This is a genomic window from Candidatus Limnocylindrales bacterium, from assembly GCA_035571835.1.
Taxonomy (GTDB): domain Bacteria; phylum Desulfobacterota; class Binatia; order UBA1149; family CAITLU01; genus DATNBU01.
Map to the genome: position 1 here is coordinate 57672 of DATNBU010000044.1, position 57671 is coordinate 115342.

General features: G+C 64.8%; 49 protein-coding genes (1 of these 49 only partly in view). 26 read left to right on the plus strand and 23 right to left on the minus strand.

Annotation, left to right across the window (positions count from 1 at the left end):
• The first annotated feature begins 325 nt into the window (after nucleotides 1-325).
• Both VN634_20940 and VN634_20945 read left to right on the plus strand, forming a co-directional pair.
• Entirely contained in the window at nucleotides 326-712 is a 387-nt protein-coding gene (locus VN634_20940) for a DoxX family protein (protein ID HXC53365.1), read from the plus strand.
• A gap of 75 nt (nucleotides 713-787) precedes the next feature.
• Complete coding sequence (locus VN634_20945) at nucleotides 788-3085, plus strand: PAS domain S-box protein (GenBank protein ID HXC53366.1); 2298 nt, start codon at nucleotides 788-790, stop codon at nucleotides 3083-3085.
• A gap of 47 nt (nucleotides 3086-3132) precedes the next feature.
• Here the strand turns inward: VN634_20945 and VN634_20950 are convergent, their stop codons facing one another.
• Nucleotides 3133-3942 carry an enoyl-CoA hydratase-related protein gene (locus VN634_20950; protein HXC53367.1) on the minus strand — a complete coding sequence of 270 codons (810 nt, stop codon included), beginning with the start codon at nucleotides 3940-3942 and terminating at the stop codon, nucleotides 3133-3135.
• Nucleotides 3943-4152: 210 nt separating this feature from the next.
• On the opposite strand from VN634_20950, the gene VN634_20955 reads away from it, so the two are divergent.
• The 10 genes from VN634_20955 to VN634_21000 all read left to right on the plus strand — a co-directional run bounded on the left by VN634_20955 (nucleotide 4153) and on the right by VN634_21000 (nucleotide 16849).
• A complete protein-coding gene (locus tag VN634_20955; protein ID HXC53368.1) occupies nucleotides 4153-4911 on the plus strand; it encodes a DUF1499 domain-containing protein in 759 nt (252 codons plus the stop codon).
• A 3-nt stretch (nucleotides 4912-4914) separates the two neighbouring features.
• Nucleotides 4915-7695: a PD-(D/E)XK nuclease family protein gene (locus tag VN634_20960; protein HXC53369.1), complete on the plus strand. Its 2781-nt coding sequence runs from the start codon at nucleotides 4915-4917 to the stop codon at nucleotides 7693-7695.
• On the plus strand, nucleotides 7692-11219 hold the full coding sequence (locus VN634_20965) for a UvrD-helicase domain-containing protein (GenBank protein HXC53370.1): 3528 nt from the start codon (nucleotides 7692-7694) through the stop codon (nucleotides 11217-11219). The genes VN634_20960 and VN634_20965 overlap by 4 nt, the downstream gene beginning before the upstream one ends.
• 62 nt (nucleotides 11220-11281) lie before the next feature.
• Nucleotides 11282-11809, plus strand: coding sequence for a sigma-70 family RNA polymerase sigma factor (locus VN634_20970; protein ID HXC53371.1), 528 nt, complete (start codon nucleotides 11282-11284; stop codon nucleotides 11807-11809).
• Complete coding sequence (locus VN634_20975) at nucleotides 11806-12483, plus strand: NrsF family protein (GenBank protein ID HXC53372.1); 678 nt, start codon at nucleotides 11806-11808, stop codon at nucleotides 12481-12483. Before VN634_20970 ends, VN634_20975 begins: the two co-directional genes overlap by 4 nt.
• A gap of 65 nt (nucleotides 12484-12548) precedes the next feature.
• Entirely contained in the window at nucleotides 12549-13244 is a 696-nt protein-coding gene (locus tag VN634_20980) for a crotonase/enoyl-CoA hydratase family protein (GenBank protein HXC53373.1), read from the plus strand.
• Nucleotides 13245-13357: 113 nt separating this feature from the next.
• Nucleotides 13358-13915, plus strand: coding sequence for a pyridoxamine 5'-phosphate oxidase family protein (locus VN634_20985; GenBank protein ID HXC53374.1), 558 nt, complete (start codon nucleotides 13358-13360; stop codon nucleotides 13913-13915).
• A 115-nt stretch (nucleotides 13916-14030) separates the two neighbouring features.
• Nucleotides 14031-14693 carry a DsbA family protein gene (locus VN634_20990; protein ID HXC53375.1) on the plus strand — a complete coding sequence of 221 codons (663 nt, stop codon included), beginning with the start codon at nucleotides 14031-14033 and terminating at the stop codon, nucleotides 14691-14693.
• Nucleotides 14690-15895 carry a M20 family metallopeptidase gene (locus VN634_20995; GenBank protein HXC53376.1) on the plus strand — a complete coding sequence of 402 codons (1206 nt, stop codon included), beginning with the start codon at nucleotides 14690-14692 and terminating at the stop codon, nucleotides 15893-15895. Before VN634_20990 ends, VN634_20995 begins: the two co-directional genes overlap by 4 nt.
• Before the next feature lie 135 nt (nucleotides 15896-16030).
• Nucleotides 16031-16849, plus strand: coding sequence for an isocitrate lyase/phosphoenolpyruvate mutase family protein (locus VN634_21000; GenBank protein HXC53377.1), 819 nt, complete (start codon nucleotides 16031-16033; stop codon nucleotides 16847-16849).
• Here the strand turns inward: VN634_21000 and VN634_21005 are convergent.
• A complete protein-coding gene (locus tag VN634_21005; protein HXC53378.1) occupies nucleotides 16832-18472 on the minus strand; it encodes an FAD-binding oxidoreductase in 1641 nt (546 codons plus the stop codon). The genes VN634_21000 and VN634_21005 overlap by 18 nt on opposite strands.
• A 108-nt stretch (nucleotides 18473-18580) precedes the next feature.
• On the opposite strand from VN634_21005, the gene VN634_21010 reads away from it, so the two are divergent.
• The 6 genes from VN634_21010 to VN634_21035 all read left to right on the plus strand — a co-directional run bounded on the left by VN634_21010 (nucleotide 18581) and on the right by VN634_21035 (nucleotide 25261).
• The gene (locus tag VN634_21010; protein HXC53379.1) at nucleotides 18581-19627 is read left to right on the plus strand and encodes a glycosyltransferase; all 1047 of its coding nucleotides are present in this window, start codon (nucleotides 18581-18583) and stop codon (nucleotides 19625-19627) included.
• Between the two features lie 163 nt (nucleotides 19628-19790).
• The gene (locus VN634_21015) at nucleotides 19791-21446 is read left to right on the plus strand and encodes a long-chain fatty acid--CoA ligase (GenBank protein ID HXC53380.1); all 1656 of its coding nucleotides are present in this window, start codon (nucleotides 19791-19793) and stop codon (nucleotides 21444-21446) included.
• Nucleotides 21446-22537 (plus strand): galactokinase, encoded by a 1092-nt coding sequence (gene galK, locus VN634_21020; GenBank protein HXC53381.1) that lies wholly within the window; start codon nucleotides 21446-21448, stop codon nucleotides 22535-22537. The genes VN634_21015 and galK overlap by 1 nt, the downstream gene beginning before the upstream one ends.
• A gap of 33 nt (nucleotides 22538-22570) precedes the next feature.
• The gene (locus VN634_21025) at nucleotides 22571-23221 is read left to right on the plus strand and encodes an exopolysaccharide biosynthesis protein (protein HXC53382.1); all 651 of its coding nucleotides are present in this window, start codon (nucleotides 22571-22573) and stop codon (nucleotides 23219-23221) included.
• A 43-nt stretch (nucleotides 23222-23264) separates the two neighbouring features.
• Nucleotides 23265-23456, plus strand: coding sequence for a hypothetical protein (locus VN634_21030; protein ID HXC53383.1), 192 nt, complete (start codon nucleotides 23265-23267; stop codon nucleotides 23454-23456).
• Entirely contained in the window at nucleotides 23453-25261 is a 1809-nt protein-coding gene (locus VN634_21035; GenBank protein ID HXC53384.1) for a DUF6600 domain-containing protein, read from the plus strand. Before VN634_21030 ends, VN634_21035 begins: the two co-directional genes overlap by 4 nt.
• Here VN634_21035 and VN634_21040 read toward each other — a convergent pair.
• On the minus strand, nucleotides 25255-25755 hold the full coding sequence (locus VN634_21040) for a peroxiredoxin (GenBank protein ID HXC53385.1): 501 nt from the start codon (nucleotides 25753-25755) through the stop codon (nucleotides 25255-25257). The genes VN634_21035 and VN634_21040 overlap by 7 nt on opposite strands.
• A 278-nt stretch (nucleotides 25756-26033) precedes the next feature.
• Here VN634_21040 and VN634_21045 point away from each other — a divergent pair, with 278 nt between their 5' ends.
• The 3 genes from VN634_21045 to mscL all read left to right on the plus strand — a co-directional run bounded on the left by VN634_21045 (nucleotide 26034) and on the right by mscL (nucleotide 30890).
• Complete coding sequence (locus VN634_21045) at nucleotides 26034-29303, plus strand: vWA domain-containing protein (GenBank protein HXC53386.1); 3270 nt, start codon at nucleotides 26034-26036, stop codon at nucleotides 29301-29303.
• A gap of 82 nt (nucleotides 29304-29385) precedes the next feature.
• The gene (locus tag VN634_21050; GenBank protein ID HXC53387.1) at nucleotides 29386-30333 is read left to right on the plus strand and encodes a cation diffusion facilitator family transporter; all 948 of its coding nucleotides are present in this window, start codon (nucleotides 29386-29388) and stop codon (nucleotides 30331-30333) included.
• A gap of 110 nt (nucleotides 30334-30443) precedes the next feature.
• Nucleotides 30444-30890: a large-conductance mechanosensitive channel protein MscL gene (gene mscL / locus VN634_21055; GenBank protein ID HXC53388.1), complete on the plus strand. Its 447-nt coding sequence runs from the start codon at nucleotides 30444-30446 to the stop codon at nucleotides 30888-30890.
• A gap of 93 nt (nucleotides 30891-30983) precedes the next feature.
• Here mscL and VN634_21060 read toward each other — a convergent pair whose 3' ends face one another.
• The 3 genes from VN634_21060 to VN634_21070 form a co-directional block, all read right to left on the minus strand.
• Nucleotides 30984-31523, minus strand: coding sequence for a gamma-glutamylcyclotransferase (locus VN634_21060; GenBank protein HXC53389.1), 540 nt, complete (start codon nucleotides 31521-31523; stop codon nucleotides 30984-30986).
• Nucleotides 31524-31579: 56 nt separating this feature from the next.
• Nucleotides 31580-32485 carry an alpha/beta hydrolase gene (locus VN634_21065; GenBank protein HXC53390.1) on the minus strand — a complete coding sequence of 302 codons (906 nt, stop codon included), beginning with the start codon at nucleotides 32483-32485 and terminating at the stop codon, nucleotides 31580-31582.
• A 739-nt stretch (nucleotides 32486-33224) separates the two neighbouring features.
• Entirely contained in the window at nucleotides 33225-34532 is a 1308-nt protein-coding gene (locus VN634_21070; protein ID HXC53391.1) for a M18 family aminopeptidase, read from the minus strand.
• 169 nt (nucleotides 34533-34701) lie between these two features.
• On the opposite strand from VN634_21070, the gene VN634_21075 reads away from it, so the two are divergent.
• Complete coding sequence (locus VN634_21075) at nucleotides 34702-35742, plus strand: GNAT family N-acetyltransferase (protein HXC53392.1); 1041 nt, start codon at nucleotides 34702-34704, stop codon at nucleotides 35740-35742.
• The gene (locus VN634_21080) at nucleotides 35718-36962 is read left to right on the plus strand and encodes an NADH:flavin oxidoreductase (protein HXC53393.1); all 1245 of its coding nucleotides are present in this window, start codon (nucleotides 35718-35720) and stop codon (nucleotides 36960-36962) included. Before VN634_21075 ends, VN634_21080 begins: the two co-directional genes overlap by 25 nt.
• Before the next feature lie 8 nt (nucleotides 36963-36970).
• Here the strand turns inward: VN634_21080 and VN634_21085 are convergent, their stop codons facing one another.
• The 9 genes from VN634_21085 to VN634_21125 all read right to left on the minus strand — a co-directional run bounded on the left by VN634_21085 (nucleotide 36971) and on the right by VN634_21125 (nucleotide 47620).
• The gene (locus VN634_21085) at nucleotides 36971-37276 is read right to left on the minus strand and encodes a YciI-like protein (protein HXC53394.1); all 306 of its coding nucleotides are present in this window, start codon (nucleotides 37274-37276) and stop codon (nucleotides 36971-36973) included.
• Nucleotides 37277-37278: 2 nt separating this feature from the next.
• Nucleotides 37279-37788 carry a GNAT family N-acetyltransferase gene (locus tag VN634_21090; GenBank protein HXC53395.1) on the minus strand — a complete coding sequence of 170 codons (510 nt, stop codon included), beginning with the start codon at nucleotides 37786-37788 and terminating at the stop codon, nucleotides 37279-37281.
• On the minus strand, nucleotides 37788-38612 hold the full coding sequence (locus VN634_21095) for a methyltransferase domain-containing protein (GenBank protein HXC53396.1): 825 nt from the start codon (nucleotides 38610-38612) through the stop codon (nucleotides 37788-37790). The genes VN634_21090 and VN634_21095 overlap by 1 nt, the downstream gene beginning before the upstream one ends.
• 50 nt (nucleotides 38613-38662) lie before the next feature.
• Nucleotides 38663-39094, minus strand: coding sequence for a hypothetical protein (locus tag VN634_21100; protein HXC53397.1), 432 nt, complete (start codon nucleotides 39092-39094; stop codon nucleotides 38663-38665).
• A gap of 44 nt (nucleotides 39095-39138) precedes the next feature.
• Nucleotides 39139-39405, minus strand: coding sequence for a hypothetical protein (locus VN634_21105; protein ID HXC53398.1), 267 nt, complete (start codon nucleotides 39403-39405; stop codon nucleotides 39139-39141).
• 491 nt (nucleotides 39406-39896) lie between these two features.
• Entirely contained in the window at nucleotides 39897-43403 is a 3507-nt protein-coding gene (locus tag VN634_21110; GenBank protein ID HXC53399.1) for a HEAT repeat domain-containing protein, read from the minus strand.
• Nucleotides 43404-43895: 492 nt separating this feature from the next.
• Nucleotides 43896-44534, minus strand: a complete 639-nt coding sequence (locus tag VN634_21115) for a hypothetical protein (protein ID HXC53400.1) — start codon at nucleotides 44532-44534, stop codon at nucleotides 43896-43898.
• A gap of 41 nt (nucleotides 44535-44575) precedes the next feature.
• On the minus strand, nucleotides 44576-46189 hold the full coding sequence (locus VN634_21120) for an adenylosuccinate synthetase (GenBank protein HXC53401.1): 1614 nt from the start codon (nucleotides 46187-46189) through the stop codon (nucleotides 44576-44578).
• Nucleotides 46190-46192: 3 nt separating this feature from the next.
• The gene (locus VN634_21125; GenBank protein ID HXC53402.1) at nucleotides 46193-47620 is read right to left on the minus strand and encodes an ImmA/IrrE family metallo-endopeptidase; all 1428 of its coding nucleotides are present in this window, start codon (nucleotides 47618-47620) and stop codon (nucleotides 46193-46195) included.
• 604 nt (nucleotides 47621-48224) lie between these two features.
• Here VN634_21125 and VN634_21130 point away from each other — a divergent pair.
• Together VN634_21130 and VN634_21135 are read left to right on the plus strand one after the other, a co-directional pair.
• Nucleotides 48225-49958 carry an amidohydrolase family protein gene (locus VN634_21130; GenBank protein HXC53403.1) on the plus strand — a complete coding sequence of 578 codons (1734 nt, stop codon included), beginning with the start codon at nucleotides 48225-48227 and terminating at the stop codon, nucleotides 49956-49958.
• A gap of 11 nt (nucleotides 49959-49969) precedes the next feature.
• Nucleotides 49970-51004, plus strand: coding sequence for a TauD/TfdA family dioxygenase (locus VN634_21135; protein ID HXC53404.1), 1035 nt, complete (start codon nucleotides 49970-49972; stop codon nucleotides 51002-51004).
• 33 nt (nucleotides 51005-51037) lie between these two features.
• Here the strand turns inward: VN634_21135 and VN634_21140 are convergent, their stop codons facing one another.
• Nucleotides 51038-51796, minus strand: coding sequence for a hypothetical protein (locus tag VN634_21140; protein HXC53405.1), 759 nt, complete (start codon nucleotides 51794-51796; stop codon nucleotides 51038-51040).
• Between the two features lie 236 nt (nucleotides 51797-52032).
• On the opposite strand from VN634_21140, the gene VN634_21145 reads away from it, so the two are divergent.
• A complete protein-coding gene (locus tag VN634_21145) occupies nucleotides 52033-53016 on the plus strand; it encodes a hypothetical protein (protein ID HXC53406.1) in 984 nt (327 codons plus the stop codon).
• Between the two features lie 5 nt (nucleotides 53017-53021).
• Here VN634_21145 and VN634_21150 read toward each other — a convergent pair whose 3' ends face one another.
• The 7 genes from VN634_21150 to VN634_21180 form a co-directional block, all read right to left on the minus strand.
• Complete coding sequence (locus tag VN634_21150) at nucleotides 53022-53894, minus strand: NAD(P)-dependent oxidoreductase (protein HXC53407.1); 873 nt, start codon at nucleotides 53892-53894, stop codon at nucleotides 53022-53024.
• A 52-nt stretch (nucleotides 53895-53946) separates the two neighbouring features.
• Nucleotides 53947-54594, minus strand: a complete 648-nt coding sequence (locus tag VN634_21155) for a class I SAM-dependent methyltransferase (GenBank protein HXC53408.1) — start codon at nucleotides 54592-54594, stop codon at nucleotides 53947-53949.
• Entirely contained in the window at nucleotides 54591-55376 is a 786-nt protein-coding gene (locus VN634_21160; protein HXC53409.1) for a hypothetical protein, read from the minus strand. Before VN634_21160 ends, VN634_21155 begins: the two co-directional genes overlap by 4 nt.
• A gap of 97 nt (nucleotides 55377-55473) precedes the next feature.
• Complete coding sequence (locus VN634_21165; protein ID HXC53410.1) at nucleotides 55474-55830, minus strand: hypothetical protein; 357 nt, start codon at nucleotides 55828-55830, stop codon at nucleotides 55474-55476.
• Nucleotides 55831-55943: 113 nt separating this feature from the next.
• Entirely contained in the window at nucleotides 55944-56648 is a 705-nt protein-coding gene (locus VN634_21170) for a hypothetical protein (protein ID HXC53411.1), read from the minus strand.
• A 520-nt stretch (nucleotides 56649-57168) separates the two neighbouring features.
• The gene (locus tag VN634_21175; GenBank protein ID HXC53412.1) at nucleotides 57169-57558 is read right to left on the minus strand and encodes a RidA family protein; all 390 of its coding nucleotides are present in this window, start codon (nucleotides 57556-57558) and stop codon (nucleotides 57169-57171) included.
• 5 nt (nucleotides 57559-57563) lie between these two features.
• Nucleotides 57564-57671, minus strand: partial view of a hypothetical protein gene (locus tag VN634_21180; protein HXC53413.1) — the 3' end only. It continues 471 nt past the right edge of the window; the window shows 108 of its 579 coding nt (coding positions 472-579); its start codon lies beyond the right edge, outside the window; its stop codon occupies nucleotides 57564-57566.

Consider the following 57671-nt stretch of genomic DNA (forward strand, 5'->3'; position numbering starts at 1 on the left):
ACGGGGCCTCCTGACTTACGTCATGTTATCCGCAGCTAATTCCCGGCATGCCTGACGGTCAATAGGCTCGCTGAGTTTCGGCGCATCGGGAATCCCCATGCGCGCGAAGCAGGTCACGCGTCTGTACCGGAAACGCTCTGTGCGTCGTGTCGTTGCGTCACCACGACCCCGGCCTCATCCGGCGGACTGGAGTTATTTCCTTCACGATCGAGGCGTCTGGCCGATCGGAACCGCGCCCTGAACCGGGGTCCGTCGCCGTATGACTCGTCGCGTTGCTCCACGTATTCCCACCGCGCCCACCAGAACAAAACCGGAGAAACAACGAATGAAGTCATGGCTGCACCAATACTCCGACGAAGCCTACGCGCTGCTGCGCATCGTTGCCGGACTGATGTTCCTGTTCCACGGAGTGCAGAAGATCTTCGGCGTGATGACCGAGTTCATTCCCCCGTTCGGTTCGCAGATCTGGATCGGCGGGATCATCGAGCTCGTCGGCGGCCTCGCGGTGATGATCGGGTTTCGCACGCGCATCGCGGCGTTCCTGTGCAGCGGCATGATGGCGGTTGCCTACATCCAGTTTCACTGGATGCTGCAGCTCGACTCCAACTTTTTCCCCGCGATCAACAAAGGCGAGCCCGCGGTGCTCTACTGCTTCGTGTTCCTGCTGATTGCGTGTCGCGGTGCAGTGAAATGGGGAATGGATCCGGACTGAGGACCGGCGACCGGGTCGATGCTGCTCGACGTACCGAATGCGCGGGCGTAAGGAGGCAGCGGACGACCTCGGAAGATGAAGGATATTTCTCCGGCCAGCGCCAGCATTTTTCGTCTGGCGGTCGATCTGTCTCCGACCGGAATGCTGATGGTCGATGCGGCCGGTCGCATTGTGCTCGTCAATCGCGAGCTCGAGCGCCTGTTCGGATACACGCGCGAAGAGCTGATCGGCCAGCCGATCGAGCTGCTGGTGCCGCCGGCGGCCGAAGCGATGCATCCGCAGTACCGCGAGAGTTTTCTCGCCGATCCGCACGCCAGGCCGATGGGCGCAGGCCGCGAGCTGTTCGGCCGCTGCAAGAACGGATCGCTCGTGGCCGTCGAGATCGGGCTGAATCCGGTCGAAGACAGTGGCCAGCGGTATGTTCTCGCGTCGGTCGTCGACATCAGCGCACGGCGCGGCGCCGAGCAGCGTTTTCACGCCGCATTCGAATCGTCGCCGCACGGCATGGTCATGGTCGACGCCGGCGGCAACATCGTCATGGTCAACCGCGAGGTCGAGCGTCTGTTCGGTTACACGCGCGACGAGCTGGTCGGCCGTCCGGTCGAAGTCCTCGTCCCCGAGCGTTTCCGCAACGCGCATCCGAGCCATCGCGCGAGCTTCATGGACGATCCGCGTGCGCGAGCGATGGGCGCGGGCCGCGAGCTGTTCGGCCTGCGCAAGGACGGCGCCGAGATCCCGATCGAGATCGGGCTCAATCCGGTTTCCACCGATCTCGGAAACTTCGTGCTGAGCTCGATCGTCGACATCACGCTGCGCAAACGCGCCGAGCAGGAGCTGCGCGAGAGCGAAGAACGCTTCCGTACGCTCGTCGAGAACGTCCAGGATTACGCGATCTACATGCTCGACGCGCAGGGACGCGTGGCGAGCTGGAACGCCGGCGCCGAACGCATCGAAGGCTACAACGCCGTCGAGATCCTCGGCAGCCCGTTCGACCGATTTTTTACGGAGGAAGATATTCGCGACGGCGCGCCGCGGCTGATCCTTGCCAATGCGGCGTCCGACGGACGGCACGAAATGGAAGGCTGGCGCGTGCGCAAGGACGGTACGCGCTTCTTCTCGAACGTGCTGGTGACGGCGCTGCGCAGCGCGACCGGCAAACTGCGGGGTTTCGTCACGTTCACGCGCGACATCACGCAGCGGCGCGAGCTCGAGTCGCAGCTCATGCAGGCGCAAAAAATGGAAGCGGTCGGTACGCTGGCCGGCGGCATCGCGCACGACTTCAACAACATCCTCGGCGCGATGGTCGGATACGCGGAGCTAGTCAAGGCCGACATGCCGATCGGCAGCGCGGCTGCCTCCGATCTTTCGCAGCTCCTCCATGCCGCCGAACGCGGCCGCAGCCTCGTCAAGCGCATCCTCGCGTTCAGCCGCCAGCAGCCCGATGAACGGCAACCGATCGACCTGGAGACCTCGATCAATGAATCGCTGCATCTCCTGCGTGCAACGCTGCCGGCCACGATCGAGATTGCGCATCGTTTCGATCGGGGAACTCCCCAGGTCACCGCCGATCCGACGCAGATCCACCAGGTGATCATGAATCTGGTGACCAATGCTGCGCATGCGATGTCGGATCGCGGCGGGCGGCTCGCCGTCTCGCTTTCTCCGCTGCTCGTCGATTCGTCGCTGACGCGGATCCATCCGAACCTCAAGCCCGGCCTGCACGCGCGCCTGCAGGTCGCCGATACCGGCGGCGGCATTCCGTCCGACATCATCGATCGCGTGTTCGAGCCGTTCTTCACGACCAAGCCTCCGGGCCAGGGTTCGGGTCTCGGGCTTGCCGTCGTGCACGGGATCGTGCGCTCGCACGGCGGAAGCCTCGGCATCCGCAGCGAGCCGCAAGCCGGCACGACCGTGGACGTGTATCTGCCGGCGACCGACATGGACATCGCCACGCGCCCGGCGCCGGTCGAGGAAGTCCAGGCTCCGAAGGGAAGCGGCCAGCACGTGCTTCTGGTCGACGACGAGCCGGTGCTTGCGCAGCTCGGCCGCCGCACGCTCGAGCGCCTCGGCTATCGCGTCACCGCGGTAACGTCGTCACCGCAAGCGCTCGAGCTCGTGCGCAAGGACACGATGTCGTTCGACCTCGTGCTGACGGACTATACGATGCCGCAGCTTACCGGCACGGCGCTCGCGCGCGCCATCCATGAGATCCGGCCGGATATTCCGGTCGTGCTGATGAGCGGTTACAGCGAGGGCATCGAGCCGCAAGCTCTCGCGGATGCGGGAGTTGAAGAGGTGATCGGCAAGCCGGTCACGACCGAGATGCTGGCGTCGGTGCTGCATCGGCGCCTCGGTGACCGGCGCCTGCACTGACGGGTTCCGATCTGCCGGCCCGGCGCGACGACGGAGTTTTCCGCGAGCTACCGACCCTGCCAGCGCGGCTTGCGCTTCTCGACGAATGCGCGCTGCGCTTCGCGAGCATCCTCGGTGCGGCGAAGCGGGCGTCCGAGCTCTTCCTGGCGACGGTACGCGTCCTCGAGCGGCAGATGAAGCATTTCGCGAACGCCGCTGCGCGTGGCGCGCACGGCAAGCGGCGCGTTGCCGACCACCGCGTCGGCGAGCTCGAATGCCGCATCCAGAAGGCGATCGCGTTCGACCACGCGGTTGAGGAGGCCGACCTCGAGCGCGCGCGCCGCGGAAAAAGGCTTCGCCGTCAGCAGGATCTCCTGCGCGTGCACCCACGCGATCTGCCTCGGCAACATCACGGCCGCATGTCCGGTCGGAAAGAGCCCGAGCGCGACTTCCTCCAGCGCGAACGTCGCCTCCGGCACGGCGACGCGCATCTCGCACGCGAGCATCATGTCGAAGCCGCCGCCGCGGCAGTGACCGTTCACGGCCGCGACCAGCGGCTTGGTGAGATCGAAGGCTGCAAGGGTTGCCGTCCCGACCGAACGCAGGCCTTCGAAGGCTTCGGCATCGATGGTTTCGCCGCGGGCAAGCGCCTGGGCCACCGGGATGGTCTCGCGAAGGTCCATCCCGCTGCAGAACACGCGCTCGCCTGCGCCGGTCAGCACCGCGCAGCGGATGTCCTCGTTGCCGGCGATCTCGCGCCATGCGGCGGCAAGCTCGCGGAGGGCCGCGGGATTGAGCGAGTTGGCCTTGGCGGGCCGGTCGATCGTAACCAGAGCGACATGCGGATGGCCGGCGGGCCGTTCGATGCGGACGAGCATGCGCCGACGATACCGGGCGCCCGTTCCTGCAGCGAGGCCGCGACGAAATCGGCGAAATCCGGGACAGACACCGATTTCGGAAAACCAGTGTCTGTCCCCGATTTCCTGAAACCAGTGTCTGACCCCGATTTTCAGGTTTGCACAGCGGGCGCGCGGCGGGCGCATCGGCACTGTCGCTCGGTACGGCGGGCGGTATAGGATCCGGCCCCTATGGCTACCATCCAACGTTCCACATCGGCAGCGGCACAGTATGGAAGCACGCTCGGCGTCGCCGCGGCCATCCTCGGCGTGGTCGGCGTCAGCTGTGCGGCACTCGGCCTGCTTCCGCCGATCGGCGGATTCGCGCTCGTCGTGCTCGCTCTCGGTATGTCGCTGATCGGCCTGGTGATGTCGATCGTCGGCTACGTTGCAACCGCGCCCGCCAAGAACCGCGAAGGTCGCAGCTCTGCCGTTCGCGGCCTCGCGCTTTGCGCGATGGTGCTGGTCGCGATCCTGGTTCCCGCGTCGAAAGGCCGCGGCGTGCCGCGCATCAACGACATCACCACCGACACCGAAGATCCGCCGAAGTTCGTCGCCGCGCTCAACGCGAATCCCGGCCGCGACATGAGCTACCCGGAAGGGTTCGCTGCGCAGCAGAACGAAGGCTACCAGGATCTTGCGTCGCTGGTCCTCGGCTATCCGCCGGCGGTTGCGTACGAGAAGGTGCGCGCTGCGCTCGCCAGCATGCCGCGCATGGAGATCATCGGCGAGAGCCGCGAAGAGGGCCGCATCGAAGCCACCGAGACGTCGTCGCTGTTTCATTTCGCCGATGACGTCGTCGTGCGCCTGCGCCCGTATGCCGAGGGGGGAACGCGCGTCGACGTGCGCTCGAAGTCGCGCGTCGGCAAAGGCGACCTCGGAGTCAACGCGAACCGCATCCGCGCGCTGTTCGCACGGATCCGCGCGAGCGATCCGCCGCCCGGGGACTGACGCTTGCCCGACGCTGCCCACGACGCAGAGCTGCTTCGCCTCGTCGACTCCGATCCGCCGGCCTGGATTGTCACGCCGACCCGAAGACTCGCGCGCGCGTTGACGCTTCGGGTCGCCGAGCTTCGGGCCGCGGCGGGTCGCGAAGTCGGTGACGCCGCGTCCATCGATTCGGTCGACGACTGGATGCGGCGGCTCGGCCTCCAGCTCCTCGCACACCGGGCGGCGAGCGGGCGTCCGGCCCGCGTACTTCTGTCACCGCAAGCCGAGCGGCTCGCGTGGGAGAAGATCATCTTTCGCATGCCGGGCGATCTTCCGCGCGAGCTGCTCGACGTCAGCGCGCTCGCGGGCACGGCGGCGACGGCGTGGGAACGCTGCTGTCTTTGGGGTGAGCCGTCGTGGTCGGATCCGATGACACAGGATGCCGAGGCATTTCGCGACTGGTTGCCGGCATTTCGCGCGTGGCTCGACGAACGCGACTTCGTCACGGCAGCCGAGCTGCCGGCTCTGATTGCCGATGCGATCGAGCACGACGATTTGGGCGCTCCGTTGCCGGCAATCCTCGTCGCGCCGGCGTTCGAAAAGCACGAGCCTGCGCTCGCGCGGATCGTCGCAGCACTCGGCGCGCGCGGCATCCAGATCCGCGACCGTATCACGCAACCGGCAAGAGCGGCCGCCGCTGCGCAGGTCTGGCGCGCGGCGACGCCGGCGTCCGAGCTGCGCACCGTTGCCGCCCGCATTCGGGAACGCCTCATTGCCGACCCCAATCTGCGCGTCGCCGTTCTTACGCCCGATCCGTCGGCCTACGGAGCGCGACTCGAGCGAATCTTCGAAGAAGAGCTCGATGCGCCGGGAATGCTCACAATCGGCGCCGTCTCCAGGCGCCGCTTCGACTACGCCGAGGCTCCGAAACTCGCCGACTATCCGCTGGTCGCCGGGGCCCTCGAGCTGCTTGCGCTGCCTTCGCACGGCGTCGATTTCGGCGCGGCATCGCGCATCCTGCTCGGTGAGTTTCCGCGCACGGTAAGCGCGGCCGGCGCCGGCGCGCCGATCGACAATGGCGCAGACGACCGCATCCGTCGCGGCACCATAGAAGCGCGCCTCAGGCGCGAGCGCGCTGCGGCGCTCAGGCTCGCGTTCAGCGAGACGAGTCTTGCGACTGCGCTTCGCAAGGGTGGACTGGAGCGGCGCGCACGCGCGCTCGAGACCATTTCGCGCAGGCTCGAAGCCGACAACGGCAAGAGGCGATCTCCGAGCGGCTGGCGCAGCGAATGGATCGATCGCCTCGAGATGTGCGACTGGCCGGGCCCGCTGCGCGGCGACGTCGAGGGCCTGGTGTTCCGCCGCTGGCGGGACGCGATGGACGCGTTCGCGATGCTCGAGTTCGTCGAGCAGTCGATGGATGCGTCAGAAGCTCTGCGCCGTCTTCGCGAGATCTGCGAGCAGACGCCCGTGCAGCCGGCTTCCGAGCATCACAGCGTCCAGGTCATGAACCTGCTCGACGCCGCAGGGCTGGACTTCGACGTCGTCTACGCGATCGGGATGACGGCAAGCGTTTTTCCGGCAGCGCCGCGGCCGAATCCGCTGCTGCCCGTCCGCTGGCAGCGCGTGCAGCCGGGAATGCCGCGGGTTTCCGTCGAAGCCGAGCGTGAGCTCGCCGACCGCGTGTGGCAGCGCGTGCTCCGATCGGCCGGGGAGGTGCATGCGAGCTATGCGAGCGCCGGAGACAGCGGCGAAGACAACGTCGCGTCCGCATGCATCGCCGGCCTCGAGCCGATGGATGCCGGCCGCAGCGAAGGAGTTGCGTGGTGGGCTGCTGCCTCGGCTGCATTGGAACCGAGGCCTGCGGAGAAACCTGTCGCGCCGCTGGTGCGAAGCGGAGGCGCATCGATCCTGCGCCATCAGAGCGACTGTCCGTTTCGTGCGTTCGCAGCCGTACGGCTCGGCGCCGAACCGCTCGACGCCATCGGCCCGCAGCCGAATGCATCCCAGCGCGGCACGCTCGTGCACGCCGCGCTCGCCGCTGCGTACCGGCTGATCCCGACCTCCGACGACCTCAAGGGACTGGGGAATGGAAATATCGACGAGCTTGCACGCGACGTTGCGCGGGAAACCGTCGACGGCGCGGGCGACGTGTTCGACGACGCGCCCGATCTTGCCGCGTCCGCGCGCATGTGGCTCGCCGAGCTCGTCGCTTCGTGGATGCGTCACGAGCGCGACGACCGCCGCGGACCGTGGGCAGTGGAATCGCTCGAAGCGGATTTCACCGGGACGTTCCCGCCGGACGCCGAGACGCCGCTGACTTTCCACTACCGGCCGGACCGCATCGATCGCGTCGAAGACGGCGCGCTCGTCATCATCGATTTCAAGACTTCCGGTTCGGCCAAGACTCCGAGCGCGTGGAACGGCGACCGGCCGGCCGAGCCGCAGCTTCCGCTGTATCTCGCGCTGCGCATGGCTGCCGGCTACAGCGTCGACGGCATTGCGTTCGGCAATCTTTCGGCTCGCGACGCCTGCGTGCTCGCAGGCGCCGGGGCGCGTGAGTTCTCGGACAAGTTCGCGCCGCCGACCAGGAAGAAGCTGAGGACCAGGGCCGACTACGACACCGCGGTCTCGGCCTATCTCGCCGCAACGAGCGAGCTCGCGCACGCCTATCTGCGAGGCGATGCCGGCGTCGATCCGCGCAAATCGGCCGTCTGCACGCTCTGTCGCGGACACGCGCTGTGCCGTGTGGGCGAGAGCGGCGCAGCCGACGACCAGAACGGCGAAGAGGAGAACGGCGAATGAGCGCCGCCGCGTCGATCGATGCGATCGAGGACGTCGAGCAGCGGCGCCTGGCGCTCGACGTCGGGCAGAGCTTCGTCGTGCAGGCTCCTGCAGGCAGCGGCAAGACGGGGCTTCTCGTGCAGCGTTTCCTCGCGTTGCTCGCGCGCGTCGAGCGCCCGGAAGCGGTGCTTGCGATCACGTTTACCCGCAAGGCTGCCGGCGAGATGCGCCGCCGCATCATCGATGCGCTGCGCGACGCCGAGGAAAGCCGCATGCCGCCCGTGGACGACTTCGCGCGGCAGAGCCGCGAGCTTGCGAGCGCGGTTCTGGCGCGCGACGCGGCGCTCGGCTGGCAACTGCTGCGCTCGCCGTCGCGGCTGCAGGTCTTCACCATCGACAGCTACTGCTCGCGGATCGTGTCGGGCACGCCGCTGCTGTCGCGACTCGGCAGCACGCCGCGTGTGGTCGAGCATCCGAACGCGCTCTACCGCGAAGCCGCACGCCGCACGCTGTCGTCGGAGGGACGCGCCGGGCTTGCCGAGCCGCTCGAGGTCCTGCTCGAGCGCTACGAGATGGGCCTCGACAGGCTCGAAGCGCAGCTGGTCGCAATGCTTTCCCGCCGCGACCAGTGGCTCGAGGGAGTGAGCGAGCACAGCGACGACGAAGCCGCGTGGGTCGCCCGCATCGAAGCTGCAATGACCAAAGCGCTCGCCGCCGAGGTCGCCGAGGTCGCCGCCGGCCTGGACGATGGTTTCTTCGATCGCATTCACGATGTCGCGGTCCGAAGCCGCGCGCAGCCTGACGCGCAGCCCGAGGACTGGCCGACGCTCGGCGCGACGCATTTTCTCGGCCCCCGGATCGAATCGGCACCGGCCTGGAAACAGGCCGCGGCACTGCTCGCGAAGAAAGGCGAGCTGCGCACGCCGCGAAGCAACAGCGACGACGTGCACGGCGGCGATCCGACGACGAAAGCGCTCCTCGACGGCCTGCTCGAGGAGATCGCCGGGCTCCCGGAGGCGCACGGCAAGGCCTGGCGCCGCGCGCTCAAGCGCTCGACGAAGCTCGCGAGCTCGCCGCGGTTTGGCGAAGAAGGCCGCGCCGCGCTCGGCGCGTTCCTCGCCGTGCTCCGGCATGCGGCGGCGACCCTTTGGCTCGTGTTCCGCGAGCATCGCGAAGTGGACTTCGCGCAGGTTGCCCTCGCAGCGGTCGATGCGCTGCGTCCCGGCGAGACGCTCGAAAACCTCGACGCGCGCATCGAGCACATTCTCGTCGACGAGTTCCAGGATACGAGCGTGCTGCAGTGCGGCCTGCTGCGCGGCCTGACGTCGGGATGGCAGCACGGCGACGGGCGCACGCTCTTTCTGGTCGGCGATCCGATGCAATCGATCTACCGCTTCCGCAAGGCGGAAGTCGGGCTGTTCCTGTCGGCGCGCCGTGATGCCGATTTCCTCGCGACCTGTCCGCTGACCTCGCTCGGCCTGGTCGTCAACTTCCGCTCGACGCGAAGCATCGTCGGCTGGGTCAACGGCGCATTCTCGACGCTGCTCGGCGATCACGACGATGCGGCGCGCTCGCTCGTTGCATTCGCGTCGGCTTCGACCCGCCCGCGAGCCGCCGAAGGCATAGCCGTCGATTTCGTGATGTGGGACTCGCCGTCGCTGCCGCGCGACGCCGATGCAGACGCTGTCGAAGCGGCGGGTCTCGCCGACTGGATCGCGGCCGACGCTCGCGAGCGCCGCACGCGCGGCGCGGCGTCGGCCGGCCACGCACCGATCGCAGTGCTCGTGCGCGGCCGCAGTCATGCGCTGCCATTGCTGCGGGCACTCGAGAGCCGCGCCCCCGACGTGCGGCTTCGCGCTCCGGGCCTCGACATGCTCGGCGACCGCGGGGTCGCGCAGGATCTCGAGGCGCTGACGCGCGCGATCGTTCATCCCGGTGATCGGCTGAGCTGGCTCGCCGTGCTGCATTCGCCTCAGGTCGGCCTGCCGTTTTCCGATCTCGCGCTGCTCGTCGAGCCCAGCGTTGCGGCGACGTCCGCGCGGCGCGCCACGGCGATCCCGCTGCTGCTTCGCGATCGCGAAGCGCTGTCGCGGGTCGGCGACGATTCGCGCCGCCGCATCGCTCGCCTGCTCGGCATCCTCGACGCTGCGCGCGCGGAGCTCGCCACGCGCAGCATCGACTCGGTCGTACGCACCGCGTGGCTGCGTCTCGGCGGACTGGCGTCACCTTCGCAGACGACCGGTACGGCTGCACTCGACGCCGATGCGTTCTTCGATCTGCTCGCGTCGCATGCGCGTGGCGGCAGCGTCGATCTCGACGACCTCGCCGCGGCGCTGGCAGACACCGAAGCAGCGGTCGATCTCGATGCGGACGCGGACGTCGAGATCATGACGATGCACAAGGCCAAGGGGCTCGAGTTCGACACGGTGATCCTGCCGGCGCTCGGGCGCGGTACCGGCGGCAACGACGGAATGCCGCTGGCGATGGAAACCAATGCGAAGACCGGCCTGCTGGCGATGGTCGCGCCGCGCGAGGCGCGCGGCCGCAACGACGAGGACGGCGACAAGTACGTCTTCCTGCAGCATCGCGAAAAGCGGCGCGGCGACAACGAGCGCCTGCGCGTGCTCTACGTTGCCGCGACTCGCGCGAAACATCGCCTGATCCTGTCGGCAGCGCACGGACGGCTGAGCAAGAAGACCGGGAAGCCGCACGTTGCGTCGTTGCTCGCGGCGCTCGAGCCGGCGCTGCCGTTGACGAGTGCACGCATTGCGATGGTTGCCGACCCGCCGGCAGGCGTGCGGGCGCCGTCACTGCGACTCGGTGTCGAGCCGGCGCTGGCGAGCGTGCCGGCCGGCATCGTCGATCGCTCGGTGTCTTCCGCGGCACCGTCGGCGCTGGCGGAGGTAACGCCGAAGTTCTTTTCCCACAGCCGCAAATCTGCGCACATCGGCACCGTCTACCACGCATTCGTGCAGCGCATCGCCGGTGACGGGCCCGACGCCTGGCCGCCGGCGCGCGTCACGGCCGAACGCACGGTGATCGCACATGCCCTTCGCAGCGCAGGCGTATTGCCGGTGGAGCTCGACGATGCGGTCGCACGCGTAAGCGCTGCGCTGGTCGCGACGCTCGAAGACGCCGACGGCCGGTGGCTTCTCGCGGCGCACGACGACGCACGGTCGGAGTGGGCGATGCTTGCCTACACCGACCGCGACCGGCGGCTCACCAGCGCAGCCGTCGATCGCAGCTTCGTCGAGAACGGCACGCGATGGATCGTCGACTTCAAGACGGGCCGTCCCGGCGAGCCCACCGAGGATGACGAGACGCTCGTCCCGGCTGCCGACCCGGTCGACGCGGTGCGCCGCCAGTACGCGCCCCAGTTGGCTCGTTATCGCGATCTGGTGCGCGGGCGCTGCGGAGACGACCTCCCGGTTCGCGCGGTCCTCTATTTCGCCGAGTGGCCGTCCGGCCGACTGCAGGACGTCACCGGCCTGCTCGATCAGATGGCTGCGAATCCAGAGCATGCCGCAAGTAACCTTGCGCGCTGAGTGGCGTCTCACGTGATGGCCCGAACGCTTTCGACCGCTGGCGGAGCACGATCGACTTGAGAATGGGCGCAGACCTCGCGGCCCTGATGCTCGCGGCGCAGGCCGGCGACCAGGACTCGTATCGCGTGCTTCTCGAGGAGCTGCAGCCGGTCCTGCGCTCGTACGTGAAACGCCGGATCCGCGACGAGGAGGCGGCAAACGACATCTGCCAGGACGTTCTTCTTACGATGCACCGCGTGCGACACACCTTCGAGCCCGGACGTTCCTTCGAGCCGTGGTTCTATGCGATCGCGCGCAGCCGCTTCATCGATCATCTCCGCCGGCGCCGCCGGCGCGGCGACCTCGAAGTCGGCGACGATGCGGTCGCGGAAATCGTCGCCGAAGAGCCGAGCGCCGGCTGGGGACAATTCCTCGAGCTGCTCGAACGTCTGCCGGAATCGCAGCGCGAAGCATTCTCGATGCTGAAGATCGAAGGCCTGTCGGTCGAAGAGGCGGCCGAACGCGCCGGCGTCAGCATTTCCGCACTCAAGGTCCGCGCACATCGCGCTTATGGCGTGCTGCGGCGCGGCCTGCTCGGGAGCGAAGAATGAGCGATCCGCGCACATCGACTTCCGGCGATCTCGTCGGCCGGCTGGTTGCCGATCTCGCTCCGGTGCGCCCGGTCCGGTCCGGGCGCATGGTCGCTATAGCGGTCGCGCTCGAGATTGCCGTCGTGCTCGTCGTGGCCTGGCTGTTCGGGTTCCACATGGCGCGGCCGGAGCGCATCTTCGATCCGGCGTTTGCCGGGCTGCTCGGCGCGCTTGCTGCCGGCGCTGTGGCGAGTGCGCGCACGATGACGATGCTTTCGGTGCCGGGCCGGCCTGTCTCCCGTGCGCTTCGCGCATTCGTGCTCGCGCTTCCGCCCGTGCTCGCGGTCGCGATGATCGTATTCTCGCCATGGGGTGGGTCGTTCCACGGATTTGCAGCGGTGGTCGTCGAAGGGTTCGGCTGCACGAAGAACACGCTGCTCGTCGCGACGCCTGCGTGGCTTGCCGGTCTTCTGTTCCTGCGGCGGCTTGCGCCGCTCGACCCGCTGCGTGTCGGGCTCTTCAGCGCGTGCGCGGCGCTGCTCGCCGCGGCCGTCGTCGTGCAGATGGCGTGCCCGAGCTGCGACTCGTGGCACCTGGCGATCTCGCACTACGTGCCGCTGCTCGTGGCCGCGTGGGTAGCGGCGATGCTGTCGCCGGTCGTGCTGTCGCTGCGGGCGCCGGAATCCCGCTCGTAGACGACGGCGACCCGGCCGGCGACACTCGTTGTCTTCGAAGCCGGACCTGTCTATCTGCGGTGCCCATGAGCACCAGCGCAGTAACCGTAACGATCGAAAACACGACGGCCGTCGTCACCGTCGACGACGGCCGTGCAAACGCCTTGTCGGCCGACGTCCTCGACGGCCTCGGCGAGGCGCTCGACCGTGCGGAGACGGATGACGTCGCGGCGGTCGTGATGACCGGACGTGCCGGCCGCTTCTGTGCAGGTTTCGATCTGACGGTAATGATGGCCGGTGCGCGCGAGCGCCGCGTGCTCGTCGAAAAGGGCGCGCATCTGTTCCTTCGCATGGCCGAGTTTCCTCGCCCGATCGTGCTCGCGTGCAGCGGCCATGCGCTGGCGGCGGGAGCGGTGTGGCTGTGCTGCGTCGACTGGCGGATCGGGGCCGACATCGATGCCAAGATCGGCCTGAACGAAGTGGCCATCGGAATGCCGCTGCCGATTTTTGCGATGGAGGTCGCGCGCGAGCGGCTGTCGAAGCGGCATTTCCTTGCCGCCACGGCGCACGCCCGCATCTACCAGCCGCGCGAAGCAGTCGATGCCGGCTATCTCGACGAGGTGGTGCCGGCCGCCGACCTGTTGAGCGCCGCGAAGGCGAAAGCCGCAGCCCTCGCACAGCTCAAGCAGCCCGCGTTCGCGCTCACCAAAAAGTCCGCGATGCGCGCAACGCTGCGCCACATCCGCGACACGCTCGAAGAAGACATGGACCGCGTCGGCTAGGGGGACTGGAGGGATCTGGAGGGGACTGGTACGGATTTCCCAAAGCGAGGCGACAAGTACACATCTTCGCACCGGGAAATCTGTACCTGTGCCCGTTTTCGACCGGAGCAGAAATGGAAGTTTTCGATCACATCTCCGAAGACCTGGCCGCGTTCATCGCCGAGCAGCCGATGTTTTTCGTGGCCACGGCCCCGCTTTCCGGCGGACACGTCAACCTGTCGCCGAAAGGCCTCGATACGCTGCGCGTGATCGGACCGACGATGGTCGCGTACCTCGATCTTACCGGCAGCGGCAACGAAACCTCGTCGCATCTTGCCGAGAACGGCCGCCTTACGCTGATGCTGTGCAGCTTCGGTGCGAGGACGATGATCCTTCGCCTCTACGGCCGCGGACGCACCGTGCTGCCGGACGATCACGCCTACGGACTGCTGCGCCCGCATTTCGGTGACATCGTCGGCGAGCGCCAGATCATCGTGCTCGACGTCGAGCGCGTGCAGACGTCGTGCGGCTACGCGGTGCCGCGCATGGACAATCCGCGCCAGCGCGACACGCTGGTGCGCTGGGCCGAGAAGAAGGGCGACGAAGGCCTGAAGAACTACCGCGCCGAGAAGAACGCGCTCAGCATCGACGGACTTCCGGCACCGATCGGGCGCACGCGATCCACCGATTGACCTGCGATTCCCTGCGATCGGCTTGGACGATCGGCGACCGGCGACGACCGACCTGCAACTGACCCGCGCGCGGCCGCCTTGAGGTCGCGCGACTGCGGTGCCACGATCCATCCGCGTGACGCTTCCACGAATTCGGTTCACCATCTGGTCCGATGTGCTGTGTCCGTGGTGTTACAACGCTGCGGTCTGCCTCGAACGCGTCCAGCACGACGTCCGCGACAAAGTCCGCCTCGATCTCGTCTACAAAAGCTATCTGCTGCGGCCGAATCCGGAGCCGAAGTCGCCGGAACGATTCCGCCGTTATACCGAATCGTGGCTGCGGCCGGCTGCGCAGCCCGATGCCGGCGAATTTCGCGTGTGGCAGACCGACGAGCCGCCGCCGTCGCATTCGCTGCCGCCGGCGATCGCCGTCAAGGCTGCCGCGCGACAGAAGAGCAGCGGTGAGAACGACACCTTCACGACGTATCATCGCGCGCTGATGCAAGCGTACTTCGCGCGCAATCTCGACGTGACGTCGCGCCGCAACATCCTCCTCGTCGCGCGCGAATGCGGACTCGACGAATCGGCGATGGAGCGTGATCTCGACGATCCGGCGCTCGCTGCGCTCGTCGTCGCCGAGCACAACGAAGCGTTCGAGCTCGGCATCTCCGGCGTGCCGTGCGTCGTCATCGATGGCGGGTTCCAGCTGCCCGGCAGCCAGGAACGCGCCGTGTACGAACGCGTGATCGATCGTCTGCTGGCGCGCATTGCGTCGCCCGCAGATCAAGGAGTCCTATGAGCCTGCACACCACCGAACTGACGCTCATGCATGCGCTTCGCGCGGAAGCGGGCGAGCTTTCCCAGCGTATGGTCGCCAACCGCCGCCGCATCCACATGTTCCCGGAACTCGGGCTTCGCCTTCCGGCTACCGAAGCGGTGATCGTCGAAGAGCTGAAACGGATCGGTGTCGATTCGATCAAAACTGGCGAAGCGCTGAGCTCGGTAGTCGCCGAGATCAGAGGAATCGGCGGGACGGCGGGCCGGCCGCAGACGGTCGCGCTTCGTGCCGACATGGATGCGCTGCCGCTCGGCGAGCACAACGATCTCGACTTCGCGTCGAAGAACACGGGCTGCATGCACGCCTGCGGCCACGACGCGCACATCTCGATGCTGCTCGGGGCGGCGGAGATTCTGGTTGCGCGGCGAGCGGGCTTCGGTGGAACGGTGCGTCTTCTGTTCCAGCCGGGCGAGGAAGGCTACGGCGGGGCGAGAATCATGATCGAGGAAGAAGCGCTTGCGGGCGTCGATGCGGCCTTCGCGCTGCACGTCGATCCGAGCTCTCCGGCCGGAACGCTGTGCGTGCGCAAGGGCACGATCATGGCGTCGGCCGATTCGTTCATGGTGACGTTCAAGGGCGCAGGCGGGCACGCATCGATGCCTCATCACACGCGCGATCCCATCCCGGCCATCGGTCCGTTCGTCGACGGGCTTTCGCACGCGGCCGCACGGGAGACCGATCCGGACGATCGCGTGGTGCTCAGCGTGACGCAGGTTCGCGCGGGCACGACCAACAATGTGATTCCACCGATCGCCGAATGCGGCGGGACGATCCGCGCGCTCAGCGGACGCGGTCGTGCTGCTGCCCACGAGCAGCTTCGCCGGATCGCGCGCGGTGTTGCCGCGGCGCGCGGCATCCACGTCGACGTCAGCGTGCACGACGGATATCCGCCGACCGTGAACCATGATGCACCGGTCGAGCTCATGGAGCGTACGGCCGAGCGCGTCGGCCTTCGCGTGCTGCGGATGCCGAGCCCGGTCATGGGCGCCGAGGACTTCTCGTACATGCTCGAGCGCGTGCCCGGTGCGTTCGCGTTCCTCGGTGCTCGAACTGAAGGCGGCGGCCCGCTGCACTCGGACCTGATGAAGCTCGACGAATCCGTGTTCGCGAGCGGGGCGGCGCTTCATGCCGCCGTCGCGATGTCCTATCTGGCAGGGAACTGAAGACCGGAAAAGCGGGGACAGACACCGATTTCCGGAAATCGGTGTCTGTCCCCGATTTTCCCGTTCTCGATGAGGTCCGGAAATCGCCAGAGTCCTCGTGACGCGGCTGCTAAGGTCGGCGCATAGGAGATCCCGATGACAACCAACGCCGACATCTTTCATTCGCTTCATGCGGGGCCCGGGCTGCTGCTGCTGCCCAACTGCTGGGATGCAGGAAGTGCCAGGCTGCTCGAGCATCTCGGCGCGCGCGCCGTTGCGACGACGAGCGCAGGGCTCGCATGGTCGCTCGGGTTTCCCGACGGCGACGCGCTGCCGGTCACGAAGCTCGCTGCGGCGGTCGAATCGATCGTTCGCGTGATCAGGATCCCGCTCAGCGTCGACATGGAAGGCGGTTATTCAGACGATCCGGCAGACGTCTCGGAAGCGGTCGCGGCGATTGCCGGCGCCGGCGGGGTGGGCATCAACCTCGAGGACGGCGCGATGCCTCCCGACCTTTTCGTGCGAAAGCTCGAAGCGGCGCGAAAGGGCGCCGATCGTGCCGGCGTGCGCATGTTCGTCAACGCTCGCACGGACACATATCTGCGTGCGCTCGTGCCGGAGAACCGCCTGGTCGGCGAAACACTCGCGCGGGCCGGCATGTTCCGTGACGCAGGCGCCGACGGCTTCTTCGTTCCGAAGGTCGTCGCGGACGACGCGATCCGCGAGATCGCAGCGTCGTGCGGGCTGCCGCTGAACGTGCTCGCGTGGCACGGTCTGTCGCCGTCTCGCGAGCTCGAAAAGCTCGGCGTGCGCAGGGTGAGCGCCGGCTCGTCGATCGCGCAGGCCGCGTGGGGAAGAGCACGAGACGCCGCGGCGACGTTTCTCGCCGACGGCTACACGCCGGCCCTGTTCGAGAACGCGATGCTGTACGGCGACATCAACCCGTTGTTCGCCGAGTCAGCTCGAGGCCGATGACGCGCCGACGATAACACCGGGATTCATCACTCCTGCCGGGTCGAGCGCACGCTTGGCCGCCGCCAGCGCGTCGCCGAACAGCGCCGGCCGCTGGCGCTCGTACCACGGCATGTGATCTCGCCCGACCGCATGATGATGCGTGATCGTGCCGCCGAGGCGCAGCAGCGCCTCGGACGCGGCGCTCTTGATCGCGTCCCAGTCCTCGAGCTGACGCTCCGGCGACGACGGCGCAAGGATCGTGAAATACGGCGCCGGGCCGTCCGGATACACATGCGTGAAGCGGCACGTGACCGAGCCTCCGCCGCAGCGTCGCTCGAGCTCGCTCCTGACGGCTTCGGTCACACCCGAATGAAATGCTTCGAAGCGGTCCCACGTGATCGCGGTTTCGAACGTGTCGCTGATCATGCCGAGGCCGACCAGCGCGTCGCGCATGTACGGCGCGCGCAGGAACGCATCGCGCCACGCACCGGCGGCGCCTTCGCGCCCGGCGCGATCGTCGCTGCGCGTGCGGCCCGCACCTTCCGGGTACTGTCCGCCATGGTCGCGCACCATCTCGAGCGCACGCGCCATCCATGCGTCGAGCGGATGATCGGCCGACTCGAACGCGAGGATCAGGACGTGGTGCGTGCCGTCGCCGGCTCCGCTGGTCATGGCTTCGCCGGCATCGAGGAGACGAAGATTGGTCGGATACAGCGAGGAGTGCGACAACGCGCGCACCGCGCGCGCCGCAGCGTAATAGTCCGTGAACGTTGCGCTCGCCGATGCGCGATACTTCGGCCGGTCCTGCAGCCGCATCCACGCTTCGGTGACGATGCCGATCGAGCCTTCGGATCCGATCACGTAGCGATCCGGGCTCGGCCCCGCGCCTGATCCCGGAAGGCGGCGGCTTTCGAGAACGCCGGCCGGCGTCACCGTGCGCAGCGACTCGACGAAATCGTCGATGTGCGTGTAAAGCGTCGCGTAGTGGCCCCCGGAGCGCGTCGCGATCCAGCCGCCGAGCGTCGAGAATTCGAACGACTGCGGGAAATGCCGCAGCGTGAGCTCGTGCGGCCTGAGCGCGTCTTCGAGCGCCGGCCCGTAGATGCCGGCCTGGATGCGCGCAGAGCGCGACGCGCGATCGATCTCGAGCACGCGGTCGAGCGCGCCGAGATCGATCGAGATGCTGCCGGCAAAATCGTCGAGGCCGCGCGCTTCGACGCCGCCGACGACCGACGAGCCGCCGCCATATGGAATGGCCGCGATGCGCGCCGATGAGCACCAGTCGAGAAGCCGCACGATGTCTTGTTCATTCTTCGGATACGCGACCAGGTCCGGAGCCGGCGAGAAGTCGCGGCGGAATGCGCGCACGACGTCGCGATACGCTTTGCCGTACGTGTGCGATGCCCGGTCGAGCGGGCGTTCGGAGACGATCGCTGCGAGCGCCGAAGGAGCCGCTATGCGCGGCGCGCGCAGCGCGATCTCGTCGATCCGCGGCGGAGCGGCCGGCTCGCCGACGTCGAAGCCGAAGCGCGCGGCCAGCATCGCGCCGATCGCCTTCTGATGATCGATGCCCGGGGCTTCGTCCTCGTAGCCCCAGCCCCAGAATTTCCGTTCGCGTTCCGCCGGCCGCGCGTCTGTCGTCATGCCACGGCCCTTCGCACTCAGGCCATCTCGTTGCAAGGCCGCGCGGTCTCCGCAAAAACCGCGGCAGTCGCGGTTTGCCGAAAACCCCGGCCTGCCCCGGTTTCGCAGATGATCCACCCGCCGCTTGTCTCGATCGCGCTTCCGGTGCGCAACGCGGGGCCCTGGCTCGGCGAATGCCTCGACTCGATCCTCGCGCAGAGCGAACCGCGCTTCGAGCTCGTCGCAGTCGATGACGGCAGCAGTGACTCGAGTCGCGCGATGCTCGACGGGCTCGCCGCGAGCGATGCGCGGGTTCGCGTGCTCGAGACTCGCGAAAGTGCGCGCGGCATTGCCGAAGCTCTCAACGTCGCGCTCGCGGCCGCGAGCGCTCCATACCTCGTGCGAATGGACGCCGACGACCGCATGCATCCCGAGCGCCTCGCGAAGCAGATCGCTGCGCTTGAGGCCGACCCGGCGCTGTTCGGCGTCGCGTCGCGCGCTGCGGCGTTCTCCGCCGATCCGATCCAGGACGGCATGCGGGCGTACGTCGACTGGCAGAATGCTCTGCTCACTCCCGAAGAGCTGGCGCGCGACCGCTTCATCGAAAGTCCGGTGCTTCACCCGTCGGTCGCGCTGCGTACGGACGTCGTGCGCGAAACGCTCGGCGGCTGGCGCTCGACGGCGTGGCCGGAGGACTGGGAATTCTTCCTGCGCGCGTTCGAGGCGGGCCTTCGCATTGCGCGCTTGCCCGAAGTGCTCGTCGAGTGGCGGCTTCATTCGCTGCAGGCGACGCGCACGCATTCGCAGTACAGCGAAGATGCGCTGCTCGAGCTGCGTGCCGCGTATCTCGCGCGCTTCCTTCAGCGCGCCGCGACCAGTGACCGATCGCTGTGGATGCTCGGCGCGGGGCCGGTCGGCAAGGCGCTCGTCAAGGCGCTGTCGCGCCACGGCGTCGTGGCCAACGGGCTTGCCGACGTCGATGCACGCAAGATCGGCGGCATCGTGCGCGGCGCCGGGCATCGCTGGCGCGTCGCCGACTATCGCGATCTCGAGGCGATGACGCCGCGGCCGTTCGCCGTAAGCGCAGTGGCCGGGCCCGTCGCGCGCGAGAGGATTCGCGCCGTCCTGGCCGGATGGGGATGGGCAGAAGGCGACGATTTCGTCGTTGCCGCGTAGGCGTCGGCGGCCCGGGTTCCTTCGCCAATCCGACTCGTTTATTAGCTCGCGTCACGGCGTCCGGCGGAGCTCGTGATGCTGCGCCGGCGCGCGCTCGGAATCGTGAATAGCGCGCCCGGTTTTCGCATGACTCGCACGATCTGCACGCTTTGAGGGACCAGACATGACCATGCAACGTACCCCGCTCCTGCTTTCGCGCCTGATGGACCGCGGTCCGCACCTGAATCCGCACGAAGAGATCGTCACGCGCACGATGGCGGGCGGGCTCCATCGCCAGACGTACCAGGCGCTCAAGGCACGCGCATCGCAGGTCGCCAACGCGCTTCGCGCGGCGGGCATCCATCAGGGCGACCGGGTCGCGAGCTTCCAGTGGAACAACCATCGCCATCTTGAGCTCTACTACGCGGTGCCGTCGATGGGCGCCGTGCTGCACACGCTCAACATCCGGCTGAGCCAGCGCGATCTCGAATACATCATCAACCACGCCGCCGATCGCGTGATCTTCGTCGACGAGGATCTGCTGAAGCTGGTCGAGCCTCTCGCTACGAAGGCGCCGACCGTCGAGCAGTGGGTCGTCTGCTCCGACAGTCCGAGCGGGACCTGGAAGACATCGCTGCCGGGTACGGTCGGCTATGAAGAATGGATTGCGTCGCAGCCGGCGACGTACGAATGGCCCGAGATCGACGAGCATTCGCCGATGGGTCTTTGCTACACGAGCGGCACCACCGGAAATCCGAAGGGCGTCATGTACACGCACCGCTCGACGTACCTTCACACGATGGCGCAGGCGATGACCGACTCGCTCGGTCTATCGGCAACCGACTGTGTGCTGCCGATCGTTCCGATGTTCCATGCGATGAGCTGGGGCCTTCCGTTCACGGCCACCATGCTCGGGTGCAAGAACGTCCTTCCGAACTGTCACATGGACGCCAAGGACATTCTCGACCTGATGGCTGCCGAACAGGTGTCGGTCTCGGCCGGAGTGCCGACGATCTGGCAGGGACTTCGCGCAGCGATCGAAGCCGAGCCGGGACGCTGGGAGCTTTCGCATCTGTCGCGCGTGACGTGCGGCGGCTCGGCGCCGCCGGTGTCGCTGATGCGCTGGTACTGGGACAAGCTCGGCGTCGAGATGATCCAGGGCTGGGGCATGACCGAGACCAACCCGCTCGGCACGATCTCGCGCAAGGTCGCCAAGCGCTCGCAGCGCCAGCTTTCGCTCGACGAGCAGTTCGCCAACGCCGCCAAGGCCGGGCTTACGCTTCCCGGTCTCGAGATCGAGATCGTCGACGAGCATTTCCAGCCGCTTCCGCACGACGGAGAAACCGTCGGCGAGCTGCTGATCCGCGGCCCGTGGATCGCGTCGGAGTACTACGCCAATCCACAGCCGGAAAAGTTTCACGACGGCTGGCTGGTGACCGGTGACGTCGCGAAGATCGATGCGGAGCAGTACCTGATCATCGCCGATCGCTCCAAAGACCTCATCAAGAGCGGTGGCGAATGGATCTCGTCGGTCGATATCGAGAACGACATCGTCGCGGTCCCGGGCGTCGCGCAGGCCGCGGTCGTCGCGCAGCCGCATCCGAAATGGGACGAGCGTCCGGTGGCGCTCGTCGTGCTGGCTCCGGACGCGATCGTGACCGCTGCCGATGTGACGAAGCACCTCGCGAAGACGTTCGCGAAGTGGCAGCTTCCGGACGAGATCCTGTTCGTTGCGAGCCTGCCGCTGACGTCGACCGGAAAGCTCGACAAGAAGGTCATTCGCGCCGATCTCCAGGAGAAGGGTTACCGGCTGCCGGACCTGCGTTCCGCGCTGCAGTAATGACCCGCATCGTCGCGCCCGCCGACACGCAGCTTCTCGACGTGCGCACGCGCCGCGGATTCGGCGCACGCTTCGGCCGCGCGGCCGAGTTCGTCATCACGGCACCGGGCCGCGCCAACCTGATCGGCGAGCACACCGACTACAACGACGGCTACGTGCTGCCGTTCGCGCTCGCGCGTCGTACGGCCATCGCGGTTTCGCCGCGCGAGGGCAGGGCCGTGTGCTTTTCGAGCGCGCTCGCGCGCGGAGACGTCGAATTCTCGCTCGACGAACCGATCGTGCCGCGCGGCGAGCCGGCGTGGGGCGACTACGTGCGCGGCGTCGTTGCCGGTTGCCTGTCGGCCGGGCTCGACCCCGGCGGCTTCGATGCGTGGGTCGATTCGGACGTTCCGGTCGGTGCGGGCCTGTCGAGCAGCGCTGCGCTCGAGGTCGCCGCAGCGGGAGTCGTCGAACGCCTCGCCGGAGCATCGCTCGCGCCGCTCGCCAAAGCGCGGCTGTGCCAGCGCGCCGAGCACGAGTTTGCCGGCGTGCCGTGCGGAATCATGGACCAGATGGCCTCGATCCTGGCGACTACGGACGATCTGCTGCTGCTCGACTGCCGCGACAACTCGTGGCGCCAGGTTGCGCTTCCCGGCTCCGAGGTCGAAGTCGTCGTCGTCGATTCGGAGCTGCCGCACGATCTTGGCCAGGGCGAGTTCGCGCTTCGCGTCGAACAGTGCCGCGAGGCGGCGCGTAGGCTCGGCGTACGCTCCCTGCGCGACGCAACCCGTGAGCAGCTGTCCGCGCTCGCAGGGTACCCCGTGCTGCAGCGGCGCGCGCAGCACGTCGTCGAAGAAAACGCGCGCGTGCTGGCCGCCGTCGATGCGATCCGAACGAACGATTGGACGCACCTCGGCGTTCTTCTCGACGAAAGCCACCAATCGCTGCGCGACCTCTACGAAGTCAGTCGCCCGGAGATGGATGATCTCGCAGGCAGCCTGCGCTGCGCCGGCGCTCTCGGTGCGCGCATGACAGGGGGAGGATTCGGCGGATGCGCAGTCGCGTTGTTTCGAGCCGGCTCCCGGCCCGAGCGACTTTTTTCAGGAGAATAAACCCATATACAGACGCGGTTCGATTCGCCGCGCATGGTAGCCCGATCGCGAAAGACTTCTCTTTTTTCCGCTTCGACCGATGGCGGGAAGCGATTCACCGAGACCCTGCGCGCGATCGAGCGTCGCGCCGAGGATGGCCCGCTGACACTCGGCGAGCTGTTCGCGATCTGCGGTCCGCAGGGACACGCATTCGTGGCGATCTTTCTCGTGCTGCCGTTCCTGCAGCCGGTTCCGCTTCCAGGCATTTCGAGTGCGATCGGGATCGTGCTGGTAATCGTTGGTGCATTCGTCGCGCTGCAGCGGCCGCCGTGGCTGCCTCAGCGTCTTCGTTCGCTCGTCGTGCAGCCCGACGTGGTGCTTCGCATCTGCGCGCGGCTGGAGAGGCTGCTCGGACGGCTCGAGAAGGTCGTGCAGCCGCGGGGGCAATGGCTGTTCCCGCAGCGCTGGTTCCGGCTTACCAACGGTACGATCTGGATCATCCATGCGCTGGTCTTCTCGCTGCCGCTGCCGATCCCGCTGACGAATTTCTTTCCGGCGGTCGTGATCCTGCTGCTGGCGGTCGGCACGCTGGAGGAGGACTTTCGCGTCATAGCGGTTTCTTACGTCGCTGCGCTTCTGAACGTTCTGTTCTTTGGCGGGCTCGTTGCGCTGCCGACGCTCGGGTGGAAAGCGCTCACTCCTTGATCCTGCCCGCCTCCGCGGCGCATCCGAAAAAGTATTGCCCCTGTTGAAGGCGCCGGCCTCGCGTGCGTCGAATGGCGCGGTACTCCCGTTGCGCCGGTTGCCAGAATTTTCCGACCTGTCCGGTCTTTCCGGTCTTTCCGATCTTGCCGATCTTGCCGATCTTGCCGATCTTTCCGATCTTTCCGATCTTTCTGATGTTGGCCCGATCTTTCCGTCCACAAGGAGATCCGGATGAAATCAGCCCGTTGTTTCTCGCAGTCCGCCCTGCTCGCGTCGTTTCTCGGCATTTCGTTCGTCGGCGGAGCGGCCGTCGACTTCGTGGTCCCGGAAGAAGCCGACGCCGGCTACGATATCGACGAATCCTACTTCTACCTGTCGCTGTCTTCGGATGGCGGCTGGGTGAACAACGCGCAATTCGGCTGGGTCTGGTATCCGTACCATCGCCCCGTCGGCTGGAGACCATACACGCTCGGACACTGGGTCTGGACCGACTACGGCGAATGGCTGTGGGTTTCCGACGAGCCGTTCGGCTGGGCGACGTATCACTACGGGCGCTGGTTTCTCGATCCGATTTACGGATGGGTCTGGCTGCCCGGACGCGTCTGGGCGCCGGCCTGGGTAAGCTGGCGTGACTGCGACGATTACATCGGCTGGGCGCCGATCGGTCCGTGGGGCTACTACGACCGTCACAACCATCGCTACAGCGACTGGGATCGCTGGCACCACGACCATGACGACTGGGACGAGCATCGCGGCTACCGCCACGATCGCGACGACTCGGAAGACTGGAACTTCACGCGCAAGCGCGACTTCGTAAGTCCGCGCATCGACCGCGTCGTGCTCGATCATCACCGCGCGGTCGACGTGATGCGCAGGTCGCGCGACCTTCCGCCTCCGAGCGAAGACGACATGCGCATGGGCCGCGGCGTTTCGCGAGGCATCGGCAAGGACGTGATCGAGCGTGCCGCCGGCCGCCCGATCCGTCCCGTCAAGGTCGAAGATGCCGCCGAGCCGCCGCGCAGCGGCAAGGATTCCGCAGGCGCAGAGCATCATGGTGACCGCGGCGATCGCGTGCGCGTGTACCGTCCCGAAGTGCGCGAGCCGAAGCCGGACGCGACGCCCGATCGTCTCGGTGTCGCCAAGGCGCCCGGCAGGCCGAACGAAGCCGGCGTGCGCCACGAGCACGGCCGCGCGGCTCAGGCGGATCAGCCGCAGGGCCGCGATCCGATGAATCGTCCGCACGGTCGCGTCACCACCGATGAATCTCCGGCGCGCGAATCGAACGCGGGCCATCGCCATGGCGCGCAGCAGGACGCGGGTGAATCGGGCGGCCGCGCGCACGATGCGGCAGCGACGCCTTCGCGTGAAGCGCGGCAGCCGCGCGAACCGGAGGCGAACCGCGCTAACGATGCGGCAACCCGGCCGCCGCGCGACGAGCCTCATACTTATGGCGGCCGCGGTTCCTACGGTGATCGTGCCATGCAGCCGCGAGGCGACACCAACCATGGCCGCGGCGCGGCACCGCAGTCGTCCGGTGAGATGGAGCGCGGCTATCCGCACCAGGCGAATACTCCGCGTAGCGACACGATGGAGCGCGGCAGCGAGCGTCCCGTGTCGCATCCTCACGATCGCGACGCGAGCCGATCGTATCCGTCGTCGTCGTCGCGGGCGCCGCAATACACTGCGCCCGAGCCGGCGCCGCGCGAGCACGGACGCATGCCGCAGCACGAGGCACCGGCCGTATCACATGAGCGTGCTCCGGCGCCGCAGTACTCTCCGCAGGGAAACCATGGCGGTGGAAATCGTGAGAGCTCGTACGGCGCGCCGCCCCAGACCCACGCGCCGGCAGCGCACAGCGCGCCGCCGTCGTATCAGGGGCCTGCAACATACGGTGCGCACGGATCGGGAGCGCAGCCGTCCGCGCCAGCCGGTAGTCCGGGTGGCGGGTTCGGTGGTTACCAGGGCGGCGGTGGATTCGATTCGTCGCCGTCGCACGGTCACGGCGGTGGTGGAGGTGGCGGCGGCGGCCGTTATCACTGACCGCTTCGAAGAAGTCCCAAAAGCTCGTCCGCATGCGTTGCCGGATCTACCTTCGGCAGCGCATGCCGGATGATCCCCGATTCATCGATCACGTACGTGATGCGCCTGGCATGTCCGGCCGACGGTGAATCGCACGCGCCGTACGCCATGCCGATGCGGCGGTCGGTGTCGCACAGCAGCGGATAGCCGAAGCCAAACTTCTCCGCGAAAGCTTTGTTCGCCGGCGGCGCGTCGAAGCTGACGCCGAGGATGACGGCGCCGAGCGCATCGAACGCGGCCTGCTGCGCGCACAATCCTTTGCCCTCGACCGTGCATCCGGGGGTATCCGCTTTTGGATAGAACCACAGGATCACTTTGCGACCGCGCAGGTCGCTGAGCGCGATGGTGCGGCCATCGTGGGTCGGAGCGCGGAAATCGGGAGCCGGTGTGCCGGTATCGAGAAGCTTCGCAGGAGCAGGGGCGCCGCCTAGCAGCTTTTTAAGTTTTCCGAGCATCTGCGGTTCTCCTTCTGTCTGCCTTGCTTCGTTGCGAGGGCCTGGCGGGCCCCGGCGCATCCTTCGGCGAATCTTCGGTCGAGTTTCGATTGTGCGAAGATTCATCTCAACTGCTGCCCGCGGCCGTGCATCGCGAAGACCGGCTTGCCAGTTGCGCACTCGGCTTCTAACCTCCGGCACGGGACCCGCGCGCGTAGATGTATACCTTCCAATCTGCATACGGGCGCCGTCCCGGACGCCTGCGCCTTCGGCGGCCAGCATGCCGGCGGCTCGCAGTCGTGGCTGGCGCGTTCGCCACTTTTGCCTCGCTCATCGTGTCGCGCCCGGCTGATGCGGGAAGGGCGTGGATCGAAGACCCGACCGGACGCACGGTTCTGCAGGTCGCGTTCCGCGGGCAGCCGACCTACCAGGATCTTGCCGAGACCGAAGCCGCTCTCACGCGGATGGCGTCGATCCTCTGCGACGCGACCGAAGGCCAGCTCCACATCGCCGAAATCCGCCTATTCACTTCACCGGCAAGCGAGGATCTTGCGGCGCTGTGGATCCACGATCGCGACGCGGCGTCGGGAGGTCCGTACGATGCGGGCGGTGCGGATCTTCGCCGGCTCGGCGCACACATGGACGTCTTCGAATCCGCGCGGCTTCGTCCGGACCGGCTCGCGCATCTGTTCGCGCATCATGCGTTCGGGCTCGGCGATCAGTACGACGACCAGCGGCGACGCGGAGAAGCTTGCGGGGTCGGTCCCGGGTTCGAACCGGGGCAGCTCGACGAAAAGAACCACTCGATCATGCAGGCGGCCGGCGGCATGCGTTGCGTCGATGGCCCGCTCATCGGACAGGATTGTATTCGCGACGACCAGTGCCGCGGATCGTCGTGCGAAGCGGCGCTCGCGAGCGAGTGGAGCACACCGTCCAACCACGACCGTGTGCGCGGCAGCGGCGAATCGTGCCCGCGGCCGAGCCCGGTCACGCGCGTGCGTCTTCGCGGCATTCTTCCGGCGAAGGCCGAACCGGTCGCGCCGTTCGATACGAACGACTACCTGTCGGCGCGCGCAACGTCGGTCTGGCAGCAGAGCGCCGAGCTGCTCGGTCCGGCCGGAACGCTTCCCGGCGTGCGCCTGCGGTTCTACCTGTCGCACACGTCGCGTCTTACCTGGCAGCTCAGCGTCGGCGCCGACGCAGGCGAATTCGGCGGCACGCCGGGAGAGCTCGTGCTGCTGCGTTCGTGGGAGTTGCTGTTCAATTCGGATTTCTCGCTTCGCAGCTCGGATCCGTCGGATCTGCTGCTCAAGCTGCCGCCCAGCGCCGGCCGTGGTCCTGCCGAGGTCGCGATCGACGTAGGGACGCGTAATCCCGATGCCGCCAACAATCCGGGGCAGGGATACGACGGCCTGCAGATGGTCGCCGCCGGCACCGCGAACGTCGAGCTTGCCACCGAGGGCGGCGTCGTCGGCTGTACGGCAGCGTGGTGCGCGTCGAGCTGGAATACGCTGACACGCCGCTGGGAGACGAGCGAGCAGAGCCTTCTTCATCGCGGCGCCAGCGACTGGCAGACACTCTCGACCAATCTGCCTTTCCTCATGACACCTCCGGGCGAGGTCAATCCCGATCCGCCTGCGCTCTGCCGGACACCGCCGCAGTTCGTCACCGACATCATGGGGCCGGAGCAGGTCGTCTTCATCCTCGATACGTCGCGCAGCATGGGGCTGCGCGTCGACGGCAAAAGCGGCGAAGTCTGCGCGAACGGCGTCGACGACGACGGCGACAAGGAAACCGACGAAGCCGACTGCGCCGACTCGCGCCTCGAGTACGAGCGGGTTGCGGTGCGCGCGTTCCTCGCGCTTGCCGACGACCGCAAGCTGCAGGCAAGCCTGATCGCGATGCACACCGATGCCGAGATCTCGAGCGAGCTTGCCGACGTCAATCCCGCCAGGCTCGCCGTGCTCGACGCGGTGCTCGGATCGTTTTCGGCCGAAGGCGATACCGCGATGGGAACTGCGCTGGAGCGCTCGCAGGAAGCGCTCCAGCAGATGCAGCAGGTCGGACGCAGCCGCACGGTGATCCTGCTGAGCGACGGCGTCTCCAACATCGGCGTGGAACCGGGGCAGGAGACTCGCAGGCTCGATCCGCTGCTGTACCGTACGTTCACGATCGGCGTCGGAACGGCCGTCGACGAGCTCACGCTGTCGGCCATTGCCGCGCGCAGCGGCGGAGTCGCTTACGCAACGCGCTCGGCGACCGGCGCTCCTGCGATCTACGCCGAGCTGGCTGCGCGCCACGGCGGCAATGCCCTGGTCTTTCCGCGGACCACGTTCGATCTTGCAAGGCCCGGCGAAGCCGCCGACAGCGGCGCCCCGGCCGGACGCACGTTCGAGATTCCGGTCGAAGGCAAGGCGCGCGAGCTCGTCATCTTCCTTGCGTCGCGCAACGACCGCATCGACGACTGGCATGTCCTGTACGACCTCGAGTCGCCGGAAGGCCAGCGTTTCGACGATGCCGCGGCCGAGAACCACGCCGAACGAGGATTTGCGATGCTGCGCATCTCGGACCCGAAGTCCGGAACGTGGAAGCTTCGCGTAGTGCCGCGCGCCGGCGGCGTCGTGCGCAGCGAGCTGGTGGTGTTCTCATCGCAGGACAATGCCGACTTCTTCATCGACGCCGACCCGCGCTTCGCAACCGTGAGACGCAGCGTCCACATCAGCGCACGTCCATCCTACGTAAGCGCGCTCGACGGCGACGTTGCCATCGATGGCAGCGTGCTGCGACCCGACGGCAGCGAAGAGCCGGTCACGCTCGTTCGGGACCCGCTTACCCAGGACTGGGGCGCCGACTTCGATCGTTTTGCCGGACGCGGCTACTACGAAGTCCGCCTTCGCCTTCGTGTCGGCAGCGGCGCCGTGCCGTCGCTCGGCGAGCCGATATTTCCCGGTCCGTCGCGCCTGCTGCTGCGCGTGGCTCCGTTCGTACGGTCCGCAACCGCTTCGTTCTTTGTCGCCGACGGACCGCAGCCGGTGTGCACCGCCGCCGACTGCGATGGGGACGGGCTCGCCGACAAGCTCGAATCGGTCTGTCCGCAGGGCGACGACGCCGATCGCGACGGCACGCCGAACCGGTTCGACGCCGATTCCGACAACGACGAGATCTTCGACGGCGAAGAGGGACTTGCCGACATCGACAAGGACGGCGCGCCGGATTTCTGCGATCCGGAGACCACGCCGGATTCGCTCAGCTCGGCGATCGAGGCCGAGGAGGCCGCGACGCTTGCCGCCTGCGGCCCGGACGTCACGGCCAGCCGCGACGCGCTCAAGGCGTCGCTGTCGGCTGTCCGTCGCATCATGCAGGTGGTTCGCACGCACGCCGGGGTTCCGGCCGACGCGCGCACCGAGATCGTGCAGAAGCTCGAGAAGGTCATCGGCCTCAAGAAGCAGGCTGTCGTCATCGCCGACGTCCTGCCCGAATTCTGCGAGAAATATCAGGCGCGCCTCAAAGAGGCGCTGGCCATCGAACGCGAGCTGAGAGTGCGCGTCGATCCGTACCTGGTGCGGTGATAATGAACTGCCCAGCAGTGAATGCCGCAATGAACGGCGCAGCAGTGGATGCCGCAAGGAACTGCGCGGAAGTGAATCATCGATGAACGTTCGCAGCGCCCACCTTCACGATCGCTCCGACGCCTGCGGCGGATGCGACGATCCCGCGCCGCAGGGCGGCTCGCTTCTCGACTCGCGCCGCGAGTCGGCGTCGCGGCTTCGCATCGCGCTCGCGCTGGCCGCCGTCTACATGGTGGCCGAAGCCGTCGGTGGCTGGTGGACGAACTCGCTGGCGCTGCTTGCCGATGCCGGACACATGCTGTCGGACGTAGCGGCGCTCGGCATCTCGCTTGCCGCACTGCAGACCGCCGCGCGTGCACCGACGTCGTCGCGGACCTGGGGTTTCCACCGCGCCGAAGCGCTGGCCGCTCTCGCCAATGCGGTTTTCCTCTGCGTGGTCTCCGCCGGCATCTGCTGGCAGGCGGCCCATCGCCTTACGAGCCTGGAAGACGTCGCAGCGCCGCTCGCATTCGTGATCGCGACCGGCGGTCTTCTCGTCAACCTCGCAGGCATGGCGGTGCTCGGGCACGGTCACGACCACGGAATCGGCGTGCGCAGCGCGTGGCTGCACATGCTCGGCGATGCGCTCGGTAGCGCCGGAGCCATGGGGTCGGCCGCAGTGATCGCACTGTTCGGCTGGCGCTGGGCGGATCCGGTCGCTTCGCTGCTGATCGCGCTGCTGATCGTGCGATCCGCTTTTGCGCTGCTCATGGAAACGGTCGGAGTGCTGATGGAAGCCGCGCCGCACCACATCGACGTGGACACTGTGCGCGCGGAGCTTTCGGGCCTTGCGGGCGTCGAGGACGTTCATGATCTTCACGTCTGGACGATCACGTCGGGAATGGACGCGCTGAGCGGTCACATCAAGATTACGACCGGCACGGTCTCGCGTGAAGTGCTGGTTTCGGCGCGCGCGCTTTTGCATGAGCGTTTCCACATCGACCATGTCACGCTCCAGATCGAAGAGGTTCATGATCCTGTTCGCAGCTGAGCCGTCCCGCCCGGTGCGGGTCGACGGGCAGCGGGCTCCGCACTGGCACGCAGGCACCCGGTCCGGCCGGTAAGCATCCGGTCTGGCGAGGACCGGTAAGGAGACCGACCATGTGGAAAGAATTCCGTGACTTCGCGATGCGCGGCAACGTCGTCGACATGGCCGTCGGCATCGTCATCGGCGCGGCGTTCGGAAAGATCGTCTCGAGCGTCGTTGCCGACGTGCTGATGCCGCCGATCGGGCTGCTGCTCGGCGGCGTCGACTTCAGCAACCTCTATCTGGTGCTCAAGGACGGCAAGCGGGCCGGGCCGTACCTGGCACTGACCGATGCGCAGGCGGCCGGCGCGGTGACGCTGAACTACGGGTTGTTCATCAACCAGATCATCAGCTTCATCATCGTCGCGTTCGCGCTGTTCATGGTCATCAAGGTCATGAACCGGCTGAAGCGCGAGCAGCCCGCACCGGCGGCGGCGCCGACGACGAAAGACTGCCCGCAGTGCGCGATGTCCATTCCGGTCGCCGCCCGGCGCTGTCCGCACTGTACGTCAACGATCTGACGCCGCGGCGGAAATCGGGGACAGAGAAATCGGGGACAGACACTGATTTCCGGAAATCAGTGTCTGTCCCCGATTTCGTCGACGGGGGAAGGGTCAGCGCGTAAGCAGCCGCGCTTCGAGCGCGAAGACGTGCGGGTCGTGGGCTCCGAGCTCGCGAAGCGACTCGGCAAGCCGGCAGACATACTCGGCGTTCGGACCGCTTTCGCCGGCCGCCGCTCGCACCTGTTCGGCGATGGTCGGTACCGGCGCCGGTCCGAGGAAGTTCGGGTTGGTGCGGTCGGCCATGTAGATCACGCCGGGCACCACCTCGCGCTCGCTCACGAATAGATCGCTCGAGATCCTCTGATAGCCGCCGCGCTCGCGGTGATCGAGGTGCGCGAGCACGTCGTCGCGCTCGTGATGCCGCAGGCGAAACGCGACGCCGTGACAGATTGCACGGATCGATCGCACCAGCGTGACGACGCGTCCCGGAGCTTCGGGAACGCCGCGGTGGTCGGTCGAGCCCTGCCAGAAGCGCCTTTCCCAGCCTCGAACATACGCCGGGCGAGCTTCATCGAACGGGAAGTCCTGCTTCCACAAAAGGGAGCCGTACCCGAAAATCCACGTGGACTGCGACACGGAAGACTGCGACACGCGCGGCATCATACCAGTCCGAACAGCGCGAGTCGCGCAGGCGCCCGCCGGAAATTTCAGGTTTTTGCGGGCTTCGCGCGGCGCGGCAGCGAATGTTCCCAGTCGGCAAGCACCGCCCGCAGCGCCGCAATGAACGCGAGCGGCTGATCGAGGATCAGGTGATGATGCGCCTGCGGGATCTCGATCACGGGCGCGTTGCGGTCGAGCAGCTCGTACATGTACTGGCCAGTCTCGGGCGGCACGAGCGGGCTGAACTCGCCGCGCAGGATCGCCACGCGGCAGTGCGTATCGGCGAGATAGTCGCTCATCGGCTTGAGCGACACGCGCTCGAAGACCGCCGGGTCGAACTTCCACGTCCAGCCGTTCTCGATCGGCTTCAGCGAATGGCGCGCGACGTACTCGACGATCCACGGGTTCTCGCACGGCTGGAACGGGATCAGGTGGAAATGCGTGATCGCCTCTTCGAGCGTCGGATAGACCTTCGGGTTGCGGAACGCGCGACCCTGGCGGCCCTCCTGGCTTTCGGGATCGGGGCGCTGCACCGGCGAATCGACGATGACCGCTCCGGCCATGCGATCACCGTAGAGCGACGCAGCGACGATCGTGACGAGCCCGCCGAGACTGTGGCCGACGACGATCGGCGGGCCGCTCCTGCCAAGCTCGGCGTGGGTCGCGACCGAAACCGCTTCGAGTGCCCAGATCTCGCGCGGGTAGAGCTGTCGGCGCCCGCTGTCGCCATGCCCGCTCATGTCGAGCGCGGCCACGCAGTAGTCGCGCGCGAGCAGCGGCGCGAGGAAGCTCCACCAGCGGGAATGCGCGGCGCCGCCGTGCACGAGCAGCAGCCCGGGCTTGCCGACTTCGCCCCAGCGCAGGTAACGGATCGTGCAGCCTTCGACTTCGACGCTGCGCTCTTCGGGCGCGGCGGCGATCGAGTCGGTGAACCATTTCGGTGCTTCGGTCATCTGATTCTCGTGGCGGTCGCGGGCGCACATTCTGGTAGCGGAGCGCGCGCCCCAAAGCGAAGTAACCGCGAGCTGCTGGCGGCGTCAGTCAAGTCATTGGCGTCCGGGGTCAAGCGGCCAAGGCGACGGCCTCGTAGAGTTCCGATCGTGACGTTCGATCTGCGGCGTCGCGCGATGATTCCGGGAAACGGGTCCGGCTCATCGATCGAATCGGCGGCAATCCGCCGAGTCTCCGGACGAGGAGTCAAATTCATGCTGCGTTTTGACGAAACAACAGTCGCAGTGGACAACGCGTCGGACGACAGGACGTCGTCGCCGCAGCACAAGCTGATGCTGGTCGAAGGCGCGCTGATGACGCTTCGGATAGGCCTGCGGTCGAGGAGCCCGGAGCTGCGTCGTCGCTGCTGCGAGGTCGAGCGCTGGATCTGCAGCCCGGACTCGAAGTCGCCGTTCTCGCTCGAGAGCGTCTGCACGACGCTTGGCCTCGACCCCGCTTACATCCGTTTTGTCTTGAAGCAGCTCAAACGCCACGCGGTCGGTGAGGAAGTTCGAAGAGACTGCGGCACAACCTCGCGGCAGCAACATCGCCCATCGCGCCCTGCGGCCTCGAAGGTAGTTCAAATCGCTGGCCGACGGGCCCGTGCGAGAAGCGGCATCGACTGAAGCGGCCGGCAGCTGAAAGCTGACGTCCGGGTGGTGTGCCGCACCCGGCTGACGCAAACGGACGGCTCTTCTGTTGCTATTCGGCCGCCTCGAGAAACGTCGTCAACGCCCGGATCATCGGCGCCACGTCGGCCGTGCCGAGCATCTCGCGGCACGAATGCATCGACATCATCGGCGTGCCGACGTCGACCGTGCGGATGCCGACCCGCGCGGCGCTGACCGGGCCGATCGTCGATCCGCAGCCCATGTCGCTGCGCGTGACATACTGCTGGAGCTTCACGTCCGCGCGGCGACAGACGGATGCGAACATCGCAGCGGTCTCGGCGTCGGTCGCGTACGACTGGCCGGCGTTGAACTTGAGCACCGGGCCGCCGCCGATCATCGGCCTGTGCCCGGCCTCATGGCGGTCCGCATAGTTCGGATGCAGCGCGTGCGCCATGTCGGCCGAAACCATGCGTGAGCGCGCAAGCGCGCGGGCCTTCGCTTCGGAGTCGTTCTTGCCGACTACAGCAGAGATCCGGTCGACGACGTCGAGCAGGAACGGGCCGCCGGCTCCGGTCGCGCTGCGGCTGCCGACCTCCTCGTGGTCGTGAAGCGCAATCACGCGTGTAAAAGGCGACTTCGCGGTCTTCTGGCTCGCGCGCACGATCGCGGTGATCGCCGAATGCGTCGAGCAGAGGTTGTCGAGCCGCGCCGAGAACAGGAAGTCGTCCGACGCTCCGCCGATCGCCGCCGTCTGCAGATCATAGAGCATCAGGTCGAAACCGAGGATGTCTTCGGCGTCGATCGCATCCTCGCCGGTGTTCTCGAATTGTTCGACGATGAGCGCGGCCAGCTCCGGCCCGCTTTCCAGACCCATCAGCGGAGGCAGGTGATTCTGCTCGTTCAGCTTGAGCCCGTCGCTTCGCAGCTCGCGGAACAGATGGATGGCGAGGTTCGGAATTCGCGCGATCGGGCGCCGGAAGTTGATGAGCACGGTAGCCGGCTCTTCGCCGGCAGCGACGCTCACGCGGCCCGCAAGGCCGAGATCGCGATCGAGCCACGTGTGCAGCAGCACGCCGCCATACGGCTCGACGGCGAGCTGGCGGTAGCCGTGCGACCGCACGTCGGCGTGCGGCTTGATGCGCAGGTTCGGCGAGTCGGTGTGCGTACCGATGATACGAAAGCCGGCATCGGCGGGGTCGGAGCTGCCGATCTCGAATGCGATCAGGCTCCCTCCTCCGCGCTCGACGTAGCAGCGATCGCCTGCGGCAACGTCCCACGAGTCTTCCTCGCGCAGGCGCCGGAAGCCCGCGGCTTCCAATCGCTGGGCGGCCTCGGCGACCGCGTGGTACGGCGTCGGCGAGTTGTCGAGGAACACCATGAGATCGACGACCTCGGACATGCGGGAGGTGTCTCCATTGGACGGGGAGCGACCCGGACGGGATGCGTCGGATGACATGCCGGGAAAATAGCCGCGTCGATGGCCGATGGCGAAGCCTCGGCAGGCGGGCTATCAGTGATCCCTCGGCTCGCGTCATCGGGCGCGGGCGGCGGCTCGCGGCAAGATTACGATGGGACTCAGTATTCGTACATTTCGTTCGGGCGACCTGGCGGCGGCTTCCGAGCTTCTGGCCGCGGCGCAGCGCCGCGCGCAGGCCGGCTGCCCGTCGGGCCTGCGACTTGGCAGCCGTTACCTCGATGCGTCGGCCTGCCGGTCCGCGATCGAGCAGCTCGTTGCTGCGCCGCGTGCGACGTCGGTCGTTGCGGAATCGCACAGCCGCGTGGTCGGATTTCTCTGTGGTGAGAAGCAGCTGTTCGCACCGGAAGACTTCGCATCGATCTATGCCGAGCCGCGCTCGACCAACGTGCCGCTGCACGGACACGCCGTGGACGCGGAGTCCGATGTCGAGTCGATTTACGAGGCGATGTACGGCGCACTCGCGACCCGCTGGGTCGCCGACGGGTTTTTCATCCACAACATCGCCGTGAGCGCGCTCGACCCTGGTATCGTCGATGCATGGATGCCGCTCGGTTTCGGCCGCAAATCGGTCTGCGCGGTGCGGCCGACGATGCGTCTCGAGAGCGACGCATTTTCGGTCACCGGAGTCACGATCGAGGAGATCCGCGGGCGCGACGACGAAGCGCTCGACACGTTTCACCGTCACCTGATGACCTACCAGACCGGCGCTCCGATGTTCTGGCCGTACACCGGCGAGTCGGACGTGCGCGTGCGAGGCGTGCGCCGCGATGCGCTGCTGAGCGGGCAGGGATTTGCGTACATCGCCCGCAGCCGCAGCGGCGAAGCGCTGGGCTCGCTGCTGTTCGTGCCGTCGGTCTTTCTGTCGCCGCTGCTGGTCTGCGAAAAGATGATCTACCTCTGGGAAGGATTCGTCGAAGAAGGTCACCGGTCCGCCGGTGTCGGCTCGATGCTTCTCGACCATGCGATGGTGCGCCTCAACGAACGCGGCATCGAATGGTGTGCGCTGCATTTCGTGTCCGGCAATCCGCGCGGCGGGCATTTCTGGCCGTCCAAGGGTTTCCGCCCGGTCGAATACGTGCTGCACCGTCACGTGGACGAGCGTGTCGCGTGGGCGAGAGGTTTCGCGACCTGATGCAGATCGCAGTCCCGAGCGCCCGCGCCGAAGCGCGGCCGCTTCTCGCAAAAGCGCTCTCGCCGGCGTCGATCGGCGCCCTCGAGCTTCGCAACCGCATCATCAAGACCGCGACGTACGAAGGCATGACGCCGGGCGGCGCGCCGTCGCCGGATCTGGTGCGGCACCACGTCGAGCTGGCGCGCGGCGGCGTCGGCATGACGACCGTTGCGTACTGCGCCGTGTCGCCGAACGGTCGCACGTTCGCCGCGCAGATGTGGATGCGCGACGAGATCGTGCCGGCGCTCGCCGAGCTAGTCTCTGCGGTGCATGCGGAAGGCGCCGCGGTGTCGCTGCAGCTCGGGCACTGTGGATACTTCAGCCGCAACCAGGAGCTGCCGGGTCGGCGTTCGCTCGGGCCGTCGCGGCTTCTGAACGAGTATGGGCTGCTGTCGGGCATCCCGTTTTCGCGCGCGATGACCGAACAGGATCTTGCGACCACGGCGTCGGACTTTGCGGAAGCGGCGGCGCGCGCGAAACGCGCCGGGTTCGATGCCGTCGAGGTGCATTTCGGCCATGGCTATCTGCTGAGCCAGTTCCTTTCGCCCGCGACCAATCGGCGAAGCGATCGCTACGGCGGAAGTCTCGAGAACCGCCTGCGTTTCCCGCTCGAAGTTCTGTCCGCCGTGCGCCGCAGTGTCGGCGACGGATTTCCGATCATTGCGAAGACCAATTTACGCGACGGCTTCCGCGGCGGGCTCGAGCTCGAAGACGCGGTCGGCGTCTGCCGTGCCCTCGAGAGCGCCGGCATCGATGCCATCGAGCTGACCGGAGGCTTTACGAGCCGCACGCCGTTCTACCTGTTTCGCGGCAAAGCTCCGCTCAAGGAGATGATCGAGGTCGAGCACAGCCGGCTGCACCGCATTGCGCTGCGGATGTTCGGGCGGCGCGCGATCCGCGACTATCCGTTCGAGGAGCTGTTCTTTCTTCCGCTGGCGAAGAAGGTCCGCGAGAGCGTGAGCGTGCCGCTCGTGCTGCTCGGCGGCTGCCTGTCGACCGAGAACCTCGAGACGGCGATGGCGGGTGGATTCGACTTCGTCGCGATGGGGCGCGCGCTGATCGCCGATCCCGATCTCGTCGTGCGCATGGCCGATGGACGGGCGGAGCGCTCGCGATGTATCTCGTGCAACCGCTGCGTGGCGGAGATGGATCGCGGCGGAGTTCGGTGCGTGCTGGGCTGATCTGCGTTTTACGTCGGCCGTCCCACCGGCGTAAGCGCCGCATCGCCGACCACGGTCGTCCACTCGCGGTAATGCCAGCGCGTCACCAGGCCGCCGCGAACATACGGATCGGTCTCGGCGAATTTCACGACGACGTCCGGCGATTCGGTCCGGAAATGGAAGACGGCGCCGTCGACCGGATTGGCGAACGCGCCGGCCAGCACCAACTCACCTCTCGCCTGGGCTTCCCACGCGCGTTCCAGATGCTCGGACCGCAATGGGCCTCGCCGTTCGAGAACGTCCGCGCAGTATTCGTAGAAGAGCAGGTAGTCCATGCTTAGCGATCCTTCGTGAAGATGAGTTGCGGGCGCACTCGATACGGGTCGCCGGCGATTGGAGCAGAAATCTCGCCGACGCGCCGCGCTCCGCAGCGGACGTAGAAATTTTCGGCATTCGGATCAGCGTCCACGACGACGCCGGCGGCATTGCGATCAAAAGCAGTCGTCAGGGCGTGAGCCAGAAGCGCCCGACCGACGCCGCGATGCATGTACTGCGGCAAAACCCAGAAATGCTCCAGTGACCAGCTCTCGCCGGTTGACGGCATGAGGGCATAGAACCCCGCGATCTCGCCATTGATGGTCGCCACCTGGACAACCAGTTCGTCAAGTTCGCCAATGGTCAGAGTGAGATCGTCGTGCCAGGACTCGATCGTTTCGTCCGGATATCCCCAGTGCGCCTTCGACTCTCGCGCGACCGCGGACAAAGACTCCACCTCGTCGGCGATGGCGGGACGTATCGTCAGGTTCGCGCTTGCGTGGGCCACACCGTTGCGGTTGTGCGCATGCATCAGTTCGGCTTTCGAGCGAGAGCCGCGACGTGAGTGAACGACCAGAATGCATCGGGATGAAGCGCCCACGCCCGGAATGCACTGGCCATCTGTTCGAGATCGCTGCGGGTCGCATGACCGTACTCGACGGCGCGCTCGCCCATCGGCGACGTCAGCAGGCGCTCGGCGTACGAGTTTCCCCATTCGATGGTTTCCGCAGGCGTCGCGTAGCACCACGTGCTCGCGGTGATCGTCAGGTCGGCAACGTTCGCGGCGTTGAAAAGCTCGCGCAGCTTGCGTCCCTGCCGCGGCTCGCCGCCGTTTCGAGACCACGTCGCAAGATGAACTTCGATGAAGCGGTCGATCCACGGATCGGCGGGCCAGTACGCCACCGTTCCCCAGTCGACGTCGCGAACGGCGAGCCAGCCGCCGCTGCGCAGCACACGCAGCATCTCGCGCAGCGCCGCCGCCGGCTCGCTCAGATGCTGGATGACCTGGTGGGCGAAGACCGCGTCGAATGAAGCATCGGGAAACGGAAGCTCGTAGATGCTTCCGCGCTCGTACTGCAGGTTGTCGAGGCCGTGTTCCGCTGCATCCTCGCGCGCTGCGGCGAGCGTCTCGGTCGACAGATCGAGGCCGACCACCTGTCCCGGCGCGAGCCGCTCCGCGAATCCGCGCGTGATGCTTCCCGGTCCGCAGCCGACGTCGAGCAGCCGCATGCCGGGCGTGAGGTGCGGCAACAGAAACGCACCGGCTTCCTCGACCGTTCGCTGGGCATGCTGCCGCACGGTCGCCGGTGCGTGACCGTGCGTGTACTTTTCACGGGTGAGACTGGCGTCGGTCATCTTTCTCAGGATCCTCTTCCACACCGGTCTACTCGGTGAAGGACATGTCCCTACTCCGGTTTCACCGCCGATTCACGAACGACGCGCTCGCAGCCAGCCGCCAGGACCCAGCCTGAGAGTCCGTACGACGAAGTGATCGAGAAGGCTTTGGTCCCGCCGCTGGTGAGCTTGGCGACTAGCGTGACGAGGTTGCCCGCATACTCGATGGGTGGCCACGCGAAGTGCCATGAGTCTTCGAAAAGGACCGCATTTTCACGAAGGAGTCGTTCCAGGGAGACTTCCTCGACGTCGAACAGGATGTTGCCCTTCAGGACATGCTCGAAGAAGTGAGCACAGACCTCACGGAAAACCACATCCGTGAACTCGTGAGGCATCTTGTCCCGAAACGCCGTATGCAGCACGAGTCGCCGCGCTTCGCAGTCGACGACATATGCGTAGACGTGGTTGTCGTGCACTGATGGCTCGTGTTGCATCTCGTCCATGGAAACCGCTCGAAGAACGGAATCGGCGGTCTGGTGATCGCGGATTACGGCTCCGGGACGCATGCCTTGTCGCACGACCAGTCGGGATCGACGCCGCAGACGTCGCCATCGTCGCAGTCCGTATCGTGCAGGCATGCGTAGTGGACGCTGCAGCTGAGAGGTTCGTGCGAGACGGCGGCGCGCAGGATCAGCAGCGCGTCACTCGAGGTAAGGTTGCGGTCGCTGCCGGGATCGCAGTTGCAGTTGTGAACGCACGGCGAGCTCAGGCCGACGGCGCCTCTCAGCGCCGCGAATGCATCGGAGGAAGTCACAATTCCGTTGCTATTCGCGTCGCCACACGGAAAGAAAGCGGCCGTCGCGCTCTGCGGCGATAGGACGGCGAACAGTGCGAAAAGCGACGATGCGAGTCGGTGTAACCGGACTCCGGTGCGATTGCGGCCAGGCGCGGCCTCTGGGCTTGTCGACATCGGACTGTCCTCCTCGACGCGCGAGCGTGAGGACGGGTTTCTAACTCGGGCCGGCTCGGTTTGTCCACTCAAGATCGGATCGACGACGTTGGAAGCACCTGCGGATTCGCTGGGGCCGCTAACTGTACCTTGGCGGTGCGGGAGGCGTATGCCTACGGCGGCGACGTGCTCGAGGAGCTCACCGCCGGTGACAATCCCGGAGCACCGGACGAATGCTACGAAGGCTGTGTCAGTAACAACGCGAGATGCGGCATAGTCACATTACTGTAGTCAGTTAGCGCATTGGAAAAACGTATTCCCGCACATTAATAGCTGTCTGCGGAAGTAGCTTGCCCCTATCCTTTCCTGTCGCGATCGGCCTTGTTGGCTGATGAACCGCGCTGCACATCCCAGCCTAGTCGCTCATTAACCTTTCGCAGCTCGGTCGTAAGTCGCGTTCCAACTAAACCAATTCGCATTGCAGCTTTCCCAATATGACGCACCGGTATTGGTTCACGCGGATTCAAGTAAGGCGGAAGTCCATCAAGATCCCTTGAGAACAATAGCCGGCCGAAGCTCCGTGACGTCCCTGATAGCAGACTGGCTGCGTGACCATCTATGTGCGCGCGTAGGCGCATCAGATTTCGGGTCTTCTCGTCGAGCCATTTTTCAGACAGGTATTGCCACGCGATGTCGCGAACTTCGTCAGATGGATCTGCAACAACTGCTTGGCTGACGGCATCTCGTGTTTCCTCGTCTGGCCAGGTGCTTACGATGGCTTGCAGTGCGGAGTGTCGAACGCCGCTGTGTGTATCGTGCAGCAAACGTTCAACAACGAGCGCGCGGCTGGCGCCGTCCGGACGTATTTTTGCAATTGTCAATATGGCTGCACCACGGACGATTGGATCCTCATCGTATTGCGCGTGATGCACTATCAGGTCTCTCGCTTTTCCATCCGGCCAATGCGCGGCCAGCAACTGCAGTGCATCGCTCCGGCTCGCGGCGTCGCCGTCGGCCATTATATTCTCGAGTAGCAGCCGGTGACTATCGTTCGGCCAAGTCTGCACGAGGGCTTGGAGCGCGGCAGCGTGGAGCTTCCAGAGATCAGCCTTTGGTGACAGAAGATCAGTAAGAAAAATGCGCGTCCGTTCGTCAGGCCAACGCTCGGACAGCGCGCGGACGCATGCAGCGCGAATTTCAAACTCGAATTTGGAGAACCGAATAATCGTCTCGAAGAGATCCCGCGCCACGCCACTACTGGGAGCTCGCCATGCTTCGATGCCCCCGAAAAGACTCTCCCACGTCATTCCGGAACCTGCCTCAAACTTTGAGCCGCAGCACAAATCGTCCGTGAGCCACCCCGCCATTCGAGACGAATCACGTCGAATGAGCGCAGAGAGATAGGTGCCAATCGGCGTAGCGCTACGGTCCTCGAGTATATGAACCATACTGAACAGCTCGTCATTTGAAAGATGGGGAAGCAGGAGATCGATCGCGTCGCGTCGAACCTGATACAAGCTCGCTTTTGTCGCATCGATCAGCTGCGGTTTGACCGCCCCGCCGAGTTGTCCAAGTGCTGCTAGAATTTCAAGCTGAGTCGTGGCCGGAACGCGCGACCCCTGATTGAAAACGTCCAGGGTGGACTTAAGGGCGGCCTCGAATACTTTACGCGTATCGGGTCGCAACTCCGCCACTCCCGCAATGTCCCGAACGATGTTTGCGCATAGCGCGACTACAGGAGCCCGCTGCGCTATAGACTGACCTCGCTGCTGAAGAAGCCACTTAACATATCGATTCGCCTTCTCGTCGGACTCTTTTGCCCACTGTCCGCCAAGCAACTGAAGGGTCTCAAACCACTTCGCCAAACGGAGTCGGGGTTCGATGATTTTAGTAACGTCGTCAAATTCGAGATTCGAAAGTTGCCAAGCTGCCAAAAACTCCTGGAACGTCAGATGCACAAAGCGATAGCTCAGCGTGCGCCTGCTGACCAACAGACCGCTGGTCAGTTCCTGTCGCTGGAGGAATAGTTCTGCTCGCGCGGCCGCGTCGTCCTCGCTCTTTGCGCCTTGATCAATGAAACGTGGCGCTAAGAGCTTGATCATTTCCGCCTTTGAGGCCTCGTCGTGATCGGCATCCCGACAAAGAATGTGTAGAGCGATCTCTGCAAATCTCTTTCGAACCCATGCACGTCGCTCATGGATTTCGTCCTCTGATCGTTCGTCGAATATCCCGAACTTGCGACTGTGCTGAATGTGTTCAGCCTCTCTCCGTTGCCCTAGAAGCACATCCACACATTCGTCGTATAAATCTACACGCTGTTCTGGAAGTCGCTTTCGGTTCCAATGAACGATGGCGACTACCGTCAGGAGCAGCGGGTTCACCGCCAGCGTTCGAATCCTATCGTTCTTTTCGACCCCTTCGAGAAGACTCGTAAATTCACGTTCTGCATCGCTGGTGGGGCTATTCACATCCTCCGGACGGATTCGAAACAACAGTGCGACCCAGTTACGAACAAAATGGAGACGATCCTCAAGATCAAACGGCTGGATATCACAACGCGCGAACCCACCCTTAAGAATTGTATCCCCAGTATAAGCTCGGATTCTCGAGCTAACGACGAATCGGTTCTCGCTGTACCGGTGGACAAAATCTTCCGTCAGTCGACTGACTGTCGCGCGAGCAGCATCAGAAGGGACTTCATCGAGTCCGTCGAGCAGGATGCAGCAGCTTCCAGATTCGAGAATCGCTTCGACGTCAGCAGTGCCGACTTGAAAGTCATACGTAGTGAGTCGATCAGCGATGAACTCTACCAAGGTGCTGGCACGGGCATGTCCTTTTTGTTTCAAGAAATCAGACAGATCCCAACACGATACAAAGATCGGGATTGGTAGCGGTTCGACGAAAGAAAGCTTTTCGAGTGCTAGGGCAGAACTCTTAGTTAGGAATGATCGAGCCAGGATCAGGGCCACAAACTTCAGGAAGGTGGATTTGCCGCTTCCGGGATCGCCGACAATCACAAGCTTACGATACCGCGCCAGAGCGGTCTCAATATCAATCGCAGCTCCTTCGGAAGTCTCAGCGCTATCAGGCTGACCATTCGCATCTGGGTCGAACATGACCCGCAGCTTCACATAGATTTCGCTTAGCGGAATCTCGAAAGTGCGGTCGTTGTCGATTCCAGAAATATCCAACCGGTGGAAGTTCTGTTCTATGTGCCGGTAGTAGCTGGGAGACGGGAGCGGAGTGTTTGTTTCGACAGCAATCTGTGTCGGTGCCTCAATTGCCCAAGGCCTCGCGGGGTTGCTGAGCCACTGACTGAGGTCGCGATCAAATACATCTGCGAAGCCATCCTCTCCGGGGTAGTCTGCACTGAACACTCCAAGCTCACGAAGTCTTTCACGGAATCGAAGCACCTTCTCCCACTGGTCTGCGGCCGATCGAATCTCCACTAGATCGTTTGACTCTATTAAGAAGCGCTCGCTGTGTCGGAAAAACCACTTTATCTCAGGCCAACCGCCATGAGTTCGGTGCCATCCTAAAGCTGTATTGAATTCCTCTTCTGTTCCGGACTCTGCCTTGCCAGTGGGAGTGCCAAACCGTCGCCCCATGATGCCAATCACGAGCACTAGCGAATCTTTGAATCGCTCTAATGTTTGCGCCGTAATAAGCTCCTGCGGATGACCGATTCCTGTCGTCGCGTAGTTTTTCCAATCGACTACATCAAACCGCGCGCCCCAAACGTGCGCCGTGCCACGATTGTAGTGATCGAAGAATCGGTGCACATGCGCTCGCTCACCGTCTACATCCTTCGGCGACGCCAAAAATACGTGGTATTGTTTCAGCGCACGAGGAGTTAGAGCCATGATTCGCACCTTCTCGACTGACCTTGGTCGCCATGTATTCCAGACACACCCGGCATGTCTGCTCCGGCCTAACCAATCTCGATGACCTGCGCCAAGTCACGTCAACGGAATCTCCCCGGGTTCTAAAATCAGCGTCGCAAACCTTCGCCTGCCATTCGCAGCATGCGCTGGGGGGCATGGGCGTGACGAAATCGATCGTCAAGTTTCGTCATTGCGGTTATCACTCGGGGCCACTGGGGTAGACGCGAATTGCGCTTCAAGCGAGCTGGCTAGCAGTGCTAGAGGTTTAGCCGCCGTGAGATCGCCTCGACAGATGCGGCCGATAAGAACGCCGTGAAAAGCAGGACGGACAAATCCATAGCCACTTCACTCTCCATCGCCCTAGCCTAGTAGAGTCGGAGTGGAATGAAAGAAGATGCCCCAAGGCGTGCTGCCGCCAAGAAATTGCCTCGACTGACGCGGCAACTCTCGGTGTCGGCGATCACGCCTAGGTCAGCGCTGATAAAAAGATTCAATAATTTGATAGTTGCCGGTCCTTACCGTCGCATGCTCAGCTTTTATGACATGATTGAGCATGTCAGGAACTTGGTTCCGAATCGTTAGTTCGACAATGGCTGAGTAGTCAGGACTGCGCCGCCGCGATTCATATGGGTAGTCCGCTAGAGTTCTAAATGTCGATCTGCCGCGAGAATGCGCGAACGGTCGAGTATTCCCAGTATTCATATGAGTGATCTCAATACTCGGCTCGTACTTCGCAACCAGTGACGCGCTATCAACGTAAATAATCGTGTGAGTACGAGCCCGGTACTCTGCGGCCGACATGAGTGTGATCAGGCGCTGGAAATTCAGCCAGAAGAATACGCGCTCGTTCAATATGCGATACCACGTTGTCGCATCGCAGTCTGTTAGACATGATTTCAGCTTTTTTTCCGAAAGCGGTTTTTGATCACGCAGGACAGCGATTTCCCCTCCAGCGTTTGAAATTACCACCGACTCGCGACGCTGCATCGAAAGGAGCGCTGTCCGATCCGGTTCGGAAATAGCGAACGAACTGGTGAGGGCTTCTGAACTCAAAAGTCCTAGTTTGGTGATTAGCGGCCACGAGCCTTCCCAAGCCATGTGGTAGAGCACTGGATAACGCCTAGTTAGATCTTCGATGCTGACTGACACGATCACCACGCTCGCCGATCAATAATACTTTTCCAATGGAACCTGGTCGAAACCAGCGAGACTGGAGCCGAGGCAACTTTTTCGATCTCCTCCGCAAACCGAATCGTTTCTGGTGTCAGCTGCTCGAAGCGACGCGCGTCACTGTTCTTGCTCGCAATGTAGTCCGCGAATGTAAGTGCAATATCCGTGGGTGCATTCAACGAAGCCGCTTTGCGTAGCAGCACCCAATCAAATTCGCCGACGCGTCGGCGCTTATGGGAAACTGACCCAAGTTCGACCTTCTTCAATTCTGTTTCTGGAAGACCAGAGCGGTTGCTGATTTCTTTCCAAGTCAGTTCCCCCGCCCGTAGTGGGCCTGATGAATGGCCGCTCGGACTTTGAACTCTGATGACGTAGCTACGGCATACCATAACCACGCGCCTTACTCGGATCGGCGGTATTCCTGCTTCCGCTAGACAGCCCGCGACTGTGGTATCGCGCGAGGTCACGTGCGGGTAGGTACCGTGGTAGATGCTAAGGCCAGTACCTTGCGTTCCTTCGAGGAGGACGCGTTTTCTCTTCGCATACGCCTCTTCCAGTTGCTCGGCGACCGGACGACAAAACGCTTTAAGTGTCGGGATGTCGCGAGCTAATGTGTGCTTGCTCTTAGCGCGATCAAGGATGCGCCGCGCTGCAGCGGCGCCGACGCCTTGTCCAGTAGAGCCAATTACATCTACAAGTCGCTTTTCATTGCGGCGGTCAGCTTCGTTGATAACCATCGCTTGAGGGTCGATTGATAGGCGCTTGCTGTCAACGTCGCAGTCGGCGACTTCCTTCAGGAGAGTGTTGATATCAATTACCGCACCGGGGCCAATGAGAAGCTGCGCGTCGCAGAAGCGCGTTCCTGAAGGCAGTTGTCTGTGCGTGTATGGCTCGGGATCCTGAAAAACTTTGTGGCCGGCGTTTGGACCACCAACTCTCACTAGCACGTCGTATTCCGGCGCAATGTAGGAACATATATGCCCTTTACCCTCGCTGCCGAATTGCCCGCCCACCACAACATCGACTACGCGATCATGCTCTCGACCGTATAGCCCAAGGTGGCTTGCGACTCGGACAAGGACGTCTTCCACTTTGCTTTGGTCACTCTGTACCACAACGTCAGCGATATCCTTCAATCTGCCAATTCTACTTTCTGTTTTACTGCCAGCGCGGACTTCTGAGTAGGATGGTAGCTCTCTGGCAACGCTCCCTTTCCTGCCAATATAGCGGTCAGCCAATTCGTCGTCGGAGGCGCTGAGGTGAATATGGACAACGCGCGGGCCATATGCACGTCGTAGGGCATCGACCTGCTCCGACTTACGAACCGCATCCACAACGACAAGCGATTCCTGTAGCGCCCGATCATGTATGTACCTGCTGAGTTCCTGCTCGACCCAGCGGCCATTAGTTTTCGCGTCCAATCGATCGCCTAGGCGTTGAAGCTCACGACGCTCGCTCCGTGCGTCGGGGTAGCGCGACTGAATGATAGATTTTGTCTTTAGTATGTACGCTCCGAAGCGGTCTTGCAGGCCTTGGCACAGCGTGGATTTCCCTGCCGCCACGGGGCCCGAGATTAGAACGATCTGGAGTTTCATAAGCTAAAAACTAGCGGCATACGGCAGATCAAGTTGAGAGCGCGGCTTGATGCTCGCGTTTGGAAGGTCATAGATCGTTACCGCGATCCCTCGCGCGCATAGTTCTTCGGAGATCAAATTGGCGACTAGGGGCCAGGATCCGCCGGCTTCACCACTACCAATTCTTGGCATATGTATGGCTGCGCGATTCTGAAGAGCGATGTCGGCCAGTTGTTTCAAGCAAACTCGCAGCGCCCCATATTTTAAACGAACGGTTGATGATGGGCCGTAGCCGTGCTGGCAAATCATCTGAAAGGCCAAGGTATTGGTCTCAACTCTCGAGGCGTATGTTTGTCCGAGCCGTGATCCTCGCAAGGCCTCGAAGTGGAGGCGAAAAGCACGTTGCGCTTCCGGCCATCTTTCTTTCAGAGCTCGACCAAATCCAGCACCCCAATTGGGAGTCTTGTCGTTCACTATGTGTGCGATGATCTTTTCGCCAGATCCGCGAGGTGCCAGCGCGTTCCCGCGAAGAATCTCAACCGAAGGCCCCAAGTTACGAACTGAACCGGGTCGCAACAGACCGGCGATGCGCGGCGCGACGCGTCCCAGGTAGGGCGAAATTCCAACCAGTTCGACTCGAAAGCGTTCTGCCGACGACCAAGTTTCTGTCGCCTTCGCCGTCTCGCCAATGGCTCTAATCTCGTTTGCTACGCTAGTCGCGGGCAAGCGGTATCCGCGTTTAATACCTGGATCCCAGCCAGCTGTGTGTTTAACGTACTCCACAACATAGGTTGGAGTATGAGTGGCACGAGTCTCGTCGCGGACAGCTGCAAATGCCGCGGCAGGAGATCCGGAAAGTCCTATGAGTCGCAATATCACGGCTTCGACTGAGGCTTCGTATCTTTTCCGAAGCGCGAGGGCTGTGTCGATGGAGAGATTGGATCTCGATAGGTCATCTTGGATGCTGCCTATCGGGAGTAGTAGTTCAGCCGCCGCGAGATTACACAGCATTTCAAGTTCATATTCGGCCGGCGACGTTGCGGCGTGATGCCCGCGATTCCTGATCTCATCCGTGCAATCTGGGAAAAAAGTGTGAGCCAATTCATGGCACAAAGAGAAACGAACCCGACCGCGAGACCTGCTTGGATTGTATTCTATGATCGGTCGGCCGTTCGGACCAGACACCGTTCGGGCATCTGGAATGTCTGCTCGCGAAACGACAGAAATCCCTCTTAATTCGGCCAGCTTGAACGGATCGACAGGGACTGTCAGCGCGCACTTGTCTACAGCGTCGAGCACTAACTGTCTTGCACTGTCCACGATCACGTCCATAGGGTCGCGATCACCTGCCAAGCGTAAGACCGAGGGATGACTCCAAGCGCGGCTGATCGGATCGCGCTTAGTAGCGTACTTTCCGATAACAGCATTCGAAAAATCGTATTCTTTTCTCATCAAGCCTTACTCTCGATCTGCGCGGTACGCGGCACGTTCCGCCGCGCTGGGACGGCGCGCGCTGATAATTCGTGTCCTCTCGCCTCTGTCACAATGGCACACGACTATCAGCGTGCCGTGTCTCGAAGTGCCGATCGTAACGAACCGTTCTTCGTCCACAGAATGGTCTGGGTCGAAGACCGTTCTCGAAAGCATATCCGCGAAAATAGTACTTGCCTCATTGAACGAAACCCTGTGCTTGCGGAAGTTCGATTCTGCTTTCTTATCGTCCCATTCGAAACCTCTAGCCATAAGATAGAACTAAAGAAAATCTTGTTGATTGCTGCGCATGATATATGTCGCTTGATCAGCCACTGCCAGAGTGTTGACCCAGTCGGCTTGCACTTCAGGCCTTCGGGCGCGGGTCGGCGCGACAGGAATGTTACTGCTGAGGACTGTCAGAACCGTACGCGTACTGGCTTTCGGTATGGTCAATTCTGATGAAAACTGCGCAGAGAGAGGTATTCTGGCCCAGACTTCTAGCCCGACCTGTCACAGCCAGCCTGGGCGCTCAGGGGTGGGCCCACCGCTGGTCATGGTGTCTGCCAGCGAGTACTGAATACCGATGGCCGCGGGCCCGCATCCCTTCGACGTCGTCATTCGCGGCGGCACTGTTGCCGACGGCACCGGCGCCAAGCTGCGTGAGGCCGACGTCGCCATTCGCGGCGGGCGCATCGCGCAGGTTGGCCAGGTGCCGGGCTGCGGCGCCGAAGAGATCGACGCGCGCGGCCTCCTCGTCGCGCCCGGCTTCGTCGACATCCATACGCACTACGACGGTCAGGCAACGTGGGATCACCGGATGACGCCGTCGTCCTGGCATGGCGTGACGACCGCGGTGATGGGAAACTGCGGCGTCGGCTTCGCACCGTGCCGCCCGGCCGATCACGACACGCTCGTGCGCCTCATGGAAGGCGTCGAAGACATCCCGGGCGTCGTTCTCGCCGAAGGTCTTCCATGGAACTGGGAGACGTTTCCGCAGTTCCTCGATGCGCTCGCCTCGCGGCACTACGACATCGACGTCGCGACCCAGCTGCCGCACGGCGCGCTGCGCGTCTATGTGATGGGCCAGCGCGGCGCCGACCTCGAAGCTGCCACCGCAGACGACATCGCGTCGATGGCACGGCTTGCACGCGAAGCTGTCGAGGCCGGCGCGCTCGGATTTTCGACGTCGCGCACGCTCAATCACCGCACCAGCGACGGCAAGCCGACGCCGACGCTCACGGCCGCCGAAGGCGAGCTGCTCGGCATTGCCGCAGCGCTCGGCGCCGCGGGAAAAGGCGTGCTGCAGTTCGTGTCGGATTTCCTCAACGCGGCCGAAGAGATGTCGATGCTGCGGCGCCTAGTCGAGAAATCCGGACGGCCACTGTCGGTGTCGCTCGTGCAGTCGGACTTCTCGCCGAACGCGTGGCAGCGCCTGCTTGGTGCGATCGAAAAGGCGGCTTCCGAAGGTCTTCCGATGCGAGCGCAGGTTGCGGGCCGGCCGGTCGGACTGATGCTCGGCCTCGAGACGACGCTCAATCCGTTCGGAGGTCACCCGAGCTGGCGCGAGATCGCGACGCTGCCGCTTGCCGTCAAGGTCGCGCGCCTGAGGGATCCGCAGTTTCGCGAGCGTCTGCTCGCCGAAGAACCGGCCGCGAACCGCTCACCGGTTCACGCGATGCTGCAGAACTTCGAGAAGATGTTCGTGCTCGGCGATCCGCCCGACTACGAGCAGCCCGTCGAGCAGTCGATCGCCGGCCGCGCGCGTGCGCTCGGCGTCCGTCCCGAGGAGCTCGTCTACGATGCGATGCTCGAGGGCGACGGCCGCGGCATGCTGTACTTTCCGTTTCTCAACTATACCGGCAACAACCTCGACCCGTCGCTCGAGATGATGCGCAGCCCGAACACGGTGCTCGGCCTCGGCGACGGCGGCGCGCATCTCGGAACCATCTGCGACGCGAGCTTCACGACGCACATGCTCACGCACTGGACACGCGACCGGCGGCGCGGCGAGAAGCTTCCGATCGAGACGGTGGTGCGCTGGCACGCGCGCGATACCGCCGAAGCCGTCGGGCTGTTCGACCGGGGACGTCTCGAGCCCGGCTACAAGGCCGACATCAACGTGATCGACTACGACCGCCTGCGCATGAAGCCGCCGCGTATCGTGCACGATCTTCCGGGAGGCGGCCGGCGTCTGATCCAGGAAGCCGACGGTTACTGCCTCGCGATGGTCGGCGGAATCGTCACGTACCGCGACGGTGCAGCAACTGCCGATCTGCCGGGACGGCTGCTTCGCGGGGCCCGGCCGGCGCCGGAATAAAGGAGAACGCGATGACTGCAACGCAGTGGACGCCGAGAGTTCTCGAACCCGAATGCGAATGGACGTCGGCCGACGTCGCCGACGAATCCGTCTGGACCGAGCACTTTGCTGCCGACGAGCTCGAAGAGCTCGATGCGGCGCTTCGCTGCGCGCTCGCGCGCTCGAACGACGTGCTCGAAGTCGGGCGCGACGACTTTCCGCTTCCGCGTCTTCGCGAGCGCCTGGTCGCGATCGAAAAGGAGCTGATCTCCGGTCGCGGCTTCGTCCGCCTGCGCGGCATCGAGCGCGAGCGCTACTCGCAGGCCGAGATGGAGATGCTGTACTGGGGCATCGGCATGCACCTCGGCACGCCGTGGGCGCAGAACCACAAGGGCCACGTGCTCGGCGACGTGACCGACCAGGGAAAGGCGATGAACGATCCGACCGCGCGCGGCAACGAGCTCGGCGGCATTGCGCTGCCGTTCCATTGCGACGGCTCGGATCTGGTCGGGCTGATGTGTCTTCAGAACGGACTGCGCGGCGGCCTGTCGGCCGTTGCGAATTCGGTGACCATTCACAACCGCATGGTGCGCGAGGATCCCGAGCTTGCCGCCGAGCTGTACAAGCCGCTGCCGTACGATTACCGCGGCGAGCAGGCGCCGGGCACCAGGCCTTTTTATGCGCTTCCGGTCTTCACCGACTGGAACGGCCGGTTGTTCGTGCGCTGCATTCCGCCGTACATCCTCGCGTCGCAGCGTCATCCCGAAGCTCCGCGCATCGGCGAGCTCGGCATGCGTGCGCTGACTCGCCTGGTCGAGCTCGCCGACGATCCGGTCAATCACGTGACGATGGAGTTCGTGCCCGGCGACATGCAGTTCATCAACAACTATCACGTCATGCATGGCCGGACCGAGTATGCGGACGACCGCGCCGAAGGGCGCGTGCGGCATCTCAAACGCTTGTGGCTGGAGACCGACGTTCTCGATGACCGCCCGCCGTATTTCGCCAACAACGTCAGCTCGCACTGGAACGGGCGGCGAAGCGCCAGCCGGATGGTCGTGAACTAGCCGGGTTTCGTTCGCAGGCGTCGGCGCACTTCGTCAATGGCTCTCGGTTGCGGCTTCCTGCCGGAACACGACGAGGCAGCCCGCAATCGCGACCAGAAGAACCGCCGTTGCGGTGTAGCGGCTGAGCGCCAGCCCACCGCTGGCCACGGGCTTGTCGAGGAAGTCGCCGACGACGGCGCCGAGCGGACGCGTCAGCACGAACGCCGCCCAGAACAGCAGCGTGCGCGAGATGCTCGTCCACAAGTACGCGGCTGCGACGATCGCGAGCAGCGCGCCGAAGACCATCGCCGCGCCGGTGTAGCCAAGGTCGGCCGAGTCGGCCGTCCAGTCGCCGAGCGCGGTTCCGAGGGTCTGCGACAGCATGATCGTCAGCCAGTAGAACATCTCGGCTTTCGGCGAGCTCACGGAATCGACCGACACCGTGCCGAGCGTGCGATACCAGAGCGCGAACGACCCGACGAGCAGCGTGATCAGCAGCACCACGCCGCCGGCATAGCCGATGCCGAGCGATCGGTCGGCAAAATCGGCCAGCGTGGTTCCGACGGTGGTCGTCGCGATGATCGTCGTCCAGTACAGGTACGGGTTGAATCGCCTGGCCGAGATCTGGGCGCCGGCGGCAGCGACAAAGATCACCGTGAAGATGACGGTCGCGGCGAGGTAGCCGAGGTCCATCGACATCGACACCGCGTCGCCGCCGGTTTCACCGAGCGTCGTCGCGAGGATCTTCAGGGCCCAGAAGAGCAGGGTCACCTGCGGTACCTTGCTCACCTGCTTCTCGGTCGCGTCGTTCATGGCGGTAGTGACCCTCGCCGGGCGAGGACATGTCGTCCGAGTTCCAGTTGAGTGAAGCGCCGGGCTTGACGCAATGCAACGCTTCACGAAAGTGGCTTGTTGTTTCCGTCCTCACCCGCGACGATGGGTGACATTGTGTGGGTCGCACGGTCCGTGTGTTTCGGTCCCGGACCGGTAGCTCCGCCTTTATGATCCATCGCGCGCGACGATGTCGCGCGGCGCAAACGGAGGTTTTCATGAGTCGCTGTCTTCACGGAATCCGCATGGGCGCCCTGGCGCTTACGTTCGCCGCAATGCTCGTCAACTGCGGTGGGGACGATGATGGCAACGGCGGCGGCGGCGGCGGTGCGATTACGCTGCGGCGGTTCTTCGGCATGAACGGTGACGGCAATTGCACGAACGTCGTCGTGACCGTCGACCTTGCGGCTGCAGGCGCGGTACTGGCGCGCAGTGACGGAGATCTCGATTGCGCGATCGATGCCGTCCTGGCCGGAAACGGATGCCATGGGACCTTCACCGAGCTCGAAAACGGCGACACGCTGCGGGTCACGATCAGCGGCTGCACGATTCCGGCGACGACCAACCTGTTCATCTGCGGCTTCGAAGACGCCGATCTTTCCGAGCTGACGTCCGAGAGCAGCGCCCAGTGCACGTGCGCCACGGCCGGCTGTGACAACAGCCCGCCGCTTTGCATCGACGACAACCTCGATCCGCGCTCGTGCGAGGATTGCGACAACAACAAGGACGACGACGGCAACGGTCTCAAAGACTGCGCGGATCCGAACTGCGAGCACTCGCCGCTTTGCGAGGGCTCGCCGGCGACCACGATCGAGACGGTGACGACCTCGACTCTCCCGTCCGAGCCGCTTTCGATCAATTTCCTGCTCACATCGTCGAGCGCTCCGGTCGGCGCGCTTCAGCTCACCGTCAACTACGCTTCGGCTCCGGGGCAATTCGAGGGTATTGGCGGGGACGTGGAATGCGTCAGCAACGTTCCCGGCGCGCTGTTCGCGCCGAACGACAATGACGCGACCCGACGGCTTTCGCTCGGGCTGATCTCGCTGTCGGGATTCAGTGCGCCGGCCGATCTGGTGTCGTGCAGCTTCCTGCCGGGAACTCCGGTGCCGGTGCCGCACAACTTCACGATCGTCGTCAACGATGCGTCGGACACCGACGGTAACCCGATCGACGTCGACGTCGATGTAACGGTTACGCAGTAAGCGCGTCAGCGGACCAGCCCGGCCCGGTAGTCCGGATAGACCGGCGACCATGCCAGCAGATCGCGTGCTCGCTTGTTGGTCACGCGAAACGACGGCATGAGCGAACGTCCGCCGGGCTGCGGCGGGCTGGTTCCGGCAAGCGCGCACACGTAGCTGAGGACATCGCGCCACGTTGCCGGCTGATCGTCGGCGACGATCAGCGCCTGCCGCGACGGCCAGCGCTCGATGGCCGCGACCGTGGCCGCCGCCATGTCGGCGATGTGGACGAGCGAGACATAGTCGTTTCCTTCGTCGGGAAGTCTGAGCTTCCCGGCGTTCGCGCGGGCGAACCAGTCCTCGTCGAAACCGGTGCCCGGGCCGTAGAAGAGCGCGCCGCGCAGAACGAGCCAGTCGAGCTCCGATTCTTCGATCGACCGCTCCATGGCGCGCACGGCAGAAATCGCCGCGCCCGCGATGCCGTCGTCGGCGACAGGATGGAACGTCGTCTCGTCGGCCCACGCATCGCCGCCGCCGGCGTGCGTCATCGCGATGCTCTGCTGGAGGATTCGCGCGACGCCCGCATCGCGGCATGCACGCACGAAGACTGGTGTGCCTTCGCGGCGCAGCTCATCGTTCTTTGCGTAGTCGCCTTTCGAGCTCGGGCCGGGAAGGCTCGTGGCGAGATTGATCGCGACGTCGCAGCCGTCGAGGCCGCTTCGCAGCGACGCCTCGTCGAAGATGTCGGCGGCGAGTACGTCGGCGCCGCACGCATTGGCGATCGCTGCAGCCTCGGGACGCCGCACGAGCGCGCGGACGCGATAGCCGGCAGCGACGAGGCGCGGCACCAGATGACGCCCGTACACTCCGGACGCGCCGAGGACGGCGATTCGCTGATTCATCTCGAGGATACCTTCTTCGGATCGATTCGCCGGCTCGCGCTTTCGAGCGAGGCTACCGATTCGGCCGGGATGCTTGGCTTTTTCGCCATACGCTCGCAAGCCATGGCTGCCGGTCGCGCGGCAGGCCCGGCGGCCGGTAGTAGTGCTCGAGCTCGGTGAAGCCGGCCGCGTCGAGAAACGCGCGCCACGATGCGAGGTCGTGATAGGTCCCGTAGCGTCCGTGGTTCCATCCTTCGTCGTTGTTTCCGCGCGGATTCGAGCTGAACAGCACGCCGTCTGGCTTGAGCGCCGCGCGGAGCTCGCCGAGCACGCGCGGCAGCTCCTGGCTCGGCACGTGAAACAGCGACGCGTTGGCAAAGATGCCGTCGAAGTATTCGGCGGGAAGCTCGAGCGCGAGGAAATCCTGCTCCCAGACGTCGCAGCCGCTGTGCTCGCGCGCCATCGCCGCGAGCGGCGGCGAGCCCTCGAGTCCGATCGGCTCGTGCCCGAGCGCGCGCAGCGCAATCAGGTCGCGGCCGGGGCCGCAGCCGAAATCGAGAATCCGCAGAGGCGGCGCGCCGTGAATGTGGCGCAGCAGCGCGTCGATGTTCTGCGAGACGTCGTGGTCGCGCGTGCCTTCCCAGAAATCACGAGCCGACTGGTTGTAGTGATCGAGAGTCCGCGCGGTGATGGTCGCGAGCTCGTCGGGCGTCTGCGTCATTTCGGCACTTTCGATTTGGCCGAGGCTTGTTCCTCTTTGCGCAGGACTTCGCGCAGCTGGCCAAGCGTCTTGACCGCAACCGGTTTGGTCTGCGCGCCGAAGTCGAGGATCGAGTTGCCTTCCTGTTTGAGCACCATCGGTCCGAGCGCGTACAGGCGCCATCCTTCGACGCTCATTTTCCCGTCCATGACTGGAGGTCTCTTCGATCTGCCCCACGTTCCGTGGAGCGGGACCTTCCGGCGGCGGTCCTGGTCCGTGTAATCGAGTATCAGCGAGTACTTGATGGTGGTGCTGTTCTGACGCTCGACGGTGCCGGTGATGGACCAGGGTGCAGCGAAATCGCCTTCGGCGCTCGCGGTTGCCACGTGAATCCTTCGCGTGGCTTCGCTGACGTCGATCTTGCGCGAAGACTGCACTTGATCGGGTCCTTCCGGAATGGCCTGGTCGAGCAGCGTGATCGCCAGCTTGTAGATGAGCAGCGGCGCGTCGATTGCGTCGATTGCGTATCGGTCTTCCACCGCAAGATCCTTGATGAGCAAAGCGCGGCCCGAGACGAGCATCAGCGTCCCGTGTTCGGTCTTTTCACCGTGCCGGCTATCGACGTCGATTCTCATGTCGCGGTCGCTTGCGAACGTGAGCTTCCATTCGGCGAAGTCGGGGCTGTCCGGATGGTCGGCGCGCAGGGTCGCGCTGGTCGCGGTGTACCATGCGGAGCTGTCGCTGCAGACGATCGCGGCTTGCGGGTCGTCGGCCGCGGCTGCGAGGCGCGCGCAACAGAGCAAGACAAGGAGCCTCGCGATGATTCTGGAAATCTTGCTCATGGGCATGCTGTAGCTCGTCGCATGTTCTCGAACCAGCGGCCTCAGGCGATGCGTTCGTCTAGTTGCCGGGCTTCCACCACAGCGGGTCTGACGAGACGCTCGCTTCGAAACCGGAACGGTGCGCGATCTCCATATACTTCAGAAATTCCGTCCGATCCGGCGGCGAGTCAGGCCCGCCGGTCGATAGCGCGGTTGCGAGGTTGTGAGCTGCATGTCCGTAACCGATGTCGGCGGCCGTCCTGAGCCAGCGCACGCCTTCTGTATAGGAGGTCTGGTCTCCCGTCAGCGTCAGATACGTCCCCAGCGCTGTCTGCGCCTCGAGATCGCCCTGGCTCGCGAGAGGCTCCAGCAGTTTTCGAACTTCATCGAACGCGTTGCGGTGGTAGGCACCGCGAGCCTCGTCGTAGATGGACATCGCAACCTCGGTAGGTTCGATGCTACGATTCCGGGTTCCGGTCAAGAAGCAGGCCGCTCGTGGTGTCCGGGCCCAGAAATAACCTGTGGCGGGAGGATGCGTCGTCCGACATGTCATCTCTCTTTTGTTATCGCGGCCTGGAGAGTAGCCGCGGAAGCCAGGACGTCCGCCTGCTTGAGATGTTCGTGCGCCGAGCAGTTCGTAAATCCGATCTGGTGAACTGCCTGGCCCGGACCGACCAGAATCACGTCGATGGATTCTTTCTCATGGTCGAGTGATCCAAACTGGAAGCCCTGCACCATTCCGGTCAGCTCGTAAAGATCCCGTTTACCGAGAAGCAGGATCTCCTTCACCCGGAGCAGGAACCGGATCGTATTGTTCGCCCACGGAGTGGACCAGCGAAGATCCTTCGGTGTCAGCGACAGCCACGCCCGCATCAGCGCGAAAGGTTCATCGGTACCCGCTGCTTTTACGAGATAGTCCCGGACGTACGGGGCCATTTCTCCTTCACCAAGCCAGGGCGCGGCAATTCGTCGATCGGGATCATCGATGATGATGGCGTTGCCGTTCGTGCAGAAGATGTACGTCGCACTTTTCGCGCGCGTCGGTTCTTTTCTGATCGTGCACGGAACGCCGAAGGTCATGCCGTAAGCCGTCACCGGCGTGAGCTCGAATGACGGTGCGTCGATAGGAGTTGGAAGAGGGGCGATCCGGAGCGCCATCTCCGGCGCGTCGGAGTGAAACAGCACGTGCGCCGCGAGCCAGTAGCGGGCGGCGGCATTGGCCAGCCAGATGGCGGCGAACAGAAGGATCACCATCCACGGGGTTCCCGCACGTATGATCGCGACATCGCCCGAAGGCGTCGTGAGCGCGTCGCGAATCGGACTCCCGGGCGGTGACTTTTCCAGAAGAACTTCTGCGACGCTCCGGCCGTTGTCCAGATCGAGCGGAATCGACCATCGAATTCCGCGCTTGCGCTGAACCGTGAGGTAGTTCTGACCGAGACGCCTCCGGAGTTTCGCGCGGCGCACGTTGTCCCACGGCAGTCGGAATATGCGGCTGATCCGGATCTCGTCGGCCGTGACGGCAACGTGTGGAACGAACGTGATGAAAAGCGCAAAAGCGCTCGTGCAGAGGCCGAAGAATAGCTTGTCCGGCTGCACGTAAGCGAGCCACAGGGCCAAGGGAATGACGACAAGCGGGATCCGCCCGAGACGCGGGGCGGCGTAGAAATTTTCCTGGGATGGAGGGCTGGTCACGACGACTCAATCACTACCATACGATGCCCGCCACCGTCACCGTCCACACGTGACGGATCTTACCAGTTCGAATCGATCTTCAGTTATCGTCCGCGACGCAGTCCACTTCGAGCTCTACCAGCCACTCGGCGTTGATGAAGCCGACAACCTGAACGAACGTATTGGCGGGCTTGATCGACGAGAACACCTCGCCGTGGGCGCGCGCAGCCTCCTCCCATCTCGAAATGTCCGTCAGCATCACGCGAGTTCGAACGACGCTGTCCAGCGTGAGCCCGGCATCGGCGATGGCCTGAGAGACAATCTCGAGACATCGCCTGGTCTGACCATACATGTCGCCGACAGCGGCGACCCCGCCGTCGGGCGCAATAGGTGCAGTCCCGGCGACCGCTACGACGTTGCCCACGCGCACGGCCCGCGAGAAGCCGATACGGGATTCAAAAGGTGATCCGGAAGAAACCAGTTTCCGCATGTCTGTTATTCCGGCAGGCCCTGAAGCTGGTCATTGAACGTGATGGTCGCGAGAAACCAGACGTCGTGAGGCTTGTAGAACCAGAATTTCAATACGAGGGGATGCTGCTCCAG

Coding starts and splice junctions, on each gene's coding strand:
- VN634_20940 (HXC53365.1), top strand. CDS start 326: ATGAAGTCATGGCTGCACCAATACTCCGACGAAGCCTACGCGCTGCTG.
- VN634_20945 (HXC53366.1), top strand. CDS start 788: ATGAAGGATATTTCTCCGGCCAGCGCCAGCATTTTTCGTCTGGCGGTC.
- VN634_20950 (HXC53367.1), bottom strand. CDS start 3,942: ATGCTCGTCCGCATCGAACGGCCCGCCGGCCATCCGCATGTCGCTCTG.
- VN634_20955 (HXC53368.1), top strand. CDS start 4,153: ATGGCTACCATCCAACGTTCCACATCGGCAGCGGCACAGTATGGAAGC.
- VN634_20965 (HXC53370.1), top strand. CDS start 7,692: ATGAGCGCCGCCGCGTCGATCGATGCGATCGAGGACGTCGAGCAGCGG.
- VN634_20970 (HXC53371.1), top strand. CDS start 11,282: ATGGGCGCAGACCTCGCGGCCCTGATGCTCGCGGCGCAGGCCGGCGAC.
- VN634_20975 (HXC53372.1), top strand. CDS start 11,806: ATGAGCGATCCGCGCACATCGACTTCCGGCGATCTCGTCGGCCGGCTG.
- VN634_20980 (HXC53373.1), top strand. CDS start 12,549: ATGAGCACCAGCGCAGTAACCGTAACGATCGAAAACACGACGGCCGTC.
- VN634_20985 (HXC53374.1), top strand. CDS start 13,358: ATGGAAGTTTTCGATCACATCTCCGAAGACCTGGCCGCGTTCATCGCC.
- VN634_20995 (HXC53376.1), top strand. CDS start 14,690: ATGAGCCTGCACACCACCGAACTGACGCTCATGCATGCGCTTCGCGCG.
- VN634_21000 (HXC53377.1), top strand. CDS start 16,031: ATGACAACCAACGCCGACATCTTTCATTCGCTTCATGCGGGGCCCGGG.
- VN634_21005 (HXC53378.1), bottom strand. CDS start 18,472: ATGACGACAGACGCGCGGCCGGCGGAACGCGAACGGAAATTCTGGGGC.
- VN634_21010 (HXC53379.1), top strand. CDS start 18,581: ATGATCCACCCGCCGCTTGTCTCGATCGCGCTTCCGGTGCGCAACGCG.
- VN634_21015 (HXC53380.1), top strand. CDS start 19,791: ATGACCATGCAACGTACCCCGCTCCTGCTTTCGCGCCTGATGGACCGC.
- galK (HXC53381.1), top strand. CDS start 21,446: ATGACCCGCATCGTCGCGCCCGCCGACACGCAGCTTCTCGACGTGCGC.
- VN634_21025 (HXC53382.1), top strand. CDS start 22,571: ATGGTAGCCCGATCGCGAAAGACTTCTCTTTTTTCCGCTTCGACCGAT.
- VN634_21035 (HXC53384.1), top strand. CDS start 23,453: ATGAAATCAGCCCGTTGTTTCTCGCAGTCCGCCCTGCTCGCGTCGTTT.
- VN634_21040 (HXC53385.1), bottom strand. CDS start 25,755: ATGCTCGGAAAACTTAAAAAGCTGCTAGGCGGCGCCCCTGCTCCTGCG.
- VN634_21050 (HXC53387.1), top strand. CDS start 29,386: ATGAACGTTCGCAGCGCCCACCTTCACGATCGCTCCGACGCCTGCGGC.
- mscL (HXC53388.1), top strand. CDS start 30,444: ATGTGGAAAGAATTCCGTGACTTCGCGATGCGCGGCAACGTCGTCGAC.
- VN634_21065 (HXC53390.1), bottom strand. CDS start 32,485: ATGACCGAAGCACCGAAATGGTTCACCGACTCGATCGCCGCCGCGCCC.
- VN634_21070 (HXC53391.1), bottom strand. CDS start 34,532: ATGTCCGAGGTCGTCGATCTCATGGTGTTCCTCGACAACTCGCCGACG.
- VN634_21075 (HXC53392.1), top strand. CDS start 34,702: ATGGGACTCAGTATTCGTACATTTCGTTCGGGCGACCTGGCGGCGGCT.
- VN634_21085 (HXC53394.1), bottom strand. CDS start 37,276: ATGGACTACCTGCTCTTCTACGAATACTGCGCGGACGTTCTCGAACGG.
- VN634_21090 (HXC53395.1), bottom strand. CDS start 37,788: ATGCATGCGCACAACCGCAACGGTGTGGCCCACGCAAGCGCGAACCTG.
- VN634_21095 (HXC53396.1), bottom strand. CDS start 38,612: ATGACCGACGCCAGTCTCACCCGTGAAAAGTACACGCACGGTCACGCA.
- VN634_21100 (HXC53397.1), bottom strand. CDS start 39,094: ATGGACGAGATGCAACACGAGCCATCAGTGCACGACAACCACGTCTAC.
- VN634_21110 (HXC53399.1), bottom strand. CDS start 43,403: ATGGCTCTAACTCCTCGTGCGCTGAAACAATACCACGTATTTTTGGCG.
- VN634_21120 (HXC53401.1), bottom strand. CDS start 46,189: ATGAAACTCCAGATCGTTCTAATCTCGGGCCCCGTGGCGGCAGGGAAA.
- VN634_21125 (HXC53402.1), bottom strand. CDS start 47,620: ATGAGAAAAGAATACGATTTTTCGAATGCTGTTATCGGAAAGTACGCT.
- VN634_21130 (HXC53403.1), top strand. CDS start 48,225: ATGGCCGCGGGCCCGCATCCCTTCGACGTCGTCATTCGCGGCGGCACT.
- VN634_21135 (HXC53404.1), top strand. CDS start 49,970: ATGACTGCAACGCAGTGGACGCCGAGAGTTCTCGAACCCGAATGCGAA.
- VN634_21140 (HXC53405.1), bottom strand. CDS start 51,796: ATGAACGACGCGACCGAGAAGCAGGTGAGCAAGGTACCGCAGGTGACC.
- VN634_21145 (HXC53406.1), top strand. CDS start 52,033: ATGAGTCGCTGTCTTCACGGAATCCGCATGGGCGCCCTGGCGCTTACG.
- VN634_21150 (HXC53407.1), bottom strand. CDS start 53,894: ATGAATCAGCGAATCGCCGTCCTCGGCGCGTCCGGAGTGTACGGGCGT.
- VN634_21155 (HXC53408.1), bottom strand. CDS start 54,594: ATGACGCAGACGCCCGACGAGCTCGCGACCATCACCGCGCGGACTCTC.
- VN634_21165 (HXC53410.1), bottom strand. CDS start 55,830: ATGTCCATCTACGACGAGGCTCGCGGTGCCTACCACCGCAACGCGTTC.
- VN634_21170 (HXC53411.1), bottom strand. CDS start 56,648: ATGGTGATCCTTCTGTTCGCCGCCATCTGGCTGGCCAATGCCGCCGCC.
- VN634_21175 (HXC53412.1), bottom strand. CDS start 57,558: ATGCGGAAACTGGTTTCTTCCGGATCACCTTTTGAATCCCGTATCGGC.